Source organism: Streptomyces sp. NPDC003032, from assembly GCF_053591415.1.
The window spans coordinates 54,719-108,397 of sequence record NZ_JBSFTT010000022.1; the positions used below are offsets into that span (position 1 = coordinate 54,719).

Annotated in this window: 60 protein-coding genes and 1 pseudogene (2 of these 61 only partly in view); 31 read left to right on the top strand and 30 right to left on the bottom strand. The window is 70.7% G+C overall.

The genetic code is table 11. The features are described 5' to 3' along the window. A protein-coding gene (locus tag ACWDZ7_RS27575; RefSeq protein WP_451800619.1) for a sensor histidine kinase crosses the window boundary here: on the bottom strand, positions 1-78 show its 5' portion. It extends 1,206 nt beyond the left edge of the window; the window shows 78 of its 1,284 coding nt (coding positions 1-78); the start codon lies at positions 76-78; the stop codon falls past the left edge of the window. 284 nt (positions 79-362) lie between these two features. On the opposite strand from ACWDZ7_RS27575, the gene phoU reads away from it, so the two are divergent. The 3 genes from phoU (at position 363) to ACWDZ7_RS27590 (ending at position 3,903) form a co-directional block, all read left to right on the top strand. Beyond that, a complete protein-coding gene (phoU, locus tag ACWDZ7_RS27580) occupies positions 363-1,046 on the top strand; it encodes a phosphate signaling complex protein PhoU (protein ID WP_451516473.1) in 684 nt (227 codons plus the stop codon). A gap of 470 nt (positions 1,047-1,516) precedes the next feature. After that, positions 1,517-3,505 (top strand): Ig-like domain repeat protein, encoded by a 1,989-nt coding sequence (locus tag ACWDZ7_RS27585; protein ID WP_451800620.1) that lies wholly within the window; start codon positions 1,517-1,519, stop codon positions 3,503-3,505. A 182-nt stretch (positions 3,506-3,687) separates the two neighbouring features. Further along, positions 3,688-3,903, top strand: a complete 216-nt coding sequence (locus tag ACWDZ7_RS27590; RefSeq protein WP_451800621.1) for a hypothetical protein — start codon at positions 3,688-3,690, stop codon at positions 3,901-3,903. A 132-nt stretch (positions 3,904-4,035) separates the two neighbouring features. On the opposite strand, the gene ACWDZ7_RS27595 is transcribed toward ACWDZ7_RS27590, so the two are convergent. Continuing rightward, entirely contained in the window at positions 4,036-4,797 is a 762-nt protein-coding gene (locus ACWDZ7_RS27595; protein WP_451800623.1) for a phosphoglyceromutase, read from the bottom strand. Between the two features lie 171 nt (positions 4,798-4,968). On the opposite strand from ACWDZ7_RS27595, the gene ACWDZ7_RS27600 reads away from it, so the two are divergent. Further along, on the top strand, positions 4,969-6,282 hold the full coding sequence (locus ACWDZ7_RS27600; RefSeq protein WP_451800625.1) for an MDR family MFS transporter: 1,314 nt from the start codon (positions 4,969-4,971) through the stop codon (positions 6,280-6,282). A 31-nt stretch (positions 6,283-6,313) separates the two neighbouring features. Here the strand turns inward: ACWDZ7_RS27600 and ACWDZ7_RS27605 are convergent, their stop codons facing one another. Then, a complete protein-coding gene (locus ACWDZ7_RS27605) occupies positions 6,314-6,781 on the bottom strand; it encodes a YbjN domain-containing protein (RefSeq protein WP_451800754.1) in 468 nt (155 codons plus the stop codon). A 244-nt stretch (positions 6,782-7,025) separates the two neighbouring features. Next, positions 7,026-8,372, bottom strand: coding sequence for a D-inositol-3-phosphate glycosyltransferase (gene mshA / locus ACWDZ7_RS27610; RefSeq protein ID WP_451800627.1), 1,347 nt, complete (start codon positions 8,370-8,372; stop codon positions 7,026-7,028). A gap of 204 nt (positions 8,373-8,576) precedes the next feature. Between mshA and ACWDZ7_RS27615 the strand changes: the two genes are divergently transcribed. From ACWDZ7_RS27615 to ACWDZ7_RS27625, 3 genes are all read left to right on the top strand, one after another. After that, positions 8,577-9,374 carry a class I SAM-dependent methyltransferase gene (locus ACWDZ7_RS27615; protein WP_451800628.1) on the top strand — a complete coding sequence of 266 codons (798 nt, stop codon included), beginning with the start codon at positions 8,577-8,579 and terminating at the stop codon, positions 9,372-9,374. A 261-nt stretch (positions 9,375-9,635) separates the two neighbouring features. Beyond that, on the top strand, positions 9,636-10,763 hold the full coding sequence (locus ACWDZ7_RS27620; protein WP_451800629.1) for a C40 family peptidase: 1,128 nt from the start codon (positions 9,636-9,638) through the stop codon (positions 10,761-10,763). A gap of 294 nt (positions 10,764-11,057) precedes the next feature. Continuing rightward, the gene (locus ACWDZ7_RS27625; protein ID WP_451800631.1) at positions 11,058-12,470 is read left to right on the top strand and encodes a PP2C family protein-serine/threonine phosphatase; all 1,413 of its coding nucleotides are present in this window, start codon (positions 11,058-11,060) and stop codon (positions 12,468-12,470) included. Between the two features lie 48 nt (positions 12,471-12,518). Here ACWDZ7_RS27625 and ACWDZ7_RS27630 read toward each other — a convergent pair whose 3' ends face one another. The 4 genes and pseudogenes from ACWDZ7_RS27630 to ACWDZ7_RS27645 form a co-directional block, all read right to left on the bottom strand. Further along, on the bottom strand, positions 12,519-12,851 hold the full coding sequence (locus ACWDZ7_RS27630) for a DUF2516 family protein (protein WP_451516513.1): 333 nt from the start codon (positions 12,849-12,851) through the stop codon (positions 12,519-12,521). Positions 12,852-12,963: 112 nt separating this feature from the next. Beyond that, positions 12,964-13,563 carry a hypothetical protein gene (locus tag ACWDZ7_RS27635; protein WP_451800632.1) on the bottom strand — a complete coding sequence of 200 codons (600 nt, stop codon included), beginning with the start codon at positions 13,561-13,563 and terminating at the stop codon, positions 12,964-12,966. Between the two features lie 33 nt (positions 13,564-13,596). After that, a complete protein-coding gene (locus tag ACWDZ7_RS27640) occupies positions 13,597-14,091 on the bottom strand; it encodes a helix-turn-helix domain-containing protein (protein ID WP_451800633.1) in 495 nt (164 codons plus the stop codon). A 253-nt stretch (positions 14,092-14,344) separates the two neighbouring features. Then, positions 14,345-14,581 (bottom strand): annotated as a pseudogene (locus ACWDZ7_RS27645) (sensor histidine kinase); the annotation flags it as partial. Between the two features lie 10 nt (positions 14,582-14,591). Here ACWDZ7_RS27645 and ACWDZ7_RS27650 point away from each other — a divergent pair. The 4 genes from ACWDZ7_RS27650 (at position 14,592) to ACWDZ7_RS27665 (ending at position 17,086) form a co-directional block, all read left to right on the top strand. Then, positions 14,592-14,768, top strand: coding sequence for a DUF6223 family protein (locus ACWDZ7_RS27650; protein WP_451800634.1), 177 nt, complete (start codon positions 14,592-14,594; stop codon positions 14,766-14,768). Positions 14,769-14,870: 102 nt separating this feature from the next. Next, positions 14,871-15,290 (top strand): helix-turn-helix transcriptional regulator, encoded by a 420-nt coding sequence (locus ACWDZ7_RS27655; protein ID WP_451800756.1) that lies wholly within the window; start codon positions 14,871-14,873, stop codon positions 15,288-15,290. 10 nt (positions 15,291-15,300) lie between these two features. Continuing rightward, the gene (locus ACWDZ7_RS27660) at positions 15,301-15,717 is read left to right on the top strand and encodes a VOC family protein (protein ID WP_451800635.1); all 417 of its coding nucleotides are present in this window, start codon (positions 15,301-15,303) and stop codon (positions 15,715-15,717) included. A 160-nt stretch (positions 15,718-15,877) separates the two neighbouring features. Then, entirely contained in the window at positions 15,878-17,086 is a 1,209-nt protein-coding gene (locus ACWDZ7_RS27665) for a MerR family transcriptional regulator (RefSeq protein ID WP_451800636.1), read from the top strand. 125 nt (positions 17,087-17,211) lie between these two features. Here the strand turns inward: ACWDZ7_RS27665 and ACWDZ7_RS27670 are convergent, their stop codons facing one another. Next, positions 17,212-17,592 (bottom strand): winged helix-turn-helix transcriptional regulator, encoded by a 381-nt coding sequence (locus ACWDZ7_RS27670; RefSeq protein ID WP_451800638.1) that lies wholly within the window; start codon positions 17,590-17,592, stop codon positions 17,212-17,214. A 111-nt stretch (positions 17,593-17,703) separates the two neighbouring features. On the opposite strand from ACWDZ7_RS27670, the gene ACWDZ7_RS27675 reads away from it, so the two are divergent. Then, the gene (locus ACWDZ7_RS27675; protein WP_451800639.1) at positions 17,704-18,600 is read left to right on the top strand and encodes an NAD(P)-dependent oxidoreductase; all 897 of its coding nucleotides are present in this window, start codon (positions 17,704-17,706) and stop codon (positions 18,598-18,600) included. A gap of 47 nt (positions 18,601-18,647) precedes the next feature. On the opposite strand, the gene ACWDZ7_RS27680 is transcribed toward ACWDZ7_RS27675, so the two are convergent. Together ACWDZ7_RS27680 and ACWDZ7_RS27685 are read right to left on the bottom strand one after the other, a co-directional pair. Next, a complete protein-coding gene (locus ACWDZ7_RS27680; RefSeq protein ID WP_451800758.1) occupies positions 18,648-19,799 on the bottom strand; it encodes an alkene reductase in 1,152 nt (383 codons plus the stop codon). A 504-nt stretch (positions 19,800-20,303) separates the two neighbouring features. Further along, complete coding sequence (locus tag ACWDZ7_RS27685; RefSeq protein ID WP_451800640.1) at positions 20,304-20,888, bottom strand: TetR/AcrR family transcriptional regulator; 585 nt, start codon at positions 20,886-20,888, stop codon at positions 20,304-20,306. A 191-nt stretch (positions 20,889-21,079) separates the two neighbouring features. Between ACWDZ7_RS27685 and ACWDZ7_RS27690 the strand changes: the two genes are divergently transcribed. Continuing rightward, positions 21,080-21,790 carry a peroxiredoxin-like family protein gene (locus ACWDZ7_RS27690; protein WP_451800642.1) on the top strand — a complete coding sequence of 237 codons (711 nt, stop codon included), beginning with the start codon at positions 21,080-21,082 and terminating at the stop codon, positions 21,788-21,790. Here the strand turns inward: ACWDZ7_RS27690 and ACWDZ7_RS27695 are convergent. Next, entirely contained in the window at positions 21,759-22,742 is a 984-nt protein-coding gene (locus tag ACWDZ7_RS27695; protein WP_451800759.1) for a GlxA family transcriptional regulator, read from the bottom strand. The two genes, ACWDZ7_RS27690 and ACWDZ7_RS27695, sit on opposite strands and share 32 nt — an antisense overlap. 210 nt (positions 22,743-22,952) lie before the next feature. Between ACWDZ7_RS27695 and ACWDZ7_RS27700 the strand changes: the two genes are divergently transcribed. Both ACWDZ7_RS27700 and ACWDZ7_RS27705 read left to right on the top strand, forming a co-directional pair. After that, complete coding sequence (locus ACWDZ7_RS27700; RefSeq protein ID WP_451800761.1) at positions 22,953-23,873, top strand: NAD(P)-dependent oxidoreductase; 921 nt, start codon at positions 22,953-22,955, stop codon at positions 23,871-23,873. A gap of 149 nt (positions 23,874-24,022) precedes the next feature. Further along, the gene (locus ACWDZ7_RS27705; RefSeq protein ID WP_451800644.1) at positions 24,023-25,504 is read left to right on the top strand and encodes a peptidoglycan D,D-transpeptidase FtsI family protein; all 1,482 of its coding nucleotides are present in this window, start codon (positions 24,023-24,025) and stop codon (positions 25,502-25,504) included. Positions 25,505-25,571: 67 nt separating this feature from the next. Here ACWDZ7_RS27705 and ACWDZ7_RS27710 read toward each other — a convergent pair whose 3' ends face one another. Further along, positions 25,572-27,659 carry a HelD family protein gene (locus ACWDZ7_RS27710; protein WP_451800646.1) on the bottom strand — a complete coding sequence of 696 codons (2,088 nt, stop codon included), beginning with the start codon at positions 27,657-27,659 and terminating at the stop codon, positions 25,572-25,574. A 102-nt stretch (positions 27,660-27,761) separates the two neighbouring features. Here ACWDZ7_RS27710 and ACWDZ7_RS27715 point away from each other — a divergent pair, with 102 nt between their 5' ends. Beyond that, entirely contained in the window at positions 27,762-28,406 is a 645-nt protein-coding gene (locus ACWDZ7_RS27715; protein WP_451800647.1) for a TetR/AcrR family transcriptional regulator, read from the top strand. A gap of 70 nt (positions 28,407-28,476) precedes the next feature. Here the strand turns inward: ACWDZ7_RS27715 and ACWDZ7_RS27720 are convergent, their stop codons facing one another. Continuing rightward, the gene (locus ACWDZ7_RS27720) at positions 28,477-29,235 is read right to left on the bottom strand and encodes a TetR/AcrR family transcriptional regulator (RefSeq protein ID WP_451800649.1); all 759 of its coding nucleotides are present in this window, start codon (positions 29,233-29,235) and stop codon (positions 28,477-28,479) included. Positions 29,236-29,433: 198 nt separating this feature from the next. Here ACWDZ7_RS27720 and ACWDZ7_RS27725 point away from each other — a divergent pair, with 198 nt between their 5' ends. Continuing rightward, the gene (locus tag ACWDZ7_RS27725) at positions 29,434-30,435 is read left to right on the top strand and encodes an ATP-binding cassette domain-containing protein (protein WP_451800651.1); all 1,002 of its coding nucleotides are present in this window, start codon (positions 29,434-29,436) and stop codon (positions 30,433-30,435) included. After that, a complete protein-coding gene (locus ACWDZ7_RS27730) occupies positions 30,407-31,174 on the top strand; it encodes an ABC transporter permease (protein ID WP_451800652.1) in 768 nt (255 codons plus the stop codon). The genes ACWDZ7_RS27725 and ACWDZ7_RS27730 overlap by 29 nt, the downstream gene beginning before the upstream one ends. Positions 31,175-31,180: 6 nt before the next feature. On the opposite strand, the gene ACWDZ7_RS27735 is transcribed toward ACWDZ7_RS27730, so the two are convergent. Continuing rightward, positions 31,181-32,056, bottom strand: a complete 876-nt coding sequence (locus ACWDZ7_RS27735) for a phosphotransferase (protein ID WP_451800654.1) — start codon at positions 32,054-32,056, stop codon at positions 31,181-31,183. Positions 32,057-32,508: 452 nt separating this feature from the next. On the opposite strand from ACWDZ7_RS27735, the gene ACWDZ7_RS27740 reads away from it, so the two are divergent. Continuing rightward, on the top strand, positions 32,509-33,276 hold the full coding sequence (locus tag ACWDZ7_RS27740; RefSeq protein ID WP_451800656.1) for an HAD family hydrolase: 768 nt from the start codon (positions 32,509-32,511) through the stop codon (positions 33,274-33,276). A 126-nt stretch (positions 33,277-33,402) separates the two neighbouring features. Next, positions 33,403-34,311 carry a hypothetical protein gene (locus ACWDZ7_RS27745; RefSeq protein WP_451800658.1) on the top strand — a complete coding sequence of 303 codons (909 nt, stop codon included), beginning with the start codon at positions 33,403-33,405 and terminating at the stop codon, positions 34,309-34,311. A gap of 16 nt (positions 34,312-34,327) precedes the next feature. On the opposite strand, the gene ACWDZ7_RS27750 is transcribed toward ACWDZ7_RS27745, so the two are convergent. Both ACWDZ7_RS27750 and ACWDZ7_RS27755 read right to left on the bottom strand, forming a co-directional pair. Further along, a complete protein-coding gene (locus tag ACWDZ7_RS27750; protein WP_451800660.1) occupies positions 34,328-35,032 on the bottom strand; it encodes an HAD family hydrolase in 705 nt (234 codons plus the stop codon). A gap of 63 nt (positions 35,033-35,095) precedes the next feature. Continuing rightward, positions 35,096-35,998: a winged helix-turn-helix domain-containing protein gene (locus tag ACWDZ7_RS27755; RefSeq protein WP_451800763.1), complete on the bottom strand. Its 903-nt coding sequence runs from the start codon at positions 35,996-35,998 to the stop codon at positions 35,096-35,098. Between the two features lie 124 nt (positions 35,999-36,122). Between ACWDZ7_RS27755 and ACWDZ7_RS27760 the strand changes: the two genes are divergently transcribed. Then, positions 36,123-36,311, top strand: coding sequence for a hypothetical protein (locus tag ACWDZ7_RS27760; protein ID WP_451800662.1), 189 nt, complete (start codon positions 36,123-36,125; stop codon positions 36,309-36,311). Between the two features lie 24 nt (positions 36,312-36,335). On the opposite strand, the gene ACWDZ7_RS27765 is transcribed toward ACWDZ7_RS27760, so the two are convergent. Then, positions 36,336-37,244: a FadR/GntR family transcriptional regulator gene (locus tag ACWDZ7_RS27765; RefSeq protein WP_451800664.1), complete on the bottom strand. Its 909-nt coding sequence runs from the start codon at positions 37,242-37,244 to the stop codon at positions 36,336-36,338. Between the two features lie 228 nt (positions 37,245-37,472). Between ACWDZ7_RS27765 and ACWDZ7_RS27770 the strand changes: the two genes are divergently transcribed. Further along, positions 37,473-37,658, top strand: coding sequence for a hypothetical protein (locus ACWDZ7_RS27770; RefSeq protein ID WP_451516446.1), 186 nt, complete (start codon positions 37,473-37,475; stop codon positions 37,656-37,658). 258 nt (positions 37,659-37,916) lie between these two features. Here ACWDZ7_RS27770 and ACWDZ7_RS27775 read toward each other — a convergent pair whose 3' ends face one another. Continuing rightward, the gene (locus tag ACWDZ7_RS27775) at positions 37,917-38,519 is read right to left on the bottom strand and encodes an RsiG family protein (RefSeq protein WP_451800665.1); all 603 of its coding nucleotides are present in this window, start codon (positions 38,517-38,519) and stop codon (positions 37,917-37,919) included. 171 nt (positions 38,520-38,690) lie between these two features. On the opposite strand from ACWDZ7_RS27775, the gene dtd reads away from it, so the two are divergent. Further along, entirely contained in the window at positions 38,691-39,128 is a 438-nt protein-coding gene (gene dtd / locus ACWDZ7_RS27780; protein WP_451800666.1) for a D-aminoacyl-tRNA deacylase, read from the top strand. 15 nt (positions 39,129-39,143) lie between these two features. Here the strand turns inward: dtd and ygfZ are convergent, their stop codons facing one another. The 3 genes from ygfZ to ACWDZ7_RS27795 are packed head-to-tail and all read right to left on the bottom strand — an operon-like array spanning position 39,144 to position 41,176. Then, entirely contained in the window at positions 39,144-40,109 is a 966-nt protein-coding gene (gene ygfZ / locus ACWDZ7_RS27785) for a CAF17-like 4Fe-4S cluster assembly/insertion protein YgfZ (RefSeq protein WP_451800667.1), read from the bottom strand. 34 nt (positions 40,110-40,143) lie between these two features. Further along, positions 40,144-40,587 (bottom strand): Fur family transcriptional regulator, encoded by a 444-nt coding sequence (locus tag ACWDZ7_RS27790; protein WP_451800668.1) that lies wholly within the window; start codon positions 40,585-40,587, stop codon positions 40,144-40,146. Between the two features lie 16 nt (positions 40,588-40,603). Continuing rightward, positions 40,604-41,176: an FABP family protein gene (locus ACWDZ7_RS27795; RefSeq protein ID WP_451516440.1), complete on the bottom strand. Its 573-nt coding sequence runs from the start codon at positions 41,174-41,176 to the stop codon at positions 40,604-40,606. Positions 41,177-41,420: 244 nt separating this feature from the next. Between ACWDZ7_RS27795 and ACWDZ7_RS27800 the strand changes: the two genes are divergently transcribed. Beyond that, positions 41,421-41,783 (top strand): DsrE family protein, encoded by a 363-nt coding sequence (locus ACWDZ7_RS27800; RefSeq protein ID WP_451800669.1) that lies wholly within the window; start codon positions 41,421-41,423, stop codon positions 41,781-41,783. A gap of 8 nt (positions 41,784-41,791) precedes the next feature. Here ACWDZ7_RS27800 and ACWDZ7_RS27805 read toward each other — a convergent pair whose 3' ends face one another. The 8 genes from ACWDZ7_RS27805 to ACWDZ7_RS27840 form a co-directional block, all read right to left on the bottom strand. Beyond that, the gene (locus tag ACWDZ7_RS27805; protein WP_451516438.1) at positions 41,792-42,052 is read right to left on the bottom strand and encodes a DUF3099 domain-containing protein; all 261 of its coding nucleotides are present in this window, start codon (positions 42,050-42,052) and stop codon (positions 41,792-41,794) included. Positions 42,053-42,165: 113 nt separating this feature from the next. Next, on the bottom strand, positions 42,166-42,453 hold the full coding sequence (locus ACWDZ7_RS27810; protein WP_451800670.1) for a DUF1416 domain-containing protein: 288 nt from the start codon (positions 42,451-42,453) through the stop codon (positions 42,166-42,168). A 53-nt stretch (positions 42,454-42,506) separates the two neighbouring features. Then, positions 42,507-43,352: a sulfurtransferase gene (locus ACWDZ7_RS27815; RefSeq protein WP_451516437.1), complete on the bottom strand. Its 846-nt coding sequence runs from the start codon at positions 43,350-43,352 to the stop codon at positions 42,507-42,509. A gap of 154 nt (positions 43,353-43,506) precedes the next feature. Next, a complete protein-coding gene (locus tag ACWDZ7_RS27820; RefSeq protein ID WP_356580218.1) occupies positions 43,507-43,587 on the bottom strand; it encodes a putative leader peptide in 81 nt (26 codons plus the stop codon). 196 nt (positions 43,588-43,783) lie between these two features. Further along, a complete protein-coding gene (locus ACWDZ7_RS27825) occupies positions 43,784-44,536 on the bottom strand; it encodes an LmeA family phospholipid-binding protein (RefSeq protein ID WP_451800671.1) in 753 nt (250 codons plus the stop codon). A 131-nt stretch (positions 44,537-44,667) separates the two neighbouring features. Next, complete coding sequence (locus tag ACWDZ7_RS27830) at positions 44,668-45,942, bottom strand: hypothetical protein (RefSeq protein ID WP_451800673.1); 1,275 nt, start codon at positions 45,940-45,942, stop codon at positions 44,668-44,670. Between the two features lie 5 nt (positions 45,943-45,947). Further along, positions 45,948-46,202: a MoaD/ThiS family protein gene (locus ACWDZ7_RS27835; protein WP_451800675.1), complete on the bottom strand. Its 255-nt coding sequence runs from the start codon at positions 46,200-46,202 to the stop codon at positions 45,948-45,950. Positions 46,203-46,215: 13 nt separating this feature from the next. Next, positions 46,216-47,061, bottom strand: a complete 846-nt coding sequence (locus tag ACWDZ7_RS27840; RefSeq protein ID WP_451800677.1) for an alpha/beta hydrolase — start codon at positions 47,059-47,061, stop codon at positions 46,216-46,218. 262 nt (positions 47,062-47,323) lie between these two features. Here ACWDZ7_RS27840 and ACWDZ7_RS27845 point away from each other — a divergent pair, with 262 nt between their 5' ends. From ACWDZ7_RS27845 to abc-f, 7 genes are all read left to right on the top strand, one after another. Beyond that, on the top strand, positions 47,324-48,103 hold the full coding sequence (locus tag ACWDZ7_RS27845; RefSeq protein WP_451800678.1) for a response regulator transcription factor: 780 nt from the start codon (positions 47,324-47,326) through the stop codon (positions 48,101-48,103). Between the two features lie 23 nt (positions 48,104-48,126). Beyond that, on the top strand, positions 48,127-49,149 hold the full coding sequence (locus tag ACWDZ7_RS27850) for a LacI family DNA-binding transcriptional regulator (protein WP_451800679.1): 1,023 nt from the start codon (positions 48,127-48,129) through the stop codon (positions 49,147-49,149). 180 nt (positions 49,150-49,329) lie between these two features. Beyond that, positions 49,330-50,361: a S1C family serine protease gene (locus tag ACWDZ7_RS27855; RefSeq protein ID WP_451800681.1), complete on the top strand. Its 1,032-nt coding sequence runs from the start codon at positions 49,330-49,332 to the stop codon at positions 50,359-50,361. Between the two features lie 78 nt (positions 50,362-50,439). Further along, a complete protein-coding gene (locus ACWDZ7_RS27860; protein ID WP_451516429.1) occupies positions 50,440-51,177 on the top strand; it encodes a response regulator transcription factor in 738 nt (245 codons plus the stop codon). Next, positions 51,174-52,613 (top strand): sensor histidine kinase, encoded by a 1,440-nt coding sequence (locus ACWDZ7_RS27865; RefSeq protein ID WP_451800683.1) that lies wholly within the window; start codon positions 51,174-51,176, stop codon positions 52,611-52,613. Before ACWDZ7_RS27860 ends, ACWDZ7_RS27865 begins: the two co-directional genes overlap by 4 nt. Before the next feature lie 51 nt (positions 52,614-52,664). After that, a complete protein-coding gene (locus ACWDZ7_RS27870) occupies positions 52,665-52,967 on the top strand; it encodes a hypothetical protein (protein WP_451800685.1) in 303 nt (100 codons plus the stop codon). Positions 52,968-53,172: 205 nt separating this feature from the next. Continuing rightward, positions 53,173-53,679 carry the start of a ribosomal protection-like ABC-F family protein gene (gene abc-f, locus ACWDZ7_RS27875; protein WP_451800764.1) on the top strand. It continues 1,125 nt past the right edge of the window, so only the first 507 of its 1,632 coding nucleotides appear in the window; it begins with the start codon at positions 53,173-53,175; its stop codon lies beyond the right edge, outside the window.

Below are 53,679 nucleotides of genomic sequence, written 5' to 3' on the forward strand. Positions count from 1 at the left end.
GAACGCCAGCATGGCGATGACGCCGGTGCACACTCCGGCGATCGCTGCCGCTGCGGCGACCGCCGCGTTCACGTCCATGTCTCCAGGTTATGCGCCGGGTGAGTGCCGTCCACAGCCATTCGGGTGCGGCCTCGAACACTCGTCGCCCAGAGTTCACCGGGGAGACGGCGTCGGTTCATTTCTTCTGAGGGGTGCGGCAGGGGGCTGATCGGGGGACGATCAGGGATGTCGTCCTACGTCGCCCACAGTTCACCTTGATGACAGGGGCGGTTCATTCGGGGTGCCGGAAACGGACGCGTCGGGGTCGCACCGTGGCAGCGTAGGGGCCAGCCCCCTGAGACGTACGAGAGAGGGACAGCCACATGCGGGACGCGTACCACGAGGAACTTGACTCGATCGGCGAGAGCCTGGTCGAGATGGCCCGCCTGGTCGGGTCCGCGATCGGGCGCGCCACGACGGCCATGCTCGACGCCGATCTGAAGCTGGCCGAGAGCGTGATCGCCGCCGACCAGAAGGTCGACGACCTCCAGCACGAGCTGGAGGCGCGCGCGATAGCCCTGCTCGCGCGGCAGCAGCCGGTCGCCACCGACCTGCGCATCGTCGTGACCTCGCTGCGGATGAGCGCCGACCTGGAGCGCTCGGGCGACCTCGCCCAGCACGTCGCCAAGCTGGCGCGGCTGCGCTTCCCGGACTCGGCCGTGCCGCGGGACCTGCACGCCACGATCCTGGAGATGGGCCAGCTCGCGCAGCGCCTGATGGCGAAGGCGGCGGAGGTCATCATCACCAAGGACGTCGACCTCGCGCTCCAGCTGGAGCAGGACGACGACGAGATGGACCAGCTGCACCGCACGCTCTTCCAGCACCTGATGGACGACCGCTGGAAGCACGGCATCGAGACGGCCGTCGACGTGACGCTGCTCGGCCGCTACTACGAGCGCTTCGCGGACCACGCGGTGTCGGTCGCCAAGCGGGTCGTCTATCTGGTGACGGGGGAGCACGCGGACGAGATCCAGGCGTCGGGGCCGGCGGCGGTGGAGGGGGCGTAGGGCTTTTCGCGCCGTGTCGTACGTGTGTGTGCCCCGCGCGACGTCAGGTGTCGTGCGGGGCACGGTCTGTTCTGTTCCTGCCTGTTCCTGAAAACTGCTCCTGCCGTGTGGGGGGCGCCGGGCGTCAGCCGCAGCCGCCGCCGCACTGGCAGGCGCCGCCGGACTGGCAGCCGCACTGGCAGCCGGGGCCGCAGGTGCAGTTCATCGCTATGACGACGGGCTTGGGGGACTCGGCCATGGTCTCCTCCTCGAAGGCGTACGGGACGCGCTGCCTGCCTCCCATTGCATGCCGCCGGGCAGGGGCGCATCAACGGCGCACGTGTGCGCGAGGCGGACCGGTCGCCGCCGGGCCGATCACCTTGTGAAACATCCTCCACAACTGTCACAGACATGCCATAACCTGCGCTGTGAACGAGGGATTCCGGCTCGGGCGAACGGCCCGGGCCACTCATGTGGGGGGTCACATCACCGTGCGTACGCGCACCATCTCGACCGCGACAGCGCTCGCGGTCCTCTTCAGCTCGGCGGCGCTGGTCGCCGTGGCGTCCGGCCCGGCGGCGGCGGACTCCGCCAAGGTTCTCGACATACGGTCGACCGGTGACGTACTGGTGGACGGCAAGCACCAGCGCGTCTACGTCTCCGACCCCAAGGGCGGCAAGATCGTCGTCACGGACTACGCGGGCACCGTCAAGGCGACCCTGGACGGGCTGCCGGACGTCGAGGGCCTGGCGCTCTCGCCCGACTCCGGCCAGGTGTACGCGGCTGTCGCGGGCCTCAACCGGATCGTCTCCGTGGAGACGACCTCGTACTCCCAGAGCGCCAGTTACGCCCTTGACGGCGCCGAGAAGCCGCGCACGCTCGCGATGGCGAGCGGCAAGCTCTGGTTCGGCTACGGGCCGTCCGCGGCGGGCGGCATCGGCTCGCTCGACCTCGCCGGGGAAGAGCCGGTCGTCGCGCTCGACCAGGACGGCGACGTGAGCTTCTACGCCGCTCCGGAGCTGGGCTCCGACCCCGACTCGGGCATCCTCGTCGCCGGTGAGAAGGCGACGAGCAGCGACGCCCTGGCGGTGTACGACGTATCGGGCCCGAAGCCGGAGCTGCGGGTCTCCAAGTCGGTCGAGGGCGGCTTCTTTGACGACATCGCGGTGTCGCCCGACGGCACGCAGATCGTCACGGCCAGCGGCTCCCCGTACTACCACCCGGTGTACTCCACGAAGGACCTGTCCCCCGTGGGCCGCTACGACTCCGGGGACTACGGCGCGGCCGTGGACATCGCCCCCGACGGCACCGTGGCGGCGGGCACCTCCTCCTGGTACCGGCCCGACGTGCACATCTACCGGCAGGGTCAGTGGTCCAAGGTGCGGGAGTACGACTTCCCGAACACCGGCCAGAGCAGCGGCGCGGACACCCTCGCCGAGGGCGGCCTGGCCTGGGCGCCGGACGGCAGCCGGCTCTTCGCGGTCACCTCCAACAGCAACGACGTCTTCTCGCTGCGGGTCCTGACCGACCCGGCCAAGTCCCTGCCCAAGCTGACGGTCGAGGCGCCCGCGAAGGCACCGCGAGCCAAGCAGCTCACCGTCAAGGGCAAGCTCACCGGGGCGGGCCTTCCGGCCGGAACCGTCCTGACGGTCACCCGCACGGACGTCGAGTCACCCGCCCCCGGCAAGGAGCTGCCCCCGGTCAAGACCAAGACGGACGGCTCCTTCTCCTTCACGGACACCCCGCCCGCGGGCGGCAAGGTGACGTACAAGGTCGCGTACGCGGGTGACGCCACGCACGCGGCGGCCTCGGCGTCGGACACGGTGGAGGTCTCGCGCTCGAAGACCACGCTCACGCTCGACAAGAACGGCAAGGTCTACGGCTACGGCGCGGACGTCTCCTTCACGGCGCACCTCGGTACGACGCACAAGAACCGCACCGTGGAGATCTGGGCCGACCCCTACGGCGCCGACAAGCCCAACAAGCTGATGAAGAAGGGCGTCGTCAACTCGCGCGGGAACCTGTCGGCCACGGTCGACATGAAGCGCGACACGAAGGTCACGGCCGTCTTCTCCGGAGACGCGCGGTCGGCTTCCGCGAAGGCCACGTCGACGGCGTACGCCAAGGTGAAGATCTCCAGCTCGGTCTCCAGGCACTACAAGACGGGCAAGATCGGCTCGACGAAGTACCACTACTTCCACAAGAACACCGACCCGGTGCTCTCCACGTCGATGACGTACTACAAGGGCCGCAAGCAGCGCTTCGAGATCCAGGTCTACGGCCCTGACCGCAAGTGGCACGCGACGGGCTCGGAGTACTTCGAGCTCGGCTCCGACGGCACGTCCGCGGTGCGCCTGGGGGCACCCGGCGAGTCGGGCATCCGCGCACGGATCCGCTCGTCGTATGTGAACGGGACGTCGGGGGACAGCGTGAACTCGACGACGCATGGGGCGTGGAAGTACCTGAACTTCACGCGCTGACGGCGTTTCCCTCCTGGGCCGCCCGCCCCTGGCCGCCCGCCCTTGGCATAGGCAGTCCGCACGTGCCGATCCGGCCGCGGATGAGCGCTTTGCTGCCAAGTGCGGGCGACTGGGGGGTCCCGGGCGGGGGTTGGGGGCTAGACAGGAAGGCCGGGACGTTCTCTTCCGAGGGGGCCTGGCCGATGGTGCTGTCGATCAACGTGGCGGTTCTCCTGGCTGTCGTCATCATCCTGCGCCTCCGCAGACGCACCCAGTCCAGGAGCCGCAACGACGAAAAGCTGACGGTGGTCATCGTCCTGGTCTTCGGCGTACTGATCGCCCCGACGGCGTTCGGCCAGTGGATCCTGGACCTGGTCGGGGAAGTGGCTCAGGGGATCTCGGATTCGGGAGGGCCGTGAGGTCCGGCGTGTGCAGAGGTCCGGCGTGTACACCTGAGAGGTCGCCATCGGCCATCGCCGCCGACGCCGGCGAGTCACCAAGAAGCCCCCGCCCTGCCAGAAGGCGCAGGTCGGGGGCTTATTTGGGTGGGCCTACTTCTTCTTGCCCTGGTTCTTGACCGCCTCGATCGCCGCCTTCGCGGCGTCCGGGTCGAGGTAGGTGCCGCCCGGGTTCAGAGGCTTGAACTCGGCGTCCAGTTCGTAGGTGAGCGGGATGCCCGTCGGGATGTTCAGGCCCGCGATGTCCTCGTCGGAGATGCCGTCCAGGTGCTTGACCAGGGCGCGGAGGCTGTTGCCGTGTGCGGCTACCAGGACCGTCCTGCCCGTGAGGAGGTCGGGGACGATGCCGTCGAACCAGTACGGGAGCATGCGGACGACGACGTCCTTCAGGCACTCCGTCTGGGGGCGCAGCTCCGGGGGGAGGGTCGCGTAGCGCGGGTCGGAGAACTGGGAGTACTCGGCGTCGCGGTCCAGCGCGGGCGGCGGGGTGTCGTACGAGCGGCGCCACAGCATGAACTGCTCCTCGCCGAACTCGGCGAGCGTCTGGGCCTTGTCCTTGCCCTGGAGGGCGCCGTAGTGGCGCTCGTTCAGGCGCCACGAACGGTGTACGGGGATCCAGTGGCGGTCGGCCGATTCCAGGGCGAGCTGCGCCGTGCGGATGGCGCGCTTCTGGAGCGACGTGTGGACCACGTCGGGGAGCAGGCCGGCGTCCTTGAGCAGCTCACCGCCGCGGACCGCCTCCTTCTCGCCCTTCTCGTTGAGGTTGACGTCCACCCAGCCGGTGAACAGGTTCTTCGCGTTCCATTCGCTCTCGCCGTGGCGGAGGAGGATCAGCTTGTACGGTGCGTCGGCCATGCCTCTGAGCGTAATCGAACCCCGGCGGCCCTCGCGCGCGCGGGCGGGGGGAGGTGGAGGGAGGAGGGGATGTGACAGTTGGCGGTCCTCGTCAACTGGGTGGCGGCCCGTGGCGAGCGGATTGTAATGTGTGAACGGTGCACGCGGCACTTACCACCGGGGGGATCAGCGATGCCATTCACCGCCATGAGACGTGCCGTCAAGGAGAGCGTCTCGGGGCTTCCCCGCGCCTTCTGGTGGTTGTGGACGAGCACGCTGGTCAACCGGCTCGGGGCTTTTGTCGCCACCTTCATGGCCCTGTATCTGACCCTGGAACGGGGCTACTCGGCTTCGTACGCGGGTCTCGTGGCCGCCCTCCACGGGCTCGGCGGCGTCGTCTCCTCGCTCGGGGCGGGGGTGATGACCGACCGGCTCGGGCGGCGGCCCACGCTGCTCATCGCGCAGGCGTCGACGGCGGCCTCCGTGGCGCTGCTCGGGTTCATGGAGCATCCGCTCGCGATCGCCGGCGTCGCCTTCCTGGTGGGCATGGCCAGCAACGCCTCCCGGCCCGCCGTGCAGGCGATGATGGCGGACATCGTGCGGCCCGAGGACCGTGTGCGTGCCTTCTCGCTCAACTACTGGGCCATCAACCTGGGCTTCGCCATCTCGTCGGCGGGCGCCGGGTTCATCGCCTCGTACAGCTATCGCGCGGGCTTCCTGATCGAGGCCGCCATGACGATGGTCTGCGCGATCGTCGTCTTCGCGAAGCTGCCGGAGTCCCGGCCCGTGCGGACGGCTCTGGAGAAGGCCGCCGAGCCGGAGGTCGGGCTCGGGACCGTGCTGCGGGACGGGCGTTTCATGGGTGTCGTGGGGCTGTCGTTCCTCGTGGCGCTGATCTTCCAGCAGGGTTCGGTGGGGCTGCCGGTCGCCATGGGTGAGGCGGGGTTCACTCCCGCCGACTACGGCCTCGCGATCGCCGTGAACGGCGTGCTCATCGTGGCTCTGCAGATTCCGGTCACCCGCTTCATCGAACACCGGGACCCGCGGCGGCTGTTGGTGATCTCCTCGGTCGTCGCCGGGTACGGTTTCGGGCTCACCGCCTTCGCCGGGTCCGTCGGCGTCTTCGCGCTGACGGTGTGCGTGTGGACGCTCGCCGAGATCGTCAACGCGCCGACTCAGACCGGCCTGGTCGTACGGCTCTCCCCCACGCATGGGCGCGGGCGCTACCAGGGCATGTACACGATGTCCTGGTCCGTGGCCGCGCTGGTCGCGCCGCTGATGGCCGGCTTCATGATCGACCGGTTCGGGGCGGAGTGGCTGTGGGCGACTTGCGCGGTGCTCGGGACGGGGGCGGCGGTCGGGTACTGGGGGCTTATGCGGGGGCTTCCGGAGGAGGACGCCCCTTTGAGCGCGGGCGCTGTGGGGCCGGTGGAGCCGGTGGAACTGGGAGAGCCGGTAGAGCCCGTTGCGCCTTGTGCGGATTCCGTGGCCGCGCCGCGTCCGTAATGCCGTAGCGCCGTAGCCGCTACCGCCTCCACTAACCCTTCGGCCGGGTCAGATGGCTGAACGCGTCAAGGTTCCGCGTGGACTCGCCCCGCGAGACCCGCCACTCGTACTCCTTGCGGATCGCCGACGCGAACCCGAGTTCCAGGAGCGTGTTGAAGGAGTCGTCCGACGCGGAGAGGACCGCGCCGAGGAGGCGGTCCAGTTCGGCGGGGGTGACCGCGGAGAGCGGGAGCTTGCCGGCGAGGTAGATGTCGCCGAGGGAGTCGATCGCGTAACTCACGCCGTAGAGGCGGAGGTTCCGCTCCAGCAGCCAGCGGTGCACCGCCTCGTGGTTCTCGTCGGGGTGGCGGATCACGAAGGCGTTCAGGGAGAGGGAGTGGTTGCCCACGATCATCGACAGGGTGGTCGAGAGTTTGCGGGTGCCGGGGAGTTTCACCACGTACGAGCCGGGCTCGGGGCTCTCCCACTCCAGCTCGGTGTCGTCCAGGGTCCGCTCGATGACTGCGTGGGCCGGAAGGCCACTCGTATCCGCCGCTCCACCGCTCGCGCCCGGCGCGACGTCAGTCGTACCCGCCGCTCCACCGCTCGCGCTTGCCGCGACGCCACTCGCGCCCGCCCCGGCCGTCGCCCCAGCACCCGTACCCGTACTCGTACTCGTACCCGCCGCGGCATCCGCCGTCTCCGCAGCCTCAGGCGCCCCGCCAGCCTCAGGCGTCCCGCCAGTCCGCTCCCCGCCAGTCCGCTCAGCCATGATGCGAGCGTACGCGACGGCGGAAATCGTGCACGGCCGCGTTGTAGACGTCCGCCGTGGTGGCCGCCGCCCTGTCCCAGCCGAAGGACTGCGCGTGCCGGGCCGCCGCCGCCCCCATGCCGTCCACAAGCTGGGGATGGTCGGCGAAATCGCGCAGCACGCGCGCGTAGTGGGCCGGTTCGTGGCCGGAGACAAGGAAGCCCGTCACTCCGTCGCGTACGGCGACGGGCAGGCCGCCCACCGAGGCCGCGAGGACCGGCGTGCCCGCCGCCTGCGCCTCTATGGCGACGAGGCCGAAGGACTCGCTGTAGGAGGGCATCACGAGGACGGACGCCGCGCGGAACCAGTCCGCCAGCTGCTCCTGGCCCACCGGCGGCTGGAAGCGCACCACGTCCGCGATACCCAGCCGCGCGGCGAGCTTCTGGAGGCCTTCCGGCTTCGCGAGGCCGCTGCCGCTGGGGCCGCCGACGACGGGGACGACGATGTTCGAGCGCAGGGCGGGACGCTCGTCCAAGAGCACGGCGACCGCGCGGAGCAGCACGTCGGGGGCCTTCAGAGGCTGGATGCGGCCCGCGAAGAGGGGGATCAGGGCGTCCTGCGGCAGGCTGAGGCGGTGACGGGCCGCTGCGCGCCCGTCGGCCGGGCGGAAGCGGTCGAGGTTGACGCCGGGGTGGACGACGGCGACCTTGCCGGGGTCGGATTCGTAGTGGCGTACGAGTTCGGCGGCCTCTTCGGAGGTGTTGGCGATGAGGCGGTCGGCGGCCCGGACTATCTGCGTCTCACCGATGACGCGGGCGGCCGGCTCCGGAGTGTCGCCCTCGGCGAGCGCGGCGTTCTTGACCTTGGCCATGGTGTGCATGGCGTGGACGAGGGGCACGCCCCAGCGTTCGGCGGCGAGCCAGCCGACGTGGCCGGAGAGCCAGTAGTGGGAGTGGACGAGGTCGTAGTAGCCGGGGCGGTGGCCCGCCCAGGCCTGCATCACGCCGTGCGTGAAGGCGCAGAGCTGGGCCGGCAGCTCTTCCTTGGCGAGGCCCTCGTAGGGGCCCGCGTCGACGTGGCGCACGAGGACTCCGGGCGCCAGCTGCACGCTCGGCGGGAGGGCGCCGGTGGTGGCGCGCGTGAAGATCTCGACCTCGATGTTGATCGCGGCGAGGCGCTTGGCCAGCTCGACGATGTAGACGTTCATGCCGCCCGCGTCGCCCGTGCCGGGCTGGTGCAGCGGCGAGGTGTGCACGCTCAGCATGGCCACGCGGCGCGGGCGCCGCTGGGTGCCGGGGATGCGGAGCCGTGGGGGGGCCGCCGGGGAGCGACGCCCGAGCCTGGACACGTACTGGCTCACGTGGCGGTCCTCCTTGCGTACGGGCATGACGACGTGGAGGGCGTACGTACCTCCGGTAGGGGAACACCGGAAGGCTCTGCTCCATTTCCGCTCCCTTTCGTCTCTGTTCCTTTTTGCCAAAGCGTTACGAGCGGTACGAGGTTCTGGGGCGCCGCCCCCTGAACCGTCAGCCTCTGCACCGCCGCGCCCGCATACCCTTTCCCCATGGCCCCACGCACCCCCTCCCGCCCCGTGGGAACGGTGACGCGCGGGACCACGAACCCGAACCGGCTGCGCCGCATGGACCGCTGGATCGCCGCCACGCACGGCGCCGCCCTGCGCCGCTCCCCCGACCCCGTCGCCGTCGACCTCGGATATGGCGCCTCCCCCTGGACCGCCGTCGAACTGCTGCTCCGACTGCGTACCGTCGCTCCCCACGCGCGCGTGGTCGGCATCGAGATCGACCCGGCGCGGGTCGCGGCGGCCGGACCCTACGAGCGGGAGGGGCTCGCCTTCCGGCACGGCGGCTTCGAGGTGCCGCTGCCGGGCAGCCCGGCGCTGATCCGGGCCGCGAACGTCCTGCGGCAGTACGACGAGGAGCAGGTCGCCGCCGTTTGGGAGCGGCTCTGTGGGCGGCTCTCCCCCGGCGGGCTGCTCGTCGAGGGCACCTGCGACGAGATCGGCCGGCGGCACGTCTGGGTCGCGCTCGGCCCTGAGGGGCCGCGCACGGTGACCTTCGCGGCGCGGCTCGGCTCCCTGGAGCGGCCCTCGGACCTCGCCGAGCGGCTGCCGAAGGCGCTGATCCACCGGAACGTGCCGGGCGAACCGGTGCACGCGTTCCTGCGGGACTTCGACCGGGCCTGGGCGGCCGCTGCGCCGTACGCCTCGTACGGGGCGCGGCAGCGGTGGATCAGGTCGGTACGCGATGTGAGCGCCGACTGGCCGGTCCTCGACGGGAGTTCGCGGTGGCGGCAGGGGGAAGTGACGGTGGCCTGGGGGGCGTTGGCGCCGCGGCTGGGGTGACCCTTAGGCCAAGCGGACGTCACTCAGAGGTCCACCCGGAGGCCACCAAGGGTGAACCCCTAGGTCACCCGGAGGTGGGACCCGGAGTCCACCCTGAGGCCCTGACCTGCGGGGAACGAACGCCTCGGACCGTTCGTCACATGAGGCGGGTGGGGGATCGGAGTTTGCTGTCGGGCTCTGTCGTATTGAGCGTCGGCATGGCACCATCCCGAGGGCGACCAGAAGTTACTGACGGTAAATCAGCTTTGGGGGTGGCAGGGCGTGACCGGCAAGCGATACTCGACGGCGGCGACTGTGGCGCTGATCTGCGCGGCTGTGGTGGTGACCGCGCCGGGAGCGGCGTATGCGAGCCCATCGCCCCCGTCCAGCCCGGTGGAGCCGACGCCCGGGTCGGCCAAGTCACTGTCGGACGAGAGATCGTCGGGCAGGGGACTGCCGGACAAGAGGCTGTCGGACAAGACACTTGAGCAGGTCCGCAAGGACATCGAGAAGCTCTACCACGACGCGGGCGTGGCCACGGACGCGTACAACGCGGCCGAGGAGAAGGCCGACAAACAGTCCGAGCAGATCGTGAAGCTGGCCAAGGAGATCGCCGATGGCCAGGAGAAGCTGAAGAAGCTCAAGGCCCGCGCGGGCGCCGCTGCCCGCGCGCAGTACCGCGGCGGCGGCCTGCCGGACGAGGCCCAGCTGATGCTCAGCGACGACCCGGGCCAGTTCCTGGACGGCGCCGGGCGCCTGCGGCAGGGCGAGAAGGCCACCAAGGGCATGCTCACGGAACTGGACAGGACCCAGGACGACCTGCGGATATACGCCAAGGACGCCACGGCCCGCTGGAAGAAGCTGGAAGCCAACCGCAAGACGAAGGCCGCGTCGAAGAAGAAGATAAAGAAGAAGATCGCCGACGCCGAGAAGCTCGAATCGAGGCTGGCGAAGAAGGAGCGGGAGCGGCTGCGCAAGCTGGAGGAGGAGGCCGCCCTCAAGAAGCAGTCGGCGTGGGTGGATTCGGGCGTCCTGAAGGACGTGCAGAGCAAGGCGACACCGCAGGGCGAGAAGGCCGTCGAGTTCGCCACGGCCCAGATCGGCAAGCCGTACGTATGGGGCGCCGAGGGCCCGGGTTCGTACGACTGCTCGGGGCTGACGTCGAAGGCCTGGGCGGCGGCCGGGCGCGGCATCCCGCGGACCTCGCAGGAGCAGTGGAAGCAGCTGCCGCGCGTCGACGTCGAGAACATGCGCCCAGGCGACCTGATCATCTACCACTCGGACGCGAGCCATGTCGGGATATATCTGGGCGACGGCGCGATAGTGCACGCGCCGCGGCCGGGGCGGGACGTGACGATCGCGGGAGCCGGTTCCATGAAGATCCTCGGGGTCGTACGGCCCGACAAGTAGCGTCACGCCGCCGAAAGGCGTCCGGGGCCGGGCGGCGGGCGTGGGCGTGGGGCGTGGGGCGTGGGATATGTGACCCACTCCACCTCCCGGCCCTCCGCTCAACCCCCGGGGCGTGATGTTCGTCATCCCCGGCGGGGCCCTGCCGTGCCCAATTGCCTTCCAGGATGCGGCATATGACGGTGGCGGTTTGCCGCGCGGCATTCCAATGGAGGCGCGGCTACCGCTAAGGTCCCCGTCGGTGCCGCGTCGACCTGCGCGGCACCATGCCCTCGGGGGGAGGGAAGGAACCAAGCGATGCCCGTACCCATACCGCGGCAGAGAGCGATCCCGGCCGCGGAAGGCGGTCAGGCTCACGCGGCGCCCCGGCACGACGCGGCGACGCCCGCCCACGACGAGACGACCGGCGACGGCAGTGCCGGCACCGGCTCCAGCGACCCCAGGGGCCTCGGCGGTCCGGGCGGTCCGGGCGGTCCCGGCAACAGCACCGGCCCGGGCTCGGGCACCGGCACCGGCACGGGTACCAACACCGGCCTCAGCCTGCTGGTGATCGAGGACGACCCCGCAGGGTCACTGAGCGTTCCCCGGCTGCTCGACTCCGCGGGCAAGCCCATCCGTATCCGCACCGCCCGCAACCTCACCGAGGCCGAGCGGCTGCTCACGGACGACGTGCACTGCATCCTGCTCGACCTCGCCCTGACCGTCCCCGGCACCCCCGAGGAGGACGAGGACGAGCTCGCCGCCCTCAAGCACGTGCTGCGGCTCGCGCCCCGCCACGCCGTCCTCGCGCTCACCGCCAACGACGACTCCGAGCGCGGCGCCGAGGCCGTACGCGTCGGCGCCCAGGACTACCTCTTCCGTGACGAGCTGGACGGACGGCTGCTGAGCCGCGCCATCCGGTACGCGGTGGAGCGCAAGCGCGCCGACGCCGCCCAGCGCCAGCTGACCGAGTCACGGCTGCGGGCCCAGGAGAACGCGCGCCTGGAGCGCGGCCTGCTGCCGACGCCGCTCCTGGACGGCTCACCGCTGCGGTTCGCCGCCCGCTACCGGCCCGGACGCTCCCGCGCCCTGCTCGGCGGCGACTTCTACGACACCGTGCGCACCCCCGACGGCTCCGTGCACGTCATGATCGGCGACGTCTGCGGCCACGGCCCCGACGAGGCCGCGCTCGGAGTGGAGCTGCGGATCGCCTGGCGCGCGCTGACCTTCGCGGGCCTGTGCGGCGACGAACTGCTCTCGACCCTCCAGAAGGTCCTGGAGCACGAGCGCGCGGACGACGAGATCTTCGCGACGCTCTGCACGGTCGACATCGCCCCCGACGGCCGCCGGGCCGGCCTCTGCCTGGCCGGACACCCGTCGCCGCTGATAGCGCGCGAGGGCCGCCTCGCCGAACTCCTTCCGTACGAGGACGGGGGCCCCGCCCTCGGCCTCCTCCCGCGCGCGCGATGGCCGCGTCGGCAGGTGGAGCTGGGCGGGAAGTGGAGCCTGATGCTCTACACGGACGGCCTGATCGAGGGCCGGATCGGCCAGGGCAATCAGCGTCTGGGGCAGGAGGGCATGGTGGAGATGGTCCGCCGCCAGATCGCCGCGGGGCTCCAGGGCGAGGAGCTGCTCGAAGCGGCCGTGAACGAGGCGCGGGACCTCAACGGCGGTGATCTCACGGACGACGTGGCGGTCCTGCTGCTGGACCGGACGCCGGGCGGCCACTAGCGCGCGGCGGGCGGCCGCGAGCGGGCGGCGGGCGGGCCCGACCGGGATCTACCGGCCGCCGTTGTAGGGCCCGTACGGCCCGTCGCTGCTGGAGCCGCCTCGGCGGCCGCCGCCACCGGTGATCTGCCGGATCGCGGGGCGCACGTCCACCATGTAGACGATGGTGGCGATGAGGCCGAGGATCGGAAGGAACGACAGGATGTTGAAGATCAGGTTCACCACGAAGGCGAGCCCGAGGATGATCAGCCAGAACGGTTTCGTCTTCTTGTCCGCGGCCCGATAGGCGTCCTCGCGCCGGATGGCGGCGTCGATGAGCGCGAATCCGCTGAAGACAATCAGGGCCAGCGACAGCAGCCACATGAAGTTCGCGAACCCTTGCATCAGCACAACGTCCACCACCAGTCTCGGCTCTTCATTACGCGGCCACGGTACCCGCTACCCCGTCAACGGGGCGGACACTCCGTGAGTGCCCGCCCCGTACGACTCGCCGGTATTACTTCGCGGGCGGCGTGGTCTTCTTCGCCGCCGTCGTCTTGCGGGCCGGCGCCTTCTTGGCGACGGGCTTCTTCGCGGGCACGGCGGTCGCGCCCGCGGGCTCGGAGGCTCCGGTCACCTTGGGCGTCACGGGCTCCGCCTCGTCGTCCGGCTCGACCGTCTCGGCCAGGTCGAGGATCTCCTCGGCGGCCTCGCCGCGCCAGGTCTTCACGGTCTGCTCGCCGTGCTCGGCGACCTCGTCGTACTTCTCGCGCGCCTTGACCGCGAGCTCGGCGGCCACGCCGACGCCGCGCAGCGCGAGGTCCTGGGCGGTCTCGCCGAGCTTCTTCAGGTCGGTGTCCAGGGTGCCGAGCACCTCGGTGACCTTGGCCTGGATGGTCTCCTGCGCCTCCTTGGCGCGGGCGGCGGCCTTGTCCTGGACGACCTTGGGGTCGGTGTTGCGCACCGCGTCGAAGCGGGAGGGCGCCTCGGCGATCAGCTGCTCGACGATGCCCGGCACCTTCTTCGCCTGCTGGAAGGCGAGGTCCGCGGACCCGGCGACGAAGTATGCGGGGGTGGTGTTGGTGAGAGTCTTGCGCAGGTCATCAGTGATGGCCATGACGATGGTCCTCCCGGATTCGCGTCAGCTGGTTCAGCTTGGGGGTGTTGGGGGTGTCTGCTTCGGATGGGCATCACTGCCGTCGACGGCGTCGGGACCCTCATCCGTGTACGAGGAGTCCGTGTACGAGGAGTCCGCGTACGAAGAGTCCGCGTACGAAGAGTCCGCGTACGAAGAGCTCTCGAAGCCGTTCTCCTTGCGGAACGACTCGTAGATCTGCAACAGCACCTGCTTCTGGCGCTCGTTGATGGAGGGGTCGGCAAGGATGACGGCGCGCGTCTCCAGCTCGTCCCGCTCCTTCTCGTCGAGGATCCCGGCCCGCACGTACAGCGTCTCGGCGGAGATCCGCAGGGCCTTCGCGACCTGCTGCAACACCTCGGCGCTCGGCTTGCGCAGGCCGCGCTCGATCTGGCTCAGATACGGATTGGACACCCCGGCGGCATCGGCGAGCTGCCTGAGCGACAGCTGCGCGTTGCGCCGCTGCTCGCGCAGATACTCGCCGAGATTGCCGACGTTGAGTGATGCCATGCCTCGATGGTGCAGCCCCTTGCTAACTTTTGCAAGCACCTGCTTGCAAAAGTGCGCCATGCCACTCTCCAGAGGGGAGGTCGCTGCTGGTGGCGACCGCCAGGGTGCCGGGCCTTTGTTGGTCCCGCCGTCGGCGGAGAGTATGACGCGGTCGTGGGGCCACTCGGGGCTGACGACGTCCAGGGTCCAGCCGTCCGGTGTCGTCCTGTGCGGGCCGCCGCCGAAGAGACCGGCTATGCGTACCGGGACGCCCGCGGTCCACCGCCGCCGGCACGTCGTGCCGTTGCCCTTCTATGGTCAGGGCCGCGTTCAGGCCCGTCGTACGGGCGTCGTCCACCAGTGCCTGTACGTCATCGAGGCCGCGCGGCGGCGTCGTGTCGTCGACCCGGCGCCGTGCGGTCTTCTCCCGGGTGCGCTCGGCTTCGTCCGCACGCCGCTCCCCCTGCCGCAACGCCTCGCCCGCGGCAGCGGCGGCGGCGATCAGCCAGGCGCTCACCGGCGTGATCGTCGGCGGGCTGGCGCCGGCGCGTCCCACCGGTCGTGTCGGTACGGGGCGCGGGCGGCGGGCGGGGGTTCTCGTCCCCCTGGTGGCGGGGCCGGCCGCCATGGCGCTGGGTGCGCTGGTCGTGGCCACCTCCGACAACGGCATCGGCACCGGGCGCGGCGGGGCGCACTGACCTGTTGCACGCGGCATCGGCAGGCGTTCCCCCTCGCTCACAAACCCACGAACCCGCTCGTCGCGCGGGTTGTCAGAGGTGGTCGGTAACGTTCCTCGTGTGGTGTCCATCCCCGACCTCGTCCGACTGCGTCAGGCCCGTGACCGTATGGATCGAGATTACGCGCAGCCGCTGGACGTGCCCGCGCTGGCGCGGGACGCGCTCATGTCCGCCGGGCACTTCTCGCGCAGCTTCCGTGCCGCCTTCGGCGAGACGCCGTACAGCTACCTGATGACGCGTCGGATCGAGCGGGCCAAGGCGTTGCTGCGGCGCGGCGATCTGTCGGTGACGGACGTGTGCATGGCGGTCGGATGCACGTCACTGGGCTCGTTCAGTTCGCGGTTCACGGAGGTGGTCGGGGAGAGCCCGAGCGCGTACCGGGCCCGTGATCATGGGGCGGGCGCCGCCATTCCCGCCTGCCTCGCCAAGATCTACACCCGACCGGTCAGGAACGGAGAAGCCAAAAGCCCTGGCGGTCCCTAGCGTGGTGGGCATGGAAATCAACCTCGCACAGTGCTTCATCGCCGTCGACGACCACGACAAGGCGCTCTCCTTCTATCGCGACGTGCTCGGTCTGGAAGTGCGTAATGACGTCGGGTTCGAGGGGATGCGGTGGGTCACCGTCGCCTCGCCCACGCAGCCCGGCGTGGAGATCGTCCTCGAACCGCCGCTCGCGGACCCGAACGCCACGGACTCCGACCGGAAGGCCGTGGCCGAGCTGATGGCCAAGGGCCACCTGCGCGGCGTCATCTTCCGGACCGACGACTGCGACACCACGTTCGAGCGGATCCGCGCCGCGGGTGGCGAGGTCCTCCAGGAGCCGATGGACCAGCCCTACGGCGTACGCGACTGCGCCTTCCGCGACCCGGCCGGCAACATGATCCGCTTCAACCAGCCGCGCGGGAAGTAGCGGCGGGAAGTAGCGGCGGGAAGTAGTGGCGCGAAGCCGCTGCGGGTTGCCTCACCGGGAAGTCGGGAAAATGAGCCGGCCTGGTTGTTGACCTTCACCTTGGGGCAGGGCCCAGCATCGGTGGGGCCGGGCGACGTGCCCGGTGTGAGGAGGGGTGGGTATGGGGTTGCTGACCATCGGGGCGTTCGCGAAGGCGTCCCGGCTGTCGCCGAAAGCGCTGCGGCTCTATGACGAGCTCGGACTGCTGACCCCGGCCCGCGTCGACCCCGTGACCGGCTACCGGCTCTACGCCCCCGAGCAGTTGGAGCAGGCCCGGCTGGTGGCCTGGCTGCGGCGCCTCGGTATGCCGCTGGCCCGCATCCAGCACGTCCGCACACTGGACGAAGCGGGGGCCGCCCAGGAGGTCCGTACTTTCTGGGCCCGGGTCGAGGCCGACACCGCCGCGCGGCGGGATCTGGCCGCCTTCCTCATCGACCATCTGTCCACGTCACGGTCCCGGTCCCAGTCCCAGGCAACGTCCAGGACCAGGGCCGGGACCAGGACCAGGTCCAGGGAGGATTCCGTTATGGCCACGACCGCCGAACCGCTGGAAATCCGTTACGCCGCACTGTCCGACACCGGGCTGGTTCGCGAGAGCAACCAGGACACCGCCTACGCCGGGGCGCGCCTGCTCGCCGTCGCCGACGGTTACGGCCCCGGCGGAGCGCCCGCCGGAGCCGCCGCCGTCGACGCGCTCCGGCGCCTCGAAACCGACGGCATCCCGGCGGGCCACCTCCTCAACACCCTTGAGGACGCCGTCGAACACGCCGACCGGGCCGTACGCGGCATCGTCGGGCCCGACCCGGCGATGCCGCACGAGGCCGGCACCACGCTCACCGCGATGCTCTTTACCGGGTCGCAGCTGGCCCTCGTCCACATCGGGGACTCCCGCGCCCATCTCCTGCGGGACGGCGAGTTCTTCCAGGTCACCCACGACCACACGATGGTGCAGTCGCTGGTCGACGAGGGGCGCCTCAGCCCGGAGGAGGCCGCCTCGCACCCCCAACGGTCGCTGCTGATCCGTGCCTTGGGCGCGGGCGAGGCCACCCCCGACATGCGCCTGCACGACGCCCGGCCCGGCGACCGCTACCTGCTCTGCTCCGACGGACTGAGCGCCGTCGTGCCGGCCGAGGACATCCGCCGGGTGATCACGGAGGTCGGTGACCCCGAGCAGGCGGTACGCGAGCTCGTCGCCCTGGCCAACGGCTCCGGCGGCCCCGACAACGTCAGCTGTGTGGTCGCCGACGTCGTCACGTCCGTGACCACATCCCACGTCACGGACGACGTTTCGTCCGACGTCACGGTGGATGGGCCCGTTCCGGCCAGGTAGCCACTTTTTTGTGGGTACTTGGCGTGCGGCGCGTCTCGGGCCAACCTGGTGAGGGCGCCGCGAGGCGCAGAGCCGCGAGGCGGAGAGCGGAGAGAGGAGAGAGGAGGCGACGTGAAGGTGGTCTGTCAGGAGGCCTGCGGCAACGCGGACCCGGGCTGGGACGCCGGCTGCCCCTCGGCGAGCCCGTCCAGGCGGCGGTGGCCCCAGTCCGACAGGGGAGCCAGCGCCTCGCAGAGGTCACGGCCGAACTCCGTGAGGGAGTAGACCGTCTTCAACGGCCGTACGTCGTGCACCTCCCGGTGCACGAGGCCGTCCGCCTCCATCTCGCGCAGCGCCTGGGTCAGCACCTTCTCAGTGAGCCCCGGCAGCAGACGGAGGATCTCGCCGGGCCGGTGCGGGCCCCTTTCGAGCGGCCAGAGCAGCGCCGTCTTCCACTTGCCGTCGATCACGGCGATCGCGGCGGTCACCCCGCACACGTTCGGGTCCTGGGCACGGCTGCGCGTCATCTCTGGGCCCTCCCTGTCCTCACCGCTGCCCCAATTGTCCACATAGCAGCTCTCAGCTCCCTATTCGGCTGCCCAGCAGCCTACTTACCGAGCATTCACAGGAGTTCAATCATGTCGTCGTCGCACGCTGAAAAGTCCGCCGTCACCGTCACCGTCCTCGGTCTGGGGCCGATGGGGCGGGCCCTCGCCTCCGCCTTCCTGGCCGCCGGGGTGCGGACCACCGTCTGGAACCGCACGCCGGGGCGGGATGCCGAGCTGATCGAGCGCGGGGCGATCAGTGCTCGTACCGCCGAAGAGGCCGTGGCGGCCAGTCCGCTGACCATCGTCTGCGTCGTCAATTACGACGCCTCGGACGCCCTGCTGCGCCGCGACGCCGTCGCCGACGCGCTCAAGGGCCGCACCCTGGTGAACCTCAGCGCCGACACCCCCGACCGCGCGCGGGACACCGGGCGGTGGGCCGCCGAGCACGGCATCTCATACCTGGACGGCGCGATCATGACGCCGACCACCGTCATCGGCACGCCGGACGGCGTCTTCCTCCACAGCGGCCCCTCGGAGCTATATGAGCGGCACCGCGCCGTCCTGGACGCGCTGGGCGGCACCCATACCCATCTCGGCGAGGACATCGGCCGGGCGGCGGCGTACGACATCGCGCTGCTCGACATCTTCTGGACCGCGATGACGGGGTACATGCACGCTCTGGCGGTGGCCAGGGCCGAGGGCATCTCCGCGCGGGAGCTGGCCCCGTTCGCCCAGGGCATCGGCGCGATCCTCCCCCCGGTCTTCGAGGAGTCCGCCGGAGAGGTCGACGACGGCACCTTCTCCGGCGAGGGCAATCCGATCACCTCGGCGGCCTCGACGATGGCCCACGTCGTCCACGCCTCCGAGGCCCACGGCATCGACGCGGGGGTGATGCGCGCCGCCGAGGGGCTCGCGCGCCGCGTCATCGGCGAGGGCCATGGCGCGGACGGCCCGACCCGGATGACGGAACTGCTCACCCGGCGCTGAGCCCGGGGGCCGGCCCCCGCCCCGGCCCCGGACCCGGACCCGGCCCATCATGAGTGCGAGGCCCCACCACGCGCCCCACCACGCGCCCCACCACGCACCGCGCCACGCGCCTCGCTCAGCGTCGGATAGTCGGTGTACCCGGCAGCCCCGCCCACGTACATCAGCCCCTTGTCCCGAAGTGCGTTGAGCGGCGCCCCGACACGCATCCGCTCGACGAGGTCGGGGTTGGCGAGGAACGCGCGTCCCAGCGAGACCAGGTCGGCCCCGGCGGCCAGCAGCCGCTCCCCCGCCGCCCTGCCCCCGTCGGCGGGCAGCGGTCCGCCCCAGCCGAGGACCGGATTGGCGATGAGCGCGCCCGTCCAGGCCGCCCGGATGCGGCGGAAGAGCGGCTGGTCGGGGTCGGCGAAGACGACGTGGAGGTAGGCGAGGCCGCCGATGTCCGCGAGGGCGTCGACGAGTTCCGGGTAGATGGCCTCGGTGTCGCCCTCCTCGATGCCGTTGACGGTGATGCCGGGCGCGACGCGTACGCCGACCCGCTCGGCGCCGATCGCGTCGGCGACGGCGCGGACGACCTCGACGACGAAGCGGATGCGGTGCGCGACGGGGCCGCCGTAGGCGTCGGTGCGGTGGTTGGTGTTCCGCGCGAGGAACTGCTGGAGAAGGTAGCCGTTGGCGGCGTGCACCTCGACCCCGGCGAAGCCCGCGTCGACCGCGCGGCGGGCGGCGTCCGCGAAGTCCGCGACGGTGGCGTGGATGTCGTCGGCGGTCATCTCGCGGGGCGTGACGGCGGGCCGGTGGCCGGCGGCGGTGTGGATGGTGTCCGGCAGCGGCACCGGCGAGGGCGCGACCGGGGTGAGCCCGCTGTTGTCCGGGTGCCCGACCCGGCCGCCGTGCTGCAACTGCAGGAACATCCGGCCGCCCGCGTCCCGCACCGCGTCCGTGACCTGCCGCCAGCCCGCGACGTGCGCGTCGGTGTGGACGGCGGTGGTATTGGCGTACGTCTGTCCGACGGCATTGGGCGTGGCCGCCTCGGCGATGATCAGCCCGGCGGAGGCGCGCTGGGCGTAGTACGTGGCCATGACGGGCTGCGGGACACCGTCGGCGGAGGCGCGGTTCCTCGTCATGGGGGCCATGACGAGGCGGTTGGGGAGGGGGAGAGCGCCGAGGTGGATGGGGCTCAGGAGGGGGGAGGGGTTCATGGGGCCCGTGACGGCGGCGGTCGTGCTGCCCGTAACGACGGCGACGGACGTGGCGCCCGTGACGGCAGCGGACGTGGCGCCCGTGACGGCGGCGGTCGTGGGACCGGGGACGGACGTGGCGCCCGTGACGGCGGCGGACGTGGGACCGGTGACGGCGGCAGCGGTCGTGGGACCGGTGACGGCGGCGGCGGTCGTGGGACCGGTGACGGCGGCGGCGGTCGTGGGACCGGTGACGGCGGCGGCGGTCGTGCTGCCCGTGACGACGGCGGCGTCGGCCGACGTGGCGCTCGTGACGGCAGCGATCGTGGCGTCCGTGGCGGTCCTGGTGGCGGTCATGGTCTGGCTCCCTGTCTGTTCGCGGCCTCGGCCGGCCGGCGGCGCGGTGGCGCGGTGTTGCGGTGGCGTGGCGGCGTGGTGGCGCCGTTGACAGGGATGACTCTGCGCCAGGGCGCTTCGGGGATCCTGATGGTCCGCTGACGGCCGCGCCGACCGCCAAGGCGGGTCTCACCCCAGCGAAGCGAGCGCCACGTCCACCGTCCGCCGCAGCACGGCCGCGTCAGCCCCGGCGCGGGACCGCAGGTTCACTCCGTACGCGAGGAGTACGAGAATCTCGGCGGCGGCCTCCACATCCGCACCGTCACCCAACTCGCCCTCCGCGCGCGCCACTTCCAGCGCCCCTCGCATCACGTCCCGCAACTGCTCATGATGCTCCTCCAGCAGGGCCCGCACCTCGGGGTCGGTGCGCTCGGCCCCTGCGTGGGCGTTGACGACCATGCAGCCCCAACCCGCGTACGGACCCGAGCAGCGCAGCTCGATCAGCCCGGCGAAGAACGCGCGTACGGAAGCGAGCCCACGGCCGTCCTCGGCGACGAACCGGAACGCGCGCTGGGAGTGGTCGCGCAGATAGCGGCGCAGGGCGGCCAGATACAGCTCCTGCTTGCCGCCGAACGTGGCGTACAGGCTGGAACGGTTGAGGCCCGTCGCGGTCGCCACCGCCTGGATGGAGGTCGTGGCGGCGCCGTGCTGCCAGAAGAGGCGGACGACACGGTCGAGCGCCTCGTCCGGGTCGAAGTGCTTGATGTCAGGCATGTGTTGTTCGACTCCCGCACGTCCTTCGAGACCGCCTCCGAGCTGGCCACCCGGACCCCGCACCCCGGATCCCTGAATCTTCGTTCCTGGAACGGCAATTCCAAGATACCCCTTGACGCTCCACGAACCCCCCAGCATCCTGAAACGAACGTTCCAAGTTCAGTTCAGCCAGGACACGAAAGGCCACCGGCATGAGCCTCAAGGACGACCTCCGCGACCTGTACGTGAACGGCCACCGCAGACTGCCCCCGGACGTACTGGAGGTCATGGACCGCGGCGCCGCGCAGCTCCTCGCCACCCGGCTCGCCGAGAACGCCCTCGGCACGGGCGACCCCGCGCCCCGCTTCGCCCTCGCCTCGGCCACCGGCGAGGAGGTCTCCCTGGACGCCCTGCTGGCCGACGGCCCCGTCGTCCTGACGTTCTACCGCGGCGCCTGGTGCCCCTACTGCAACCTCGCCCTGCGCGCCCTCCAGCAGCACGCGGACGACTTCGCCGCCCGCGGCGCACGCCTCGTGGCGCTCTCGCCGCAGATCCCCGACGAGAGCCTCACCCTCACCGAGAAGGAACAGCTCGCCTTCCCCGTCCTCAGCGACATCGGCTCCGGCGTCGCCAAGCAGTACGGCATCGCCTTCGACCTCTCCGACGAACTGGGTGCCGTGTACGACCGTCTGGGCTTCGAGCTGCACCGCGTGAACGCGGGCCACCACCGCACCCTGCCGCTGCCCGCCACCTACGTCATCGACCGCGCGGGCGTCATCCGCTGGGCGTTCGTCGACACCGACTACACCGTGCGGGCCGAGCCGTCCGACATCCTCACGGCCCTGGACGCTCTGGACACCCCGGTCACCGGGGACGGCGGGGTCGCGCCGGTCACGCAGCCGGATGGCGGTGGCGGCCGCTGAAGAAGGACCGCCGGTAGTCCCCCGGTGCCACCCCGACCTGCTTGAGGAAGTGGTGCCGCAGATTGTTGGCCGTGCCGAGGCCGCTCAGCTCGCCCACCTTCTCCACCGGCAGGTCCGTCGACTCCAGGAGGCTCTGCGCCCGCGCGAGGCGCTGGCTGAGCAGCCACTGGAGCGGGGTCGTGCCGGTGGCCGCCTGGAGACGGCGGTAGAAGGTGCGCGGGCTCATCGCGGCCCGGCGCGCCAGCTCGTCGACGGTGAGTGGCCGGTCCAGGTGCGCGCGGGCCCACTCCAGTACGGGACCGAGACCGGCGTCGTCCGTCGCGGGCACGGACAGGTCGATGAACTGGGCCTGGCCGCCCGGCCGGTGGGCGGGCACCACCATGCGCCGCGCCAGCTGGTTGGCGACGTGCGCGCCGAGGTCGCGGCGCACCAGATGCAGACAGAGGTCGACGCCCGCGGTCAGGCCCGCGCTGGTCAGGACGTCACCGTCGTCCACGTAGAGGACGGAGTCGTCGACCGTCACCTTCGGGTAGCGGGCGGCCAGCTGGGCGGTGTGCATCCAGTGCGCGGTCGCCCTGCGGCCGTCAAGGAGGCCCGCCTCGGCGAGCGCGAAGGCGCCGGTGCACAGCGAGACCATGCGGGCACCCGCGTCATGGGCCGCGCGCAACGCGTCGGTCAGGCCCGGCGCCAGCGGCCCGCCCTCCTCGACGAACGCGTCCGGCACGGAGGTCACGATGACGGTCTCCGCCCCGGCGAGGCCTTCGAGCCCGTAGGGAGTACGCAGCGCGAGGCCGAACTCCCCGCCGTCGGCGTCCCGCTCGCCCGTGGCGCACAGCCGCAGGTCGTACCAGTGGTCGGACAGATCGGGCTGCGGCTTCCCGAACACCGTGAAGGGGATGCTCAGTTCGTACAGATCCCAGGACGGGATCCCGATCTCCTCGGCCACGACCACCGCGACGGAACCAGCGCTCATGCCCCGAGCGTACGAGGGCCGGCGCGCCCGGCGACACCTGGCAGGAATTTGGTGATCGCCGTCACCACTGTCACTGTCCGGCCCCGCCCGGCCCTGCGAGCGTGATCCCCATGAACGCACAGAACACGACCCACGCACCCACCCTGACCCTCACCCTCACCCCCCCCCAGCCCCACCCCCGTCACCGTCATCGGCCTGGGTCTCATGGGTTCCGCACTCGCCACCGCCCTCCTGGACCGGGGCCACCCCACCACCGTCTGGAACCGCACCCCGCAGAAGGCGAAGCCCCTGGGTGACCGTGGCGCGCACTTGGCGGCGACCCCGGCGGACGCCGTCGCCGCGAGCGGCCTCGTCCTGGTCTGCGTACTCGACTACGACGCGCTGCGCACCGTCCTCGACCCGGTGGCGCAGGCGGGCGGGCTGACCGGGAAGTCCCTGGTCAACCTCACCTCCGGGGCGCCGGAGCAGGCCGTGGAGATGGCGGCGTGGGCCGCTTCGCACGGCGCCGGCTACCTCGACGGCGGCATCATGACGACCCCGCCGGGCGTCGGGAACCCCGAGATGATGTTCCTCTACAGCGGCACCGAGACCGTCTTCGAGGCCCACCGCCCCACCCTCGCCGTCCTGGGCGACCCGCTCTACCTCGGCGCCGAACCGGGGCTCGCCTCGCTGTACGACTCCGCGCTGCTCGGGCTGATGTGGGCGACGTTCACGGGCTGGCTGCACGGCACCGCCCTGGTGACCTCCGGCGGGGACGGGGACGGGGACGGGGACGGGGACGGGGGCGGCGTCAGTGATGGGGACGGGACGGCGTCGGCCACGGCCTTCACCCGGATCGCCCTGCGCTGGCTGACCGGCGCCGTCTCCGGTTTCGTCACGACGTACGCGTCCCAGGTGGACGCCGCGCGCTATCCGGGGGACGACGCCACGGTCGACGTGCAGATCGCCGCCATCGGCCATCTGATCCACGCCGCGCGGGCACGCGGCATCGACAGCTCCCTGCCGGAGCTGCTCAGGACGACGATGGAGCGCACCGCCGCCGCGGGCCACGGCTCCGACAGCTACGCGAGCGTCATCGAGGTGATGCGCGCCCCGACGACGCGCCGCTAGGCCGCGCCCGGCCGCCCGACCGACCGGCTGCCCGGCCGACCGACCGGCGCGGATCTCGGGATTCCACCCCGCGCCGTGGTGGGAACGGACAGGATGGACGGGAGACGGCAACCGTTCGTTCGTTCGTCGGCATCCGGGGGGAGCCACCCATGAACCGTCCGCTGCGGCACATCGCCGTCTTCTGCGGAATCCTCACGTTCGCCCTGCTGCTGCGGGCGACCTGGGTGCAGTTCGCGCAGAACGACAAGCTGTCGAACCACGAGAAGAACCGCCGCGTGCAGATCGAGGCCTTCTCCCACCCCCGCGGCGACATCATCGTCGGCGGCAAGTCCATCACCGGCTCGAAGGAGACCTCGGGCTCCGACTTCGAGTACAAGCGGGTCTTCAAGGAAGGCCCGATGTACGCGCCGGTGACGGGCTACTTCTCGCAGGCCCAGGGCAGCACCTTCCTGGAGGGCGTCCACAACAGCATCCTCAGCGGCAACGACGACCGGCTCTTCATCAAGCGCACCCTCGACATGCTGACCGGCAAGAAGCAGCAGGGCGGCGACGTCGTCACGACCATCGACCCGAAGGCGCAGAAGGCCGCCTACGAAGGTCTCGTCGCGCTGGACGCCAAGGGCGCCGTCGTCGCACTCGACCCGCGCACCGGCAAGGTGCTCGCCCTGGCCAGCACACCTTCGTACGATCCCTCGGTCTTCGCGGGCATCTCCCAGGAGGAGGGGCGCACCTTCGAGCGCCTCGCCGAACGCAAGGACAAGCCGCTGAGCAACCGCGCCCTGCGCGAGACGTACCCGCCCGGCTCCACCTTCAAGATCCTCACGGCCGCCGCGGCGCTGGAGCACGGTGTCGTGACGGACATCGACAAGCCGACCGGCGCGAGGACCCCGTACAAACTGCCCCTCAGCTCCACCCGCATCGGCAACGACGTGCCCGACTCCAACTGCGACAAGGTCTCGATGAAGACCGGCATGCAGTGGTCCTGCAACAACGTCTTCCTCGACATCGCGCACAAGGTCGGCAAGGACAAGATGCGGCAGACGGCCGAGCAGTTCGGCTTCAACGAGGAGCAGTTCATCCCGGTGCGCGCGGTCGCCAGCAGCTACCCGGAGAAGCTCGACAAGCCGCAGACCGCCCTGACCGGCATGGGCCAGGGCAGCCTGACCAGCACCCCGTTGCAGATGGCGATGGTCACGGCGGGTCTCGCCAACGACGGCAAGGTCATGAAGCCTTACCTGGTCGAGGAGTTGAAGGGCCCCGACCTGACGACGATCGAGAAGGCCGAGCCCGACGACCTGAACCAGGCCGTCTCCGAGGAGACCGCGAAGGCGGTGCAGGACATGATGGAGAACACCGTCGAGAACGGCACGGCCGACAAGGCGAAGATCGACGGCGTCACGGTCGGCGGCAAGACGGGCACGGCCCAGCACGGCGCGGACGTCAACGACGAACGCCCGTACGCCTGGTTCGTCTCCTACGCGAAGACCCCCGGCGACGACGGCGAGTCACCGGTCGCGGTGGCCGTCTTCGTCGACCCGTCGAACATGGACATCCCCCGCTCGGAGATCGCGGGCGGCAAGCTGGGCGCGCCGATCGCGAAGGCGGTCATGGAGGCGGTCCTGGAGCGCTGACCCCGTTCCATGTCCCCACCTACGCCTCCCGGGGCAGGGGGCCCTACGCCTCCCGGGGCAGGGGGCCCTACGCCTCCCAGGGCAGGGGTCCGCTGTGCACCACGTCGAGCCGTGACACGGCCCGGGTCAGTACGACGTACAGCCGGTGGAGGCCGCGCCGCTCGGCCGCCGCGATCGCGGCCGGTTCGACGGCGACGACATGGTCGTACTCCAGGCCCTTGGCGAGGGAGGCGGGCAGCACGGTCACGCGGGCGCCCAGCTCGTCGGGGCCCGCGCTCTCGATGCCGGCCGTGCGCAGGGCCGCGCGCAGCGGCTCGGTGTGCGCGTCGGCGGCGATGACGCCGATCGACCCCTCCCGGCCGAGCGCGCCCCGCACGACCTCGACCACGGCGGCCTCCACCTCGGTGGACTCCACCGCTGCGGACTTCCCACCGCGCACCTTCCGGACCCGCAACTCCCCGTCCGCGCGCATCGACCGGGCGGGCGGCACGTCCACGTCGAGGTGGGCGAGAAGCCGGTTGGCGAGCCCGACGATCGCCCTCGGCACGCGGAACCCGATGGTCAGCGGCGTCACCGTGGCGTCCGGCTTGCCGAGGTGGCCCAGCAGTTCGGCCCAGCTGCGGGCGGCCCAGGGAGTGGTGGCCTGCGCGAGGTCACCGAGGACGGTCAGCGAACCGAAGTCCGCGCGGCGCGCGATGGCCCGGCACTCCATCGGCGACAGGTCCTGCGCCTCGTCGACGACGATGTGCGCATAACCGGCCGGCCGTTCGAGAAGCCCCTCGATCTCGTCCATCAGGACCAGATCGGCGGAGCTCCACTTCACGGATTTCGCGGATCTCGCGGACTTGTACGAGCGTGGGGGCCTCGTCCACAGGATGTCCCGCTGCTCATCGGCCCCGAGAACACCGTCACCGGCGGCGGCGAGCGCGTCCGGATCGCCCAGCAGCCCCGCGAGCACCTCGTCCGCCCTGACCTTGGGCCAGACCTGGTCGACGAGGGCGCTCAGCGGGCGGGACCGGCCGATCTTCTGCACCCAGGTGTTGTTCCGCGGCCCGGACCGCCGCTCGGCCTGCTCCTGGACGGCCCGCACGACACGGCTCCGCACCCGCTCGCGCCCCACCGCGTACGACGGCTCCTCGGCCCGCACGCTCTCGACGATCCGCTCCAGCTCCTCCAACGGCAGCCGCCAGCGGTACGACCCGTCCGGCACCGCGAGCGCCTCGGCGGGTGCCCGGACGCGGGAGTACAGGGCGCGGCGCAGCACCTCGGCCATCCGGGCGTCGTGCTTGACGAGCGCGGCGGCCTCACTGTCCTCGGCGCGCACCGGATGCCGCCCGACCTCGTCGAGGACGGTGGACTGCCGTACGCCCGTCTCGCCGAGGGACGGCAGCACCTCGGCGATGTAGCGCAGGAAGGTGCGGTTGGGCCCGAGGATCAGCAGCCCGGAGCGCCGCACCCGCTGGGGGTGGGTGTAGAGGAGGTACGCGGCGCGGTGCAGGCCCACGGCGGTCTTGCCGGTGCCGGGCGCGCCCTGCACACAGAGGGAGGCGGCGAGTTCACCGCGTACGAGGTCGTCCTGCTCGGGCTGGATGGTGGCGGCGATGTCCCGCATGGGGCCGACGCGGGGCCGCTCGATCTCCCCGGCGACGATGCGGCTCGCGCCTTCCTCGGCCCCGCCGTCGGTCAGGTGCTCGTCCTCCATGCCGGTGAGGTCCGAGGAGTCCCCCTTGCTGCCTGGCGCCCACCCGAACCGGCGGCGGACGGCGACGCCCTGCGGGTCGCGGGCGCCGGCCTGGTAGAAGGCGCGGGAGACGGGCGCGCGCCAGTCGACGACGAGGGGTGGCGCGGAGGGGTGCTCGGTGATGCGAAGGCGCCCGATGTGATAGCGCTGCCCGCGGTGGTCCCCGGCCTGCGCCGCGTGGGTTCCGGCGGCGGCGAAGTCGAGGCGGCCGAAGAAGAGGGGCGCTTCGGGCAGCTCGCGGAGGGCCTTGGCGTGGCTGCGGAACTGGTAGCCGAGGACCTCCGCGTCGGCACCGGACGCGGAGACGTCGGCTCCTGCGACTACCCGCTCCTCGGCGCCGTCGGCCATCGCGGCGAGGGCGGTCCGGCAGGCGTCGTGGTAGCTGCGTTCGAGGCCGAGGGGTGACGTGTCCATACGGCCACGATAATGTAACCGAGTTAAATTTGATACCGAGGCATATTCGGAACCGGGTAACGTTCGTAACCGAGTAATGCCCCCGCCCCCTAGACTCACCACATGAGCGAAGAAGAGCCCCCCGAGCCGGGACTGCGCAGCCGCAAGAAGCAACAGCGCTACCGCACGATCTCGGAGACAGCGATCACCCTCTTCCTGGAGAAGGGCTTCGACAAGGTCTCGGTGGCCGAGGTGGCGGCCGCGGCGAACGTGTCCAAGCCGACCCTGTTCCGCTACTTCGCGTCCAAAGAGGACCTGGTCCTGCACCGCTTCGCCGACCACGAGGACGAGGCGGCCCGCGTGGTCGCCGCCCGCCCCGCCAAGCGCCCCGCGCTGGACGCGCTGCAACGCCACTTCCTGGACGGCCTCGAACGCCGCGACCCGGTCACCGGCCTCTGCGACAACCCCGCGGTCCTCGCCTTCCACCGCCTCCTCTACGGCACCCCGTCCCTGGTGGCCGGCATCCACGGCTACCAGAACCGTTCCGAACAGGCCCTGTCCGAGGCCCTGCTCACCGCCCACGGCGGCAATCCTCTGGAGTCCCGCCTCGCCGCCGGCCAGATCGTGGCCGTGCAGCGCGTCCTCGCGGAGGAGAACTGGCGCCGGATCACCACGGGCGAGACGGCGGACGAGGTCTGGCCGGACGCGGTGACCTCCGCGAACAGGGCGTTCAGCCAACTCCGCTCAGGCCTGACGCGCTGCGTGTGACGCGCTACGCCCGACCCTGCCTCCCCCAGGTCACCAGGTCACCAGATCACCGGGACACCAGGTCACCGGGTCACCGCCCCTCCACCAACACCGCGACCCCGTCCAACACCCGCTCAAGCCCGAACTCGAACTCCGTGTCGGACTCATCGGCCACGTCAAGCACCCCCGCCCCCAACAACCGCCGCAGCGCCGGAAACCGCCCGGGATCCAGCGAGGTCAACGCGTCGACCGTGCGGGCATACCGCCGCATGACCTCGTCCGGCGCGACGCCCTGCGCCCGCATCGCCACGTCGAGGTCGGCCATGAGCGAGACCTCGTTGCGGACGTAGCCGCCGACCAGCATCATCACGGAGATCTTCCGGCCCTCCTCCAGCCCACTGCCGTCGAGGACCTCCAGCCCCCGCTCCATCCACTCCAGGCCATGCGGCGTGGCGGGCGGTGAACTGATGGGAATCCGCAGCAGCCACAAGTTCCGCTGGAAGACCGCGCGCTGCTCCCGCGCCCACCATTCGAGCCCGGCCCGCCACCCGGCCGCGGACGCGGGCCGCCGCGGCGGGGCGCCGGAGGCGGCGTCCTGCATGAGGACGTACAGGTCGTCCTTGGCGGAGACGTAGCGGTAGAGGGACATGGTCGAGACGCCGAGTTCCTTGGCGACCCGCCCCATGGAGACCGCGTCGATGCCTTCGGCCGCCGCGACGCGGATGCCCGTGTCGACGATGCGTTCCAGGGTGAGCCCGGGCTTCGGCCCCTTCGAGGGCCGCTCCCGCAATCCCCAGGCCGTTTCGAGGCCGGCGGAGAGCCCCGTGTCCTCACCACTGCCGGCCACCATGCGCCCACCCTTTTCCCGCTCGCCCTCACCCGCTCTTGACGCACATGGTAGTTCTGCGTAAGCCTTACACAGTCACGCGTATGCTATACGCAATACGAGCGCGGCACCCGAGCAACCCGCACCCGAGCAACCCGCACCCGAGCATCCCGCACCAAGCAGCCCGCACCGAGCAGCACCGCATCCGAGGAGCACGCACCCATGCCCGGAGCACCCACGCCCCCCGCCATCCAGGCCACAGCCCTGCACAAGTCCTACGGCCCCGTCCCCGTCCTGCGCGGCATCGACCTGCACGTCCCGCGCGGCACCGTCTTCGCCCTGCTCGGTCCGAACGGCGCGGGCAAGACGACGACTGTCCGCATCCTCGCCACGCTCACCGAGCCAGACGCGGGGACCGCGCGCGTCGTGGGCCACGACATCCGCACGCACCGCCGCGAGGCGCGCCGGTCCCTGAGCCTGACCGGCCAGTTCGCGGCGGTCGACGAGAAGCAGACCGGCGCGGAGAACCTCCGCATGATGGCGCGGCTCGCGGGCCTGTCCCGCCCGGCGGCCCGGGCCCGCGCCGCCGGACTCCTCGCCCGTTTCGGCCTCGCGGACGCCGCCGACCGCCTGGTCGCCACGTACTCAGGAGGCATGCGCCGCCGCGTGGACCTGGCGGCGGGCCTGGTCCGGGACCCCGAGGTGATCTTCCTGGACGAGCCGACGACGGGCCTGGACCCGCGCAGCCGCAAGGAGATGTGGGACGTCGTCCGCGAACTGACGGCGCGCGGCACGACGGTCTTCCTCACCACGCAGTACCTGGAGGAGGCCGACCGGCTGGCCGACCGCGTCGCGGTCCTGCACGAGGGCCGCGTCGTCGCCGACGGCACGGCCGCCGCGCTCAAGTCACGCGTGGCGGGCCACCGCCTGGACGTCACGCTCACCACGCGGGAGGCGTATCTGCGCCTGACGAACAGAGCCGCGCACCACTCCCCCGGCACCCTCACCCTCGGCATCCCCACGGACGGCACCGCCACTCACGTACGCGCCCTGCTCGACGGACTCGACCCCCACCGCACGGAGATCGAACGCTTCGCCCTGCACACGGCGACGCTCGACGACGTCTTCCTGACCCTGACCCAGCCGAAGGACCCCGCCCATGCCCCTGCCCCCGCCCCCGCCCATGCCCATGCGCATGTCCCTGTTGACCACGCCCATCTCTGACGCCCTCACCATGACCGGCCGCTCACTGCGTCTGAGCCGCCGCAACACCGACGCGCTGATCACGGCCCTCGCCCTGCCGGTGATGCTGCTCCTGGTCTTCGTGTACTTCTTCGGCGGCGCGATCGACACGGGCACGCGGTACGTGACGTACGTCGTCCCCGGAGTGCTGCTCCTCTGCGCCGGTTTCGGCTCGTCGAACACGGCCGTCGCCGTGACCGAGGACCTCAAGGGCGGCATCATCGACCGGTTCCGTTCGATGGACATCGGCGGCACCCCGATCCTGATGGGCCACGTCCTCGCCTCCACGGCCCGCAACCTGATCGCGACGACGCTCGTCCTCGGCGTGGCCTTCGCCATCGGCTTCCGCCCGTCGGCGACCCTGCCGGGCTCACTGGCCGCGCTCGCCGTACTCCTCGCCTTCATCCTGGCCCTGTCCTGGCTCTCGGCGACGGTGGGCCTGCTGGCCGAGTCCCCGGAGGCGGCGGGCGGCTTCACGTTCTTCGTGAGCTTCCTGCCCTACCCCAGCAGCGCCTTCGTCCCCACCGACACGATGCCCGCCTGGCTCGCCGGCTTCGCCGACCACCAGCCGGTCACCCCGGTCATCGAATCCCTCCGCGGCCTCCTCCTCGACCGGCCGGTGGGCCACACCCCGTGGCTGGCGCTTGCCTGGTGCGCGGGCATTCTGGGGGTTTCGGTGGTCCTCTCGGGACCCCTCTTCGCCAGGCGCACGCGCTGGTAGGGCTGTTCAACTGTCCCGCGGTCGACCCTGGTCCGCTCGCGCCCAGTTCCTCAGCGCCTCCGTGATCTGGTGATGGCTCGGAACCTCCTCCAGCCCCAAGGCGGTCCGGGCGTGGGTGAGGACGCCCTCGATCTTCCGTCCCGCGCGGAAGAGCGGCCACCGGAGGAACGCCGGTTTCGTATCCAGCGTGAGTGCGGTGCGGATGACGTCGGTGAACACCGACTGCGCTCTCTTGTAGTCGAGGAGACGAGGAAGGTCGTGCTCCCATCCTCGGGAACTTCCCGGCCTCGCTTCCTCGACGGCGTCGCGCCAGCGCCGCTTCACCTCCTCTTCCTGATCCGGCCGGTATCGCATCAAGTAGAGGTGCGTGGCCAGGTCATAGAGAGGGTCTCCCACCATGGCCAACTCCCAGTCGATGGCCCATAGCCGCTCACCGGGATCGACGATGAAGTTCTCTCTGTGCAGATCACCGTGGAGCAGCGCGAACGGTCTCGGGGTCAGGACCGAGACGCTCTCCCGCAGCTTCCCGAAACACTTGCGATCGATCCCGAGCGAGTGGAAGAGTTCCCCGAACCGATGCTCGTTCCGCAGATAGACCTGTTCCTCGGTGAAGCAGATCAGCCGGGCCAGGAATGCCGTGGTGTCGCCGTCAGGCGGCCGGTCCTTCGGGACGCACCTGCGTTTCACCAGGAGCTTGTCCACGTCGACCCGGACAAGCTCCTGGAAGAGTTCGACGATCTGGGCGATCAGCGTCTCGGGGATGGGGTCGGCGAACCTGTGGCGCGAGCCGACAGTCCGTCCCTCGATGAATCTCTGCAGACCGAAATCGCCGACATCGATGACGTCCGGAATCCGGGTGATGTGCCCGGCCAGGGCCCGCACCAGCTCCTCTTCCGACCAGAAGCAGCGCCGGTCGAACCAGAGCAGGTCCTTGCGTGGCTCCCGGCACTTCCACCGGACCTGGCCCAAGCCCTCCGATTCACCCGGCAGCGGGAATACATAGGTCTCGTGGTGGTAACCCTTGAGCGGTCCGACGAGACCCCGCTCACTGCCACTCACCCGAGCGGCACGCTCCCGGGCCGCAGAAGTCGCTTCGGATGACATTGCTGTTCTTTCAGCCTGGGACGCCTCGGAGTGATCCGCTGTGAGGACAGAGTGGAGCAGGCTACTCCTGCGCCGGTGAGCCTTACGCCCGTTGTCACTCGAGTGACAGGAATCACGCCACCCACGAGCTAATCCGCGCTCGCCCGTACGAAGACGAGGACACGCCTCACGGTCCGGCCCCTGTCACCGGCGGCTGGCCGAACAACGAGTCGTGGGCCACACTTGCTGAGATGACTTCCCAGAGGCCCTCAGACGGCGGCTCTCCCGACCGGGACGTCCTGCCCGGCCTCGTGGCCTCGGCCGCCGCGCTGCTCTTCGATTTCGACGGACCGGTCACCCGCTTCTTCCACCACTACAAGACGGCACCGATCGCCCGGGAGATCAAGGCCCTGCTGCTGAAGCGCGGTGTGCCGCTGTCCGCCGCCGTTCAGGCCGCACAGGACTCACACGGCCTTCTCCATCTCCTCAGAAGCGGTGTGTTCACGCAGGACGAGCCGGGCCCCGAGGATCAGGAGACGCTGGAACTGGCCGAGGGAATCGTGACGCACCACGAATACCGCGCGGCTCTCGGGGCCGTCCCGGACGAGCACGTCGAGGCCTTGGTCGCGGAGCTGTCCCGGCTGGGCAAACGCCTGGCGATCGTCAGCAACAACGCCGAGGGACCCGTTCGGGCATACCTCGAACGCGTCGGCCTGGCCAAGGAGTTCGAGGTCGTATTCGGGCGCGATCCGCACGAGCTGCGCCGCATGAAACCCGATCCACACCGCGTGGAGGCCGCCGTGCACCACCTGGACCTCAAAGCGGCGGACTGTCTTCTCGTAGGGGACCAGCTCACCGACCTCGAAGCAGCCCACGCCGCAGGGACGCCCTTTCTCGGATATGCCAGGAGCGAGGGCATAGCCGACACGATGCGACGGGCAGGCGCAGCCTGGGCCTGCGCCTCGCTGCTCCCCCTTCTTGAGGCGGCAGCCGGTCTGCCAACCCCAACAGCCCGCTAGCTACCCGGTGTTGCCTGCGCCATGATGGTGCGCCACTACTGGGGAGGGGTCGGTTTGCCCACACGCGGTCCGGATGGGCACAGCAGGTCGTCGGCGCTGGACGCGTTACGGACACGGCTCTCGGACATGAGGTCGGCGTTCATCAAATGGCTGCTCGCTCTCGTGGCGGCACTGGGTGTGGCGGCACAACTGATCGCCCCTCTGGGCGACGCCTTGGGGGGGCAGCAGTTCCTCGGCGGCTCGTTCGCCGCGGTCGTCGCCCTCATACTCTTCGACGCGATCAGCGGCGGCGCGGACCGGGAAGTGTCGGGCGTCGATGTGTTCGGCACTCTGCGCGAACTCAGCGCTCCGGCCAAGGAGGCGTTCGAAGCGCGGCATGTACGGGTCTATTTCGCGGGCTTCACGATGGAGACGCTGTACGGAACCATCAGGGACCTGCTCATGGAAGTCGCCGACGGTTCGCTGGCACCGAAGCGCATCACGCTCCGCATCATCGTCGCCCACCTGAACTCGCCCATGAATCTGCCCGGTGCGCTGACTCCGGCGCGGGACGGCAGCGACACGGTCACATTCGCCGACTCGACCGTGAACCGCGAGCGAATGCGCAACGACTACACACTCAAGTACTGGGAGGAACTCCGGAGGCTGCTGGACCGCGCCCAGCGCAGCAACCCGAGCCTCATCATCGAGTGCGAGGTGCGCGAATCACCTCACGGCCCCCAGTCGAAGCTATACATCTTCAATGAGGAGAGGGCCGTCTACGGAACGTACGGGATCAGAAGAGGCAGCTTCGAGAGGAACAACCAGGAGTACGAGATCCTGGACGCGGAAGGGTTCGGCATCAGGCACGGCGACGCCAGATACCTGAGCTGGAGCAGCCGCTCCCGTACGGAGTCGACGCGGCAGATCGCCGATTACCACATGGAGTGGTTCCAGAATCTCTGGGACGTCCTGGACCAGGTCAAACCGGCGGCACCCGTGATTCATCATCCGGTCTGGGAGCCACCGCCCGGCCCAGGCGGCTCGTCTCTTTGAATCCGGCACAAGTGCCCTACGGGGCCTTCGCGGCTCCTGCGGCGTACACAGCTCTCAGTACCGGCTCCAAGGACGAGACCAGATGCCGGGCACCCGCGTCCCGCAGCAGCCCCGCCTTGCGTTCGTTGCGCGCGTAGCCCAGGAAGCCCACCCCCGCCCGCCGGGCCGCCGTGTAGTCGGTGGGGGCATCGCCGATCATCAAGGTGATCTTCGGATCGGCGCCCATGACGCTCAGGGCGCGCAGCACGCAGTGCGGGTCGGGCTTGAGCAGCCGCAAGTCCTGGGTGCGGCCGTAGATGTGCGGGGCGAAGCACTCCAGGAGGCCGCGGGAGGCGAGGTAGCTGCTGACGGCGCGCGGGGAGTTGTTGGTGGTGACGGCCAGCCGGGCGCCGACCGCCGACCAGGTGCGGATCAGCGGGTCGACGTACGCCGTGGGCCAGGCGGACGCCACGGCGTTCAGCTCCTGCTGGGTGAGCCGCTCCTCCAGCTCTTCGACCAGGTCGCTCCGGGGGCGTCGCCGGTCGACGGCGCGCAGCACGACGTACGGGTCGGGCTCCTGCCGCTCTTCCGCGGTGAGCAGTCCGCGCAGGCCCCGTCCCTCCAGACCCCGGACCTGGTCCTTCGCCACCTCCGCGGCCGAGAGCCCGGCGAAGAGGCGGCAGATGGGGCCGTCGAAGTCGAAGAGGACGAAACGAACGGGGCCGATCAGATCTCGGAGCATCCGAGTCTCTCCTCCGATCGCTGAGGCTCTCGCCGCTTCAGATGTCGTCGAATCAGGGGTCACCTAAGAGAGTGTCAGGTCCGTGGTGATGGTTTCCCAGAGTGCGTCGAACCACTTCTGTGACTCGTCGACGAACAGGGCGTCGCGCGAGACCTCCGCCGCCTTGCCGAAGGAGAAGAGCGGCGCCTTGATGCCCAGCGCGTCATAGAGGTGCACGTTGTCGCTGTCGCCGTCATCACTGAGCTCCAGTTGCTGGGGCACCAGCGTGTAGTACGCGAGCAACGCCTCGCCACCATTCAGCAGATACAGCTTGACCGGCGTGGTGAACGGCAGCGCGCGGAACTGTACCGACACGTCGATGCCGTGTGAGGCCCGCAGCGCGCGCAGGTTGTGGCGCAGCACCTGGCCCTGCGCGTTCCGCTGGGCGAGCCAGCGCTGGTGGAGGCGGTGCCGGCTCTCCGCGTCGCCCTTGATCGGCACCGGGAAGGCCAGCTGTATGTCGCTGCTCGGCAGCAGGATGCGCACCTTGATCGAATCGGGGCGGATGCGGCCCTCGTGGATCAGGCGCACCGGCTCGCCGAGGGCGATCATCAGCGTCTCGGCGGTGTACGACACCACGTCGATCCGCACGTCCGGCTCCGCGAACGCCGCGGCGAGGCGGGGTGCGAGGGCGACCATGGAGGGCTGGGGACCCTGGCTCGCGGGGGCCGGGCCCGCATCGGCGACGCGGGGTGGGCTGCCCTTGCTGACGTTGGACAGGAGGCCTTCGCTCTGGAGCTTCTTCATCGCCTGCCGCACGGCCCCGCGCTCCACACCGAACTCCTCGGCCAGCTCGGCCTGGGTCGGCAGACGGTCCCCCGCTTTGAGCAGGCCCGCCCGGATGCGGTCACGGAGGGTGTCGGCGATGTCCTGGGGTGAGAGCTTTCTGCTGCCGTTCACTGCAACGTTCTCCTGGGTCACGACCAAAAGATACAACTGACCACCATCTCGGGGCAGTTGACTGGAGTTGTTTATTCCGTCCGGCCAAGTGGGGACAACCCAAGCAGAGTTGGTTGCCAACTTGCTCAAGATGGCAGAAGGGGGAACCACCATGCCCGTCATAGCCCTCCTCGCAGCCGTGGTCGCGGTCACCGTCGAGCAGCTCGTGCAGTGGAAGTACGGCCCGATGGGCATCGCCGGTCTCCTCCTGCTGACCATCGGCGTCAAGGCGAAGAGCCCCACGTGCAGCTCCATCGGCGCCGCCGTCCTCGCCCTGATGGTGACGGGGCCGGCGCTCTGACCGGCCGGCGGCGGGCGTCCCTGATCAGCCCGCCGCCAGCTCCAGGTCCCGGCTGATCGTGTTCCACAGGGCGTTGAACCACAGGTGGGACTGTTCCACGAACGTCGTGTCCCGCAGGTCGTCCCCCTCCTTGAACGGGAAGAGCATCGACTGCGTGCCCTGCGCGTCGTACATCTCCAGGGACTCCTGACCGATCTCCTCGTCCCGCTTGGCGAGCGTGTAGTACGCGAAGAGCGCCTCCGCGCCATTGATCAGATACAGCTTCACCGGCGGCGTGAACGGCAGCGCGCGGAACCGCACCGACACGTCGATGCCGTGCGAGGCCCGCAGCGCCAGGAGGTTGTGGCGCAGCACCTGCCCCTGCGCGTTGCGCTGGTCGAGCCAGCGGCGGTGGATCCGGCCGCCCTCGTCGTCCCCGCTGTCGACCGGGATGGGGAAGGCCAGGTCGATGTCGCGGCTCGGCAGCAGCACCCGGACGTCGACCTTGGCCGGTTTGCGCTGTCCGGCGTGGATCTGCCGGAGCGGTTCGCCGATCGCCATGGTGAGCGAGACGGAGGTCAGACAGAGCGCGTCTATCTCCACGTGGGGGGCCTCGAAGGCCGCCGCGACGCGGGGCGCGAGGCCGACCGTCGTGGGCTGCGGGCGCGCCGAGGCGACCGTGTCGAGCGCGCGCTCCGGGGCTTCCGCGACCGTGGCGGGGCTGCCCTTGGACACGTTGGACAGGAGGTGCTCACGGTGCAGGATGCGCAGCGCCTCGCGCACGGCTCCGCGCTCCACACCGAACTCGTCGGCCAGCTCGGCCTGCGTGGGCATGCGCTGACCAGGTCGCAGCGATCCGGACCTGATCCGGTCGCGCAGCGCGTCGGCCACCTCTCGGTGTGAACGCCGCCTCTTGCTCCCGTTGACGGGTGCGTGTTCCGTGCTCACAACCAAACAGTACAACTTCGCGCCATCTTACGGGAGTTGCAGGAAAGGTGGTTATGAGTCGTCTCCTGGCGGAGATAAGTCAGTTGAAGTTGGTAGCCAACTTTGGCGACATGGTCAGACCCCTCCGGGGTTGGCCACCAGCCATCGGCAGCCGCGGCGAAGTTCGCTCCCGGGACAGCCAGTTGGTCACCGGCCCAACGGGGTCCGCCGCCCCGATCCCGAAGGAGGAACGTCATGCCGCTCATCGCCATCGTCGTCGCCGCCCTCGCCATCGGTTTCGAACAGCTCATCCAGTGGAAGTACGGTCCACTGGGCATCGTCGCCTTCGTCCTGCTGACCGTGGGGATCAAGGCCAAGAACAACAAGATCAGCGGGGTCGGGGCAGCGCTGCTCGTCCTGCTCCTCGCACAGTCGGGCTGACGGCCCGGCTGGACGGATCCGACTGACCGGGCTCCCATCCGGAGGGGAGCCGGGAGTCCGGTCAGCCGTCGGAAAACCGAGCCCCGGCTCCCGGCTACGGGGGGCCGGGGCTCACACACGCCCCATGGGCCTGCCTCAGGACCTCCCCCTGCTCCTCAAGAGCTTGGGAGAGGGTCCGGCAGCGACTGCGGGAGCGGGGCGGCGCCGCGACCGCACTCCATTTACGCACCGGCTTACCCACCGGCCGCCCCACCCGCGTCACACCAGCAGGTCGTCCACCTGTGCCTCGCCCTCCCGGTACCGCCGGGCGATCTCCGCGCTGCAGTCGTCCGCCGTGCGCTGCAGCGACTGCCGGCGACGCGAGACCTGTTCTTCGTACCGGACCAGGCGCCCCATGGCCGTGTGCAGCTCCTCGTCCGTGCGGGCGGCGAGGTCGGAGAGCTGCACCTCGGCGAGCATCTCCGTGGCCAGGAGGCGGTACTCCTCGCTGTGCGGGGTGCCGAGCGTGACGTGCCGGGCCGAGGAGCGGTGCCGGGCCGGTGCGTCCGCGAGGATCTCCGAGAGCCGGTCGACGACGGGCGCGTGCGGCGTGGGCGCCAGCGGGACCCGACGGCGCGCGATCTCGGCCCGCAGGATGTCGATGCGCCCCTGCAGAAGCCGCCGCACATAGCTGAGGTCGGCCTCGTCCTGCTGCGCCGCCCGCCGCAGCTCCCGCAGCTCGGGCAGGCGCCGGGCGACCAGATCGTGCCCGGCCACGTCGGGCAGCAGCGGGCTTTTCGTGCGCTGTGTCGGCGGACGCGCGACCGGCGTGCGCCGCGGCGAGATGTGGCCGGGCGGCTGCCCCGTACTTGGTGTGCTCATATGCCTCTACCCGTCCCCTCGACCGGCCTACGCGGTACACCGCGTGTGAGCATGGTGCCACTGCCAGTGGCCGCTATGTGAATGAGTGCCCGGAATCCGCCCCAGATGGGGGGATCGGGAGCATCCGAGAGGCCGCGCCCGAACGCCCGCACGGCACGGCATGATGGCCGTATGCGAGCAGTGGTGCAGAGGGTCGACGGCGCGAGCGTGGTCGTCGACGGCGAGGACGGCCCCGAGACGGTGGGCGAGATCAGCGGCGAGGGACTGTGCGTCCTGGTGGGCGTCACCCACGACGACACCAAGGAGAAGGCGGCCCAACTGGCCCGCAAGCTCTGGACGTTGCGCATGCTGGCCGACGAGAAGTCGTGCAGCGACATCGACGCGCCGCTGCTGGTCATCAGCCAGTTCACGCTCTACGGAGACGCCCGCAAGGGCCGCCGCCCCACCTGGAACGCGGCCGCCCCCGGCGATGTCGCCGAGCCCCTGGTCGACGAGGTGGTCGCCCAGCTGCGCTCCCTGGGCGCGACGGTGGCGACGGGCCGCTTCGGGGCGCGGATGAGGGTGGGGCTGACGAACGACGGCCCGTTCACGGTGCTGCTGGACATGTGACCGCGGGGCGCGCCCCTATGGCTCGACGACCACTTCCTGGGCCGCGGCGATGTCCCCGGCGACAAGCTCCGCGTCCACCGGCACGTTCCGCTTGATGAGAGCCAGCGCGATCGGCCCCAGTTCGTGATGGCGTACGGCCGTCGTCACGAACCCCAGCTTCCGTCCCTCGGCCCCGTCAGCGGCGAGGTGCAGCGGAGTCCCCGCCACCGGCAGATGGACCTCGCTCCCGTCCAGGTGGAGGAAGACGAGGCGGCGCGGCGGCTTCCCCAGGTTGTGGACGCGGGCGACGGTCTCCTGCCCGCGGTAGCAGCCCTTCTGCAGATGCACCGCCGTGCCGATCCAGCCCAGCTCGTGGGGGATCGTGCGGTGGTCGGTCTCGAAGCCGAGGCGCGGCCGGTGGGACTCGACCCGCAGCGCCTCGTACGCGAGGAGCCCGGCCGCGGGGCCGTGCCCGGCGGCGTACGACTCCAGGTCCGCGCGCGGCAGGAACAGGTCGCGGCCGTGTGCCGTCTCGCGTACGACGACGCCCTCGGGGACCGCGGCGATCGAACCGGCCGGCAGATGGACGACGGCGAAGTCGTCGGTCCGGTCGGCCACTTCGACGCGGTAGAAGAACTTCATGCTCTCCAGGTACGCGATGAGCGCGTCCTGCGTGCCGGGCTCGACGTGCGCCCAGACGGTGTCGCCGTCGTCCACGATATAGAGCGCGTGTTCGATGTGGCCGTTGGCGGAGAGGATCAGCGCTTCGGTGGCCTGGCCGGCCGGCAGCTCGCTGACGTGCTGGGTGAGCAGCAGATGCAGCCAGCTCAGCCGGTCGGATCCGGTGACGGTGACCACACCGCGGTGTGAGAGGTCGACGAAACCGGCGCCGTCGGCGAGGGCACGCTGCTCGCGGAACAGTTCGCCGTAGTGCGCGGCGACGCCTTCGTCCACGCCCTCGGCGGGGACGGCGCCGGGCAGGGACAACAAGGGGCTCTTCATGTTCACAAAGAGTACGACCAGCGGGGCGCGGCTTTTATTTCTGGCCGGGCTTCTCTTCCCGGGAGCACTTCCCGCACTGCCCGAAGATCGCGAAGTGCTTCAGGTCAGTGTCGAAGCCGAAGGTCTCCCGCAGCTTGGCGGTGAACTCCGCGGCGATCTCCGTGTCGGCCTCGATGACGCCCGTGCAGTCCCGGCAGACCAGGTGGATGTGGTGGTGCCGGTCCGCCAGGTGGTACGTCGGCGCGCCGTGCCCGAGGTGGGCGTGCGAGACGAGGCCCAGCTCCTCCAGGAGCTCCAGCGTGCGGTAGACCGTGGAGATGTTGACCCCCGACGCCGTCCTGCGCACTTCGCAGAGGATGCCGTCGGGGGTCGCGTGCTCAAGGGTGTCGACGGCTTCGAGGACAAGCTGGCGTTGCGGCGTCAGCCGGTAGCCGCGCTGCCGCAGGTCGCTCTTCCAGTCGGAGTCGGTACTCGCCACACCGTGAAGTCTAGGTCTACTTGAAGAAAGCGATGCCGTCGTCGGGCAGATCGCCGAGATTGCGCGCCATGTCGGCGACCTCCTCGGGCGTGACGACCTTCTTCAGCTGCGCCGACATGTAGGGGCGCAGCGGCACCTCGGGGGTCTGCTTCTCGCCGACCCACATCAGGTCGCCCTTCACATAGCCGTAGAGCCGCTTGCCGCCGGTGTAGGGGCCGGAGGCCGCGGTGCGCGCGACGGCGTCCGTGACCAGGTCGATCTGGGGCTTCTTGTCGGCCAGCTCGCCGTACCAGACCTCGACGACGCCGTCGTCGCGGACCATCACGACCTCGACCTTGCGGTCCTTGTCGATGCGCCAGAAGCCGGACTCGGACTCCAGCGGCTTGACCTTGTTGCCCTCGGAGTCGAGCGCCCAGGTGTACGAGCGGTACTCGATGAAGTCCCGCCCGTCATGCGTGAAGGAGACCTCCTGGCCGAAGTTCGCCTTCTCGGCGCCGGGGAAGTCGGTGACGCCCGCGCCCGCCCAGTTGCCGAGGAGGAAGGCGAGGGGGAGGAGGTCGGGGTTCAGGTCGGACGGAATCTCGATCATGGGAAGCTCAGGCGATCTGTGGAGGTCGGGAGGTGGCGGTCGTCAGCGCTGGCCCTGGTACAGCTTCTTCACGGCGAGCCCGGTGAAGGCGAGGACGCCGACGCAGACGAGAACGAGCAGGGCGGAGAAGAAGGCCTCAAGCACGGGGTGCTCCTCGGTGAGCTGGTGGGGCAGGTATCAGAGCCGGTCCCACTGTAGTCGGGCGGCGCCCGTCCCTCTCTGTGAGGGGCCTTACGATGCGGCCATGGCGAAGAAGCTCGTGATCAAGGTGACCGCCGGGGCCGACGCCCCTGAGCGCTGCTCGCAGGCCTTTACGGTGGCGGCCGTGGCCGTGGCCAGCGGGGTGGAGGTGTCGCTCTGGCTGACCGGTGAGTCGTCGTGGTTCGCGCTTCCGGGCCGCGCGGCCGAGTTCGATCTCCCGCACGCGGCGCCGCTGCCGGATCTGATCGACTCGATCATGTCGGCGGGCCGGATCACGCTGTGCACGCAGTGCGCGGCGCGGCGCGACATCACGGAGGAGGACGTCATCGCGGGCGTACGGATCGCGGGGGCGCAGGTCTTCGTCCAGGAGGCGACGACGGACGGCGTCCAGGCGCTCGTGTACTGACCGCCGGTCTACCGACGGTGCCGCTTGCCGTCCAGCTCGTCCCACCACTCGTCGGACTTGGGGTCGCCCGAGGGATCGTCCCACCAGCGGTCCTCGGGCCCGCGCCGGTTGGCGACCATGGCGGCGACCGGTGGGATCACCATCGCCACCACGCACATGCCGACGGCGACGGGGACGGACCAGAGCCGCACGACGCCCCACGCCAGGACGAACAGGGCGACGCACGTGCCCATCATGACGAAATAAGCATGGCGCCGTCGCGCGTACATACGTCCAGCGTAGGCCCGGACGAGCCGAAGGGCCGCACCCCGTTCCAGTGGCGTCCAACCCCCTGGGGTGCGGCCCTTCGGCCGTTCACGGCGCGGTAAGGACCCGATCGCGGTCAGACCGCGATCGCGACCTCCGCGAGGCCGCCCGTCTGCGCGACGACCGTGCGGTCGGCCGTTCCGCCGGGGATCAGCGCCCGGACGGTCCACGTGCCCTCGGCGGCGTAGAAACGGAACTGACCGGTCGCCGAGGTCGGGACCTCGGCGGTGAACTCGCCGGTCGAGTCGAGCAGGCGCACGTAACCGGTGACGGGCTCGCCGTCGCGGGTCACCTGGCCCTGGATCGTGGTCTCACCGGGCTTGACCGTCGAAGCGTCGGGGCCGCCGGCCTTTGCTCCACACATGTGTACTCCTGAGGGGGAAGGGAGGTCGGGGTGTCTTACTTGAGCGGGGTGTCCTACTTGTTGGCGCCGAGCTCGATCGGCACGCCGACGAGCGAGCCGTACTCGGTCCAGGAGCCGTCGTAGTTCTTGACGTTGGTCTGGCCGAGCAGCTCGTGCAGGACGAACCAGGTCAGGGCGGAGCGCTCACCGATGCGGCAGTACGCGATGGTGTCCTTGGAGAGGTCGACCTGCTCGTCCTCGTAGAGGGCCTTGAGCTCGTCGTCCGACTTGAAGGTGCCGTCGTCGTTGGCGTTCTTCGACCACGGGATGTTGCGGGCGCTCGGCACGTGGCCGGGGCGCTGCGACTGCTCCTGCGGGAGGTGGGCCGGGGCGAGCAGCTTGCCGCTGAACTCGTCGGGCGAGCGCACGTCGACCAGGTTCTGCGCGCCGATGGCCGCCACGACGTCGTCGCGGAAGGCGCGGATCGAGGTGTCCTGGGGCTTGGCCTTGTACGCGGTGGCGGGACGGCTGGGCACCTCGGCGCCGTCGACCAGGTCGCGGGAGTCCAGCTCCCACTTCTTGCGGCCGCCGTCGAGGAGCTTCACGTCCTGGTGGCCGTAGAGCTTGAAGTACCAGAAGGCGTACGACGCGAACCAGTTGTTGTTGCCGCCGTAGAGGACGACGGTGGAGTCGTTCGCGATGCCCTTCGCCGACAGGAGCTTCTCGAAGCCCTCCTGGTCGATGAAGTCACGGCGGACCGGGTCCTGGAGGTCCTTGGTCCAGTCGATCCGGATCGCGTTCTTGATGTGGTTCTTGTCGTACGCGGAGGTGTCCTCGTCGACCTCGACGATGACGACCTTCGGGTCCTCGATGTGGGCCTCGACCCAGTCGGCGTCTACCAGGACGTCGCTGCGGCTCATAGTTCTCTCCTCCGGGGCAGTTACGGCGGTGCGGCGGTGCGAGGGGACGTGCGGGTACGGCTGCGGCGCGCGGGGAGGCGCGGCGTACGTGGCACGGGGTGGCCCTGACCGAAGTCGTCAACGGGCCGGGGGAATACGGGAGTCCGAGCTCCCGCTAGAAGGTGCGACAGAGCATGGCGGCGACGCGGCACAGGTCTACTGCCCGCCGCTTCGTGAGGTCCGCCTGTCGGTTCATGGGGTCGATCGTAGGGATGCGGAGGCGGCTGTGTCACCGGTGCTCCGCATGGTGAGACTCGATCGTCCACGATATGAGAATGGTTGAAGCCCGCAGCCGCCCCGGTGGGGCCGCGGGCCCGCTGTCGCCCCCGTCACATCCGCCCGCCGGACGGCTCCGTCTCGCACTTCGGACGGCAGCCGCTCCCCGGCAGGACTCAGCCGGTCAGGCTCACGTTCGAGCCCGTCACCGACATGTCCACGCCGTCCGTGGCCACCTCGACCTTCTCCAGCTCGATCCCGGCCGGCAGGTCGTCGATCTTCTGCTCGAAGTCGGTGACGTCGCGGACCATGCCCTCGGGCAGCGGGATGGAGACGCCGAGCACGTCCAGCTTCTTCGGGATCTCGTCGGCGTGGACCACGATGTTGTCGCCCTCGACCCGGACCGAGCTGAGTACGTGGACGGGCTTGGGCAGCTTCGCGCCGCCCTTGCTGACCTCGACCTCGACCTCGATCTTGCCGTTGCCGCCGTCGGAGAGGCCGACGACCTTGCCGGTGGCGCCGAGCGGCAGCTCGACGGGCTCGGACTTGCCCGCCTTCAGGAGCTCGTCATACGTGATGTGCGCGGTGCCCGTGGCGGTCGCGGCGGTCGCGGAGCTGTAGTCGCCGGAGAACTTCACGCCCTTCATGTGGGCCTTCAGATCGGCGATGCGGACCGAGTCGGAGCTGGACTTGGCGTCGTAGTCCTTGATGCCGACCTCCACGTCGTCGAGCTCGCCGCCCGCGACCTGGGTCAGGAAGGGGAACCCCTTGATGGAGACGTCGGGAGCCTCGCTCAGCCCCTCGTTGGTGCGCAGCTTCTCCGCCGCCTCGTCCTCGGCGAAGTTCACGGCGAGCCGGTCGGCCGCCACGAACAGACCCCCGAGGATCACGACGACGACCAGAAGTATTCGTACGGCGCGCTTGCTCATGTCCGGTGTTCCCCCACCCTGATCCCCCGCCTCTACTGTCCTTGCCGCGAGCCTAAAGGACAGGTCCCCGGCCATTGGGCCCGGCCGGGGACCTGTCGATCAGCTGTGACGATCGCGTACGAGGGCGGTGGTCAGCCGATGGCGCGCCCCAGGAGGTAGACGGCCGGCGCGGCGGCGGCCAGCGGCAGCGCGACGCCCGCCGTCATGTGCACGAAGCGGGACGGGTAGTCGTAGCTGGCCACGCGGTGTCCGATCAGCGCGCAGACGCCGGCGCCGAGGGCCAGCAGCGCGCCCTTGTTCCCCAGGTCCGTCATGCCGCCGACGGCGACCCCGGCCCCGGCCGCCGCGAGCAGCGCGACGACGACGGAGGCGGGCGTCGGCAGCGGCAGCGCGCGGGCGAGGACCGCGACGGCGACGGCGATGCCGCCCACGGTGACGGCGTCGGACGCGGCCGCGAGGTGTCCGGCGGCGATGATCGCGAGCGCGGCGGAGGTGACGGTGGCCATGAGCCCGTACATCCGCTCGTCGGCCCCGGCGCGGCTGCGCAGCTGCAGGACGAGCACCAGCAGCACCCACACGCCGAGGGTGCCGAGGATCGCGGCGGGAGCGTTCTGCCTGCCCACGGCGAGGAGCGCGGCGTCGGCGGCGACACCGCCGAGGAAGGCGAGCGCGATGCCCTGCCGCGCGGGCCACATCCCGTTGAGCCGGAACCATCCGGCCGCGGTCACCGCCTGGAGGATCACCAGCGGTACGAGAAGCGCGTACTGCCCGGCGGCGGCGCCCGCGGCGAGCAGCAGTCCGAGGACCGCGGTCAGGGCCGCGGGCTGCATCCCCGGCTCTATGACGGGCGACCGGCCCTCGGCACGGGCGCGCTGGGCGTCGGTGACGCGGGCGTTGCCGGTGGTGGTGGCGGGGCCGTAGGTGGACTCCTCGGCGTCTCCCGCACCGGCCGCCGGGGGAGCCTGCTGCTCACCCTGCATAGGCAGATACGCCGTCTCCGTCGCGTCCACCGCCACGGCGGGCGGCTGCGCCTGCGTCTCCCAGGTCTGCCCCTCCCACTGCTGGGCGTACTGATTCTGGGCGTACTGCTGCTGGGCGTACTGATTCTGCGCGTACTGGTCCTGGCCGTACTGGTCCTGGCCGTACTGGCCCTGGGTGTACTGGCCCTGGGCGTGCCGCTGCTGGGCGTACTGCTGCGGGCCCGGGTAGGGCTGGGCGTACTGCTGCTGCGGGTCCGCGTACGGCTGCTGGGCGGCGTACTGCTGCTGATCCGGATACGGCTGCTGCTGGGCGTACTGCTGCTGATCCGGGTACGGGGCCTCGGGGTACTGGGCGCCGGGGTGCTGCTGCCCGGAGTCGGAGTACGGGTCGTACCCCTCGTACCCCTCGTACGGCTGATTGGACATGGCGCTCATCCTCCTGCGAACGGCGGGAGCACCTCGACCGTGCCGCCCTCGGCCAGCCGTACGGTCTCATGCCCTCGGGTCCCGACGGGGTCGCCGTCGATCAGGAAGGAGCATCGCTGAAGCACCCGGACCAGTTCCCCGGGGTGCCGCTCGCGGGCGGCGTCCAGCGCCTCGGCGAGCGTCACCGCCGCGTACGGCTCCTCGGCGACGCCCGCGGCCGCCTTGGCAGCGGCCCAGTAACGAATGGTGCCGTTCACCATGCGACCTCTCCTCTCAGTCGGCGGTTGCCGACGTCCATGATGCCGTGGCCCACGCCGCGATCCGCCCGACCAGCTCGTCGGAGGCCGCGTGCTCCGCGTGCCCCATGCCCTCCTCCAGCCACAGATCGGCGCCGTCCGGCGCGGCGGCGGCCAGTGTCCTCGGGTGGTCGACGGGGAAGTACGGGTCCCGGGTGCCGTGCACGACGAGCAGCGGCGTCCCGCCGATGAGGGGCACGGACTCCACCGGGGAGAGCGGCACGGGGTCCCACTCGTGCGGGTGGATTCGCGTGCGGAGCCCGAAGCGGCCGACGACACGCCCGGCGGGCCGCGTGATGACCCAGTGCAGCCGCCGCATCGGCGCGGTCCCCCGGTAGTACCAACGCGCCGGGGCGCTGACCGCGACCACCGCGTCGGCCCGCGCTTCCGTGCGCCCCCGGTGCGACGCGGCATGCCGCAGGACGACCGAACCGCCCATCGAGAAGCCGACGGTCACCACGCGCGCGTGGCCGAGCGAGCGAGCCCACTCCACAGCCGCCGCCAGGTCGAGCACCTCGCGGTCGCCCACCGTGGAGTGCCCGCCGGAGGCCCCGTGCCCCCGGAAGGAGAAGGTGATCACGGCCGCACGCTGGGCGAAGACGCCCGCGACGCGGCGCACGTGAGGCCGCGCGAGGTCGCCGCTGAAGCCGTGCGCGACCACGATCGCGACGCCGCCACCCGGCCCGGGACCGGGGTCGTACGCCGCGTCGATGGCGACCCCGTCCTGTGTACGGAGCGTTGCGCGACGCCGAACGTGAGGCTGCTCGCGAGTGATCGGCTGCACAGAAGATCGCGCCGCTTGACCTGCCGGACCGGAACTCATGTGAGCTATTGTGCTGGGCAGAGGATCCGGGCAGCGACGCCCCCGGGTCCTTTTGTGCTTTCAGGCACGCCGTGCACGACGGCGCGCAGGGCCGCGGGCGCGGGCCCCGAGAACGCAGCAGTGAAAACGGCGCCGACGACGCCAACGCAGCAAGACGTACGAAGCAGTGCCGTAAACGTCCTCGCAGGGACCGAGGAGGAACCGACGTTATGGGCGAGCGAAACGTGCACGACCGCAGGACGACCCGAGCAGGTGAGGGGCGATGAGTTCTCTGCTGCTCCTGACCAATGCCCTCCAGCCGTCGACGGAGGTGCTCCCTGCCCTCGGCCTGCTCCTTCACAACGTGCGCGTCGCCCCGGCGGAGGGGCCCGCTCTCGTCGACACCCCCGGTGCCGACGTCATCCTCGTCGACGGGCGCCGCGACCTTCCGCAGGTGCGCAGCCTCTGCCAGCTGCTGCGCTCCACGGGCCCCGGCTGTCCGCTGGTCCTCGTGGTCACGGAGGGCGGCCTCGCGGCCGTCACCGCGGACTGGGGCATCGACGACGTACTCCTCGACACGGCAGGACCGGCCGAGGTCGAGGCGCGGCTGCGGCTCGCGATGGGCCGCCAGCAGATCACCTCCGACGACTCCCCCATGGAGATCCGCAACGGCGATCTCTCCGTGGACGAGGCGACGTACAGCGCGAAGCTGAAGGGCCGGGTCCTGGACCTGACCTTCAAGGAGTTCGAGCTGCTCAAGTACCTCGCGCAGCACCCGGGGCGGGTCTTCACCCGCGCCCAGCTGCTCCAGGAGGTCTGGGGCTACGACTACTTCGGCGGCACGCGGACGGTCGACGTCCATGTGCGGCGGCTGCGGGCGAAGCTCGGGGTCGAGCACGAGTCGCTCATCGGGACCGTCCGGAATGTCGGTTACCGCTTCGTGGTCCCGGAGAAGGTGGAGCGGGCCGCCGAGGAGGAGAAGGCGAAGGCGGCGAAGACGGCGGCCGAGGGGGCCGCGGCGACCGAGGCCGAGGAAGCTGTCGTACGGCCTACGGGACGGTAGGTCCATCCGCGTAGACTGCGCGCGTGGCCAAGGTGACGCGGGACGATGTGGCGCGACTGGCGGGTACTTCGACCGCTGTCGTCAGTTATGTCATCAATAACGGACCCCGGCCGGTCGCCCCGGCCACGCGCGAGCGCGTACTCGCCGCGATCAAGGAGCTGGGTTACCGCCCGGACCGGGTCGCGCAGGCCATGGCGTCCCGCCGCACGGACCTCATAGGCATGATCGTGCCGGACGCGCGTCAGCCCTTCTTCGCGGAGATGACGCACGCCGTCGAACAGGCGGCGTCCGAGCGCGGAAAGATGGTCCTCGTCGGCAACTCCGACTATGTGGAGGAGCGCGAGACCCACTATCTGCGTGCCTTCCTCGGCATGCGGGTCTCCGGCCTCATCCTCGTCAGCCACGGCCTGACCGACCAGGCCGCCGCCGAGATAGACGCCTGGGACGCGCGCGTGGTGCTGCTCCACGAGCGGCCCGAGGCCATCGACGACGTCGCGGTCGTCACGGACGACGTCGGCGGCGCGCAGCTCGCCACGCGGCATCTGCTCGAACACGGCCACGAGTACGTCGCCTGCCTCGGCGGCATGGCCGGGACCCCGACCGTCGGCGACCCCGTCTCCGACCACGTCGAGGGCTGGCGGCGTGCGATGCGGGAGGCCGGGCGGTCGGTGGAGGGGCGGCTCTTCGAGGCCCCCTACAACCGCTACGACGCGTACAAGGTCGGCCTGGAGCTGCTCGCCGGGCCCCACCGGCCCACCGCCATCTTCTGCTCCACGGACGACCAGGCGATCGGGGTGCTGCGGGCGGCGCGGGAGCTGCGCATCGACGTGCCCGGGGGGCTGGCCGTCGCCGGCTTCGACGACGTCAAGGAGGCGGGGCTGACGGATCCGCCGCTGACGACGGTGGCCTCGGACCGCCCCGCGATGGCTCGCGCCGCGGTGGATCTCGTCCTGGACGACGGGCTGCGGGTCGCCGGGTCGCGACGGGAGCGGCTGAAGCTGTTTCCCTCGCGGTTGGTGGTGCGGCAGTCCTGTGGCTGCGAGTAGCCGGGTCTGGCCTCTGGCCTTGGGGGGGTGTACTAGCCCGCCGCTTCGCGGCGGGTGTCTCCCACCCACCGCCCACCCGTTACCCCGAGTCTCTGGCTTTATAAGGGGCATACATACTTCTGCCGGGCTTCTCAGGACGTACTAAGCCCGCTCTCATGTACGCCGGTCACTCTCAGAGACATGACCGAGACCTTCCGCCACAGCGGCGAGTACCCCACGCAGCAGCCGTCCGCGCCTGTGCACCACGGCGGTACGCGGGGCGGCGCCTACCCGCCCCCGCCCGCCCACGCGCCGGAGGCACCCGAGAACGCACCCCACGACCCCGCCCCCCGGCGCCGCCGGGCGAAGGGCCCCGTGGCCCTGCTCGCCGCCGTCGCCATAGCGGCCGCGGCCATCGGCGGCGGGACGGCGTACGCCGTGCAGACGCTCACCGACCAGGGCGCCGGCACCTCCGCCACCAGCACGGATGTGGTGCCGACCAGCAAGAAGGGCACCGTCTCCGGTGTCGCCGAGGCGGTCAGCCCCAGCATCGTCGAGATCAGCGCCACGACGGCACAGGGCAAGTCGACCGGCTCCGGTGTGATCACCAAGAGCGACGGTGAGGTCATCACCAACAACCACGTCGTCTCCGGCGCCACGTCGATCAAGGTGCGGACCAACGACGGCAAGACGTACGACGCCGAGGTCGTCGGCACCGACAGCAAGAAGGACCTCGCGCTCATCCAGCTGAAGAACGCCTCCGGCCTGAAGCCGGCGACCCTCGGCAACTCCGAGAACGTCAAGGTCGGCGACGAGGTCGTCGCCATCGGCTCCCCCGAGGGCCTGACCGGCACCGTCACCAGCGGCATCGTCTCCGCGCTCGACCGGGACGTCACCGTCTCCACCGGCGAGGGGCAGCAGCAGCCGCAGAGCCCGCAGGGCGGCTGGCCGTTCGAGTTCGGCGGGGAGGAGTTCAACGGCGACACCGGGTCGTCGAAGACCACGTACAAGGCGCTCCAGACCGACGCCTCGCTCAACCCCGGCAACTCCGGTGGCGCCCTCATCGACATGAACGGCAACATCATCGGCATCAACTCGGCGATGTACGCGCCCAGTTCGTCGGCGCAGGGCGGCGGCGACTCCGCCTCCGGCAGTGTCGGCCTCGGCTTCGCCATCCCGATCAACACCGTCAAGGACGACCTCGGCAAGCTCCGCTCCGGCTCGAAGACCTGACCCCGGCCGAAACGAGCGCCCCGCGTGCGAGGCTGATACCGGCCCGTTCCGCCCCTTACCCGAGGAAGTCCGAAGCCCATGAGCCCCGCCGAAGGCGACCGCACCGGTGACCGCGAGCAGCTGCGCATCCTGATCGTGGACGACGAACCCGCCGTGCGGGAGGCACTGCAGCGCAGCCTCGCGTTCGAGGGATACGGCACGGAGGTCGCCGTCGACGGCGCCGACGCCCTGGAGAAGGCCGCGGCCTACCGACCCGACCTCGTCGTACTCGACATCCAGATGCCCCGCATGGACGGCCTCACCGCCGCGCGCAGGCTCCGCGCCACCGGTTCGACCACGCCGATCCTGATGCTGACCGCGCGCGACACGGTCGGCGACCGCGTCACGGGACTCGACGCGGGCGCCGACGACTACCTGGTCAAGCCGTTCGAACTGGACGAGCTGTTCGCACGTATCCGCGCGCTCCTGCGCCGCATCTCGTACGCCGCCGGGGCGGGGCAGGCCGAGGAGGGCGACACCCTCGCCTTCGCCGACCTGCGGATGGACCTGGCGACGCGCGAGGTCACGCGGGGCGGGCGCACGGTCGAACTGACCCGCACGGAATTCACCTTGCTGGAGATGTTCCTCGCGCACCCCCGCCAGGTCCTGACGCGCGAACAGATCCTCAAAGCGGTCTGGGGCTTCGACTTCGAGCCCACCTCCAACTCCCTCGACGTGTACGTCATGTACCTGCGCCGCAAGACGGAAGCGGGCGGCGAACCCCGCCTCGTGCACACGGTGCGGGGCGTGGGGTACGTACTGCGGGGCGGCGAGTGAGCGGCCTCGTACGACGCTTCCGGCGGCTTCCGCTGCGGTCGCGGCTGGCTTTGCTGGTCACCGTGGCGGTGGCCCTCGCGGTGGCGGCGGTCGCGGTGTCCTGCTGGGTGCTCACCCGCGCGCAGTTGCGGGACCAGATGGACCAATCGCTGCGCAGCCTCAATGTGGGCCGCGGCTACCTGGACCTGACGGCCGCCGCCTGCAATGACGGCAGCATCAGCCCCAACGCCGAGACCCCGCCCGGAACCACCACCGTCTTCGTCCAGATCATCCGGCCGGACGGCTCGCGCTGCGTGGGCCGCGACTCCACACCCGTGGTGGTGCAGGACTCCGACGTACAGGTGGCCCAGCACCTGCGGGAGCAGACTCTGCACGACGGCAAGACGGACAGCGGGGTCTCGGTGCGCGTTCTGACCCAGGTGGACGCGGACAGCCGGTACACGGTGTCCCTGGCCCGTCCGCTCTCGGAGGTCGACGAACCGCTGAACAGTCTCGCCCTGCTGCTCACCGCCGTAGGCGGAATCGGCATCCTGGGCGCCGGCGCAGCCGGCCTCTGGGTGGCCCGCACCGGGCTCCGCCCGGTGAACCGGCTCACCGAGGCCGTGGAGCACGTGGCCCGCACAGAAGACCTCGACCTCCGTATCCCCGTGGACGGCGACGACGAGATCGCCCGCCTGTCGGAGTCCTTCAACTCCATGACCGCCTCACTGGCCTCCTCCCGCGACCTCCAGCAGCAGCTGATCGCCGACGCCGGTCACGAACTCCGCACGCCGCTCACCTCCTTGCGTACGAACATCGAGCTGCTGGCCCGCAGCGAGGACACGGGCCGGGCCATCCCGCCCGACGACCGCAGGGCACTGCTCGCCTCCGTCAAGGCACAGATGACGGAGTTGGCTTCGCTGATCGGCGACTTGCAGGAGCTTTCCCGCCCCGACGCGGGCCACGGCGGCGCCAAGGTCCAAGTGATCGCCCTTCACGACCTGGTGGAGACCGCCCTGGAACGGGCCAGGCTGCGCGGCCCCGAACTGACCTTCACGGCGGACCTGGCCCCCTGGTACGTCCGCGCGGAGCCCGCGGCCCTGGAGCGCGCCGTGGTCAACATCCTGGACAACGCGGTGAAGTTCGGCCCGTCCGGCTCCGTCATCGAGGTCGCCCTGAAGGGCGGCGAACTGACGGTCCGCGACCGCGGCCCCGGTATCCCCGCCGAGGAACTCCCCCACGTCTTCGACCGCTTCTGGCGCTCCCCCACCGCACGGAGCCTGCCGGGCTCGGGCCTCGGCCTCTCGATCGTGGCCCGCACGGTGCGCCAGTCCGGCGGCGAGGTGACCCTGGGCGCGGCCCCCGGCGGCGGCACGGTGGCCTCTGTACGACTGCCGGGCGCGGCGACGCCACCCCCCGGCGACCCCACCCTGTCGGAGCGTACGCCGGACGCGTGAGCGTCGGGGCACGAAGGGTAATCGGCTCGCGTCAGGGCAGAGAGAACCAACATGACCGACGCGGACGAAGCGCAGGAGCCGGAACGGATGAGGCTGCTCCCATGGGCCTCACCCGAGGGCGGGCCGTGCTACCTCGACACGGACGACCCCCGGAGCCTGCTCTCCCTCCTGGCCGATGAGGTGGAGGAGGCTCAACTGTCGTCCGGCCGTGAGGTGCTGATGGGCTCCGAGGCGGTACTGGCCGACGCCATGGCGGGCGAACGAGCCATCCGCTTCGCCCTGACCCGCACGACCGAGTCCCTCCGCGAGGCGTTGCGCATCGCCCACAGCAGAGGCGATCGCGTCCAGAGCTGATCCGCTCGGGAAGGGGCTGCCCGGACCGTCGCGAGACGGAGCGTCTTGTCATGCGGGGCGCATCGCGCTACAGTCGTCATACGCGAGACGGCACGTCTCGTGCATGCGGAACTCGCATACGGAAGTCGTATGCGGAACCAGCACCCCCGCCGCCCAGCCCCAAGAGGCCTACTTGTACCCATCTGCCGACGCACCCACCACCCCCATCACCTCTCCCGCCAACTCCCCCACCACCTCCCAACTCACCCTCACCCACCTCACCAAGCGCTACACCGACCGCCTCGTCCTCGACCGCGTCTCCCTCTCCATCCGCCCCGGCGAGCGAGCCGGCGTCATCGGGGACAACGGCTCAGGGAAGTCCACCCTGCTGCGCCTCATCGCCGGGCTGGAGTCGCCGGACAACGGCGCGATCACCGTCAGCGCCCCCGGCGGCACCGGCCACCTCGCCCAGACCCTCGACCTTCCCGGCACCTCCACCGTCGGCGACGCCATCGACGTCGCCCTCGCCGAGCTGCGCTCCCTGGAGCGGCGGATACGGATCGCCGGGACGGAGCTGGAGGGCGCGGAACCAGCGGCGTACGACCGCTACGCCGCCCTGGTCGCCGCCTTCGAGGCGCGCGGTGGGCACGACGCCGACCGGCGCGTCGCGGTCACGCTGCGCCACCTCGGTGAGCGCGCGCCGCTGGAGCGGGCGCGACCGCTGGCCACGCTC

What these genes read in the sequence shown, in the direction of transcription:
- phoU (WP_451516473.1), top strand. Translation starts at nt 363, where the DNA reads ATGCGGGACGCGTACCACGAGGAACTTGACTCGATCGGCGAGAGCCTG.
- ACWDZ7_RS27590 (WP_451800621.1), top strand. Translation starts at nt 3,688, where the DNA reads ATGGTGCTGTCGATCAACGTGGCGGTTCTCCTGGCTGTCGTCATCATC.
- ACWDZ7_RS27595 (WP_451800623.1), bottom strand. Translation starts at nt 4,797, where the DNA reads ATGGCCGACGCACCGTACAAGCTGATCCTCCTCCGCCACGGCGAGAGC.
- ACWDZ7_RS27600 (WP_451800625.1), top strand. Translation starts at nt 4,969, where the DNA reads ATGCCATTCACCGCCATGAGACGTGCCGTCAAGGAGAGCGTCTCGGGG.
- ACWDZ7_RS27615 (WP_451800628.1), top strand. Translation starts at nt 8,577, where the DNA reads ATGGCCCCACGCACCCCCTCCCGCCCCGTGGGAACGGTGACGCGCGGG.
- ACWDZ7_RS27625 (WP_451800631.1), top strand. Translation starts at nt 11,058, where the DNA reads ATGCCCGTACCCATACCGCGGCAGAGAGCGATCCCGGCCGCGGAAGGC.
- ACWDZ7_RS27630 (WP_451516513.1), bottom strand. Translation starts at nt 12,851, where the DNA reads ATGCAAGGGTTCGCGAACTTCATGTGGCTGCTGTCGCTGGCCCTGATT.
- ACWDZ7_RS27635 (WP_451800632.1), bottom strand. Translation starts at nt 13,563, where the DNA reads ATGGCCATCACTGATGACCTGCGCAAGACTCTCACCAACACCACCCCC.
- ACWDZ7_RS27640 (WP_451800633.1), bottom strand. Translation starts at nt 14,091, where the DNA reads ATGGCATCACTCAACGTCGGCAATCTCGGCGAGTATCTGCGCGAGCAG.
- ACWDZ7_RS27660 (WP_451800635.1), top strand. Translation starts at nt 15,301, where the DNA reads ATGGAAATCAACCTCGCACAGTGCTTCATCGCCGTCGACGACCACGAC.
- ACWDZ7_RS27665 (WP_451800636.1), top strand. Translation starts at nt 15,878, where the DNA reads ATGGGGTTGCTGACCATCGGGGCGTTCGCGAAGGCGTCCCGGCTGTCG.
- ACWDZ7_RS27670 (WP_451800638.1), bottom strand. Translation starts at nt 17,592, where the DNA reads ATGACGCGCAGCCGTGCCCAGGACCCGAACGTGTGCGGGGTGACCGCC.
- ACWDZ7_RS27675 (WP_451800639.1), top strand. Translation starts at nt 17,704, where the DNA reads ATGTCGTCGTCGCACGCTGAAAAGTCCGCCGTCACCGTCACCGTCCTC.
- ACWDZ7_RS27680 (WP_451800758.1), bottom strand. Translation starts at nt 19,799, where the DNA reads ATGAACCCCTCCCCCCTCCTGAGCCCCATCCACCTCGGCGCTCTCCCC.
- ACWDZ7_RS27685 (WP_451800640.1), bottom strand. Translation starts at nt 20,888, where the DNA reads ATGCCTGACATCAAGCACTTCGACCCGGACGAGGCGCTCGACCGTGTC.
- ACWDZ7_RS27690 (WP_451800642.1), top strand. Translation starts at nt 21,080, where the DNA reads ATGAGCCTCAAGGACGACCTCCGCGACCTGTACGTGAACGGCCACCGC.
- ACWDZ7_RS27705 (WP_451800644.1), top strand. Translation starts at nt 24,023, where the DNA reads ATGAACCGTCCGCTGCGGCACATCGCCGTCTTCTGCGGAATCCTCACG.
- ACWDZ7_RS27710 (WP_451800646.1), bottom strand. Translation starts at nt 27,659, where the DNA reads ATGGACACGTCACCCCTCGGCCTCGAACGCAGCTACCACGACGCCTGC.
- ACWDZ7_RS27715 (WP_451800647.1), top strand. Translation starts at nt 27,762, where the DNA reads ATGAGCGAAGAAGAGCCCCCCGAGCCGGGACTGCGCAGCCGCAAGAAG.
- ACWDZ7_RS27720 (WP_451800649.1), bottom strand. Translation starts at nt 29,235, where the DNA reads ATGGTGGCCGGCAGTGGTGAGGACACGGGGCTCTCCGCCGGCCTCGAA.
- ACWDZ7_RS27725 (WP_451800651.1), top strand. Translation starts at nt 29,434, where the DNA reads ATGCCCGGAGCACCCACGCCCCCCGCCATCCAGGCCACAGCCCTGCAC.
- ACWDZ7_RS27730 (WP_451800652.1), top strand. Translation starts at nt 30,407, where the DNA reads ATGTCCCTGTTGACCACGCCCATCTCTGACGCCCTCACCATGACCGGC.
- ACWDZ7_RS27740 (WP_451800656.1), top strand. Translation starts at nt 32,509, where the DNA reads ATGACTTCCCAGAGGCCCTCAGACGGCGGCTCTCCCGACCGGGACGTC.
- ACWDZ7_RS27745 (WP_451800658.1), top strand. Translation starts at nt 33,403, where the DNA reads ATGAGGTCGGCGTTCATCAAATGGCTGCTCGCTCTCGTGGCGGCACTG.
- ACWDZ7_RS27750 (WP_451800660.1), bottom strand. Translation starts at nt 35,032, where the DNA reads ATGCTCCGAGATCTGATCGGCCCCGTTCGTTTCGTCCTCTTCGACTTC.
- ACWDZ7_RS27760 (WP_451800662.1), top strand. Translation starts at nt 36,123, where the DNA reads ATGCCCGTCATAGCCCTCCTCGCAGCCGTGGTCGCGGTCACCGTCGAG.
- ACWDZ7_RS27770 (WP_451516446.1), top strand. Translation starts at nt 37,473, where the DNA reads ATGCCGCTCATCGCCATCGTCGTCGCCGCCCTCGCCATCGGTTTCGAA.
- ACWDZ7_RS27775 (WP_451800665.1), bottom strand. Translation starts at nt 38,519, where the DNA reads ATGAGCACACCAAGTACGGGGCAGCCGCCCGGCCACATCTCGCCGCGG.
- dtd (WP_451800666.1), top strand. Translation starts at nt 38,691, where the DNA reads ATGCGAGCAGTGGTGCAGAGGGTCGACGGCGCGAGCGTGGTCGTCGAC.
- ygfZ (WP_451800667.1), bottom strand. Translation starts at nt 40,109, where the DNA reads ATGAAGAGCCCCTTGTTGTCCCTGCCCGGCGCCGTCCCCGCCGAGGGC.
- ACWDZ7_RS27795 (WP_451516440.1), bottom strand. Translation starts at nt 41,176, where the DNA reads ATGATCGAGATTCCGTCCGACCTGAACCCCGACCTCCTCCCCCTCGCC.
- ACWDZ7_RS27800 (WP_451800669.1), top strand. Translation starts at nt 41,421, where the DNA reads ATGGCGAAGAAGCTCGTGATCAAGGTGACCGCCGGGGCCGACGCCCCT.
- ACWDZ7_RS27805 (WP_451516438.1), bottom strand. Translation starts at nt 42,052, where the DNA reads ATGTACGCGCGACGGCGCCATGCTTATTTCGTCATGATGGGCACGTGC.
- ACWDZ7_RS27810 (WP_451800670.1), bottom strand. Translation starts at nt 42,453, where the DNA reads ATGTGTGGAGCAAAGGCCGGCGGCCCCGACGCTTCGACGGTCAAGCCC.
- ACWDZ7_RS27815 (WP_451516437.1), bottom strand. Translation starts at nt 43,352, where the DNA reads ATGAGCCGCAGCGACGTCCTGGTAGACGCCGACTGGGTCGAGGCCCAC.
- ACWDZ7_RS27820 (WP_356580218.1), bottom strand. Translation starts at nt 43,587, where the DNA reads ATGAACCGACAGGCGGACCTCACGAAGCGGCGGGCAGTAGACCTGTGC.
- ACWDZ7_RS27825 (WP_451800671.1), bottom strand. Translation starts at nt 44,536, where the DNA reads ATGAGCAAGCGCGCCGTACGAATACTTCTGGTCGTCGTCGTGATCCTC.
- ACWDZ7_RS27830 (WP_451800673.1), bottom strand. Translation starts at nt 45,942, where the DNA reads ATGTCCAATCAGCCGTACGAGGGGTACGAGGGGTACGACCCGTACTCC.
- ACWDZ7_RS27835 (WP_451800675.1), bottom strand. Translation starts at nt 46,202, where the DNA reads ATGGTGAACGGCACCATTCGTTACTGGGCCGCTGCCAAGGCGGCCGCG.
- ACWDZ7_RS27840 (WP_451800677.1), bottom strand. Translation starts at nt 47,061, where the DNA reads ATGAGTTCCGGTCCGGCAGGTCAAGCGGCGCGATCTTCTGTGCAGCCG.
- ACWDZ7_RS27845 (WP_451800678.1), top strand. Translation starts at nt 47,324, where the DNA reads ATGAGTTCTCTGCTGCTCCTGACCAATGCCCTCCAGCCGTCGACGGAG.
- ACWDZ7_RS27855 (WP_451800681.1), top strand. Translation starts at nt 49,330, where the DNA reads ATGACCGAGACCTTCCGCCACAGCGGCGAGTACCCCACGCAGCAGCCG.
- ACWDZ7_RS27860 (WP_451516429.1), top strand. Translation starts at nt 50,440, where the DNA reads ATGAGCCCCGCCGAAGGCGACCGCACCGGTGACCGCGAGCAGCTGCGC.
- ACWDZ7_RS27870 (WP_451800685.1), top strand. Translation starts at nt 52,665, where the DNA reads ATGACCGACGCGGACGAAGCGCAGGAGCCGGAACGGATGAGGCTGCTC.